Annotated in this window: 45 protein-coding genes (2 of these 45 running past the window's edge); 24 read left to right on the forward strand and 21 right to left on the reverse strand. The window is 73.7% G+C overall.

Annotation, left to right across the window (positions count from 1 at the left end; translation table 11 throughout):
• Positions 1–456: the 3' end of an aromatic prenyltransferase gene (locus H7H31_RS08605; RefSeq protein WP_187061010.1), read on the forward strand. It extends 468 nt beyond the left edge of the window; only the last 456 of its 924 coding nucleotides appear in the window; the start codon falls outside the window, past its left edge; the stop codon is at positions 454–456.
• 87 nt (positions 457–543) lie between these two features.
• On the opposite strand, the gene H7H31_RS08610 is transcribed toward H7H31_RS08605, so the two are convergent.
• On the reverse strand, positions 544–909 hold the full coding sequence (locus H7H31_RS08610) for a hypothetical protein (protein WP_187061011.1): 366 nt from the start codon (positions 907–909) through the stop codon (positions 544–546).
• A gap of 383 nt (positions 910–1292) precedes the next feature.
• Between H7H31_RS08610 and H7H31_RS08615 the strand changes: the two genes are divergently transcribed.
• The 3 genes from H7H31_RS08615 to H7H31_RS08625 all read left to right on the forward strand — a co-directional run bounded on the left by H7H31_RS08615 (position 1293) and on the right by H7H31_RS08625 (position 5117).
• On the forward strand, positions 1293–1802 hold the full coding sequence (locus tag H7H31_RS08615) for a cytidine/deoxycytidylate deaminase family protein (protein WP_187061012.1): 510 nt from the start codon (positions 1293–1295) through the stop codon (positions 1800–1802).
• A gap of 171 nt (positions 1803–1973) precedes the next feature.
• On the forward strand, positions 1974–4001 hold the full coding sequence (locus H7H31_RS08620; RefSeq protein ID WP_232109744.1) for a sugar-binding protein: 2028 nt from the start codon (positions 1974–1976) through the stop codon (positions 3999–4001).
• A gap of 126 nt (positions 4002–4127) precedes the next feature.
• Entirely contained in the window at positions 4128–5117 is a 990-nt protein-coding gene (locus tag H7H31_RS08625) for a LysR family transcriptional regulator (protein WP_187061013.1), read from the forward strand.
• On the opposite strand, the gene H7H31_RS08630 is transcribed toward H7H31_RS08625, so the two are convergent.
• The 7 genes from H7H31_RS08630 to H7H31_RS08660 all read right to left on the reverse strand — a co-directional run bounded on the left by H7H31_RS08630 (position 5039) and on the right by H7H31_RS08660 (position 12213).
• Entirely contained in the window at positions 5039–6226 is a 1188-nt protein-coding gene (locus H7H31_RS08630; protein WP_187117851.1) for a LysR family transcriptional regulator, read from the reverse strand. The two genes, H7H31_RS08625 and H7H31_RS08630, sit on opposite strands and share 79 nt — an antisense overlap.
• Before the next feature lie 328 nt (positions 6227–6554).
• A complete protein-coding gene (gene trxB / locus H7H31_RS08635; protein WP_187061313.1) occupies positions 6555–7571 on the reverse strand; it encodes a thioredoxin-disulfide reductase in 1017 nt (338 codons plus the stop codon).
• Positions 7571–8866 (reverse strand): S8 family peptidase, encoded by a 1296-nt coding sequence (locus H7H31_RS08640; protein WP_187061314.1) that lies wholly within the window; start codon positions 8864–8866, stop codon positions 7571–7573. Before H7H31_RS08640 ends, trxB begins: the two co-directional genes overlap by 1 nt.
• A 276-nt stretch (positions 8867–9142) precedes the next feature.
• Complete coding sequence (locus H7H31_RS08645) at positions 9143–9583, reverse strand: thioredoxin family protein (protein WP_187061315.1); 441 nt, start codon at positions 9581–9583, stop codon at positions 9143–9145.
• Positions 9584–9801: 218 nt separating this feature from the next.
• Positions 9802–10155: a rhodanese-like domain-containing protein gene (locus tag H7H31_RS08650; protein ID WP_187061316.1), complete on the reverse strand. Its 354-nt coding sequence runs from the start codon at positions 10153–10155 to the stop codon at positions 9802–9804.
• Between the two features lies 1 nt (position 10156).
• Positions 10157–11503 (reverse strand): purine-cytosine permease family protein, encoded by a 1347-nt coding sequence (locus H7H31_RS08655; RefSeq protein ID WP_187061317.1) that lies wholly within the window; start codon positions 11501–11503, stop codon positions 10157–10159.
• Positions 11503–12213, reverse strand: coding sequence for a tRNA-dependent cyclodipeptide synthase (locus H7H31_RS08660; protein ID WP_187061318.1), 711 nt, complete (start codon positions 12211–12213; stop codon positions 11503–11505). The genes H7H31_RS08655 and H7H31_RS08660 overlap by 1 nt, the downstream gene beginning before the upstream one ends.
• A 357-nt stretch (positions 12214–12570) precedes the next feature.
• Here H7H31_RS08660 and H7H31_RS08665 point away from each other — a divergent pair, with 357 nt between their 5' ends.
• From H7H31_RS08665 to H7H31_RS08680, 4 genes are all read left to right on the forward strand, one after another.
• Positions 12571–13599, forward strand: a complete 1029-nt coding sequence (locus H7H31_RS08665) for a LysR family transcriptional regulator (RefSeq protein ID WP_187061319.1) — start codon at positions 12571–12573, stop codon at positions 13597–13599.
• Positions 13580–14500 carry a LysR family transcriptional regulator gene (locus H7H31_RS08670; protein WP_187061320.1) on the forward strand — a complete coding sequence of 307 codons (921 nt, stop codon included), beginning with the start codon at positions 13580–13582 and terminating at the stop codon, positions 14498–14500. The genes H7H31_RS08665 and H7H31_RS08670 overlap by 20 nt, the downstream gene beginning before the upstream one ends.
• Positions 14501–14646: 146 nt before the next feature.
• A complete protein-coding gene (locus H7H31_RS08675; RefSeq protein ID WP_187064482.1) occupies positions 14647–15201 on the forward strand; it encodes a glycoside hydrolase family 25 protein in 555 nt (184 codons plus the stop codon).
• 160 nt (positions 15202–15361) lie between these two features.
• Positions 15362–15670, forward strand: coding sequence for a hypothetical protein (locus H7H31_RS08680; RefSeq protein ID WP_176164239.1), 309 nt, complete (start codon positions 15362–15364; stop codon positions 15668–15670).
• 153 nt (positions 15671–15823) lie between these two features.
• On the opposite strand, the gene H7H31_RS08685 is transcribed toward H7H31_RS08680, so the two are convergent.
• From H7H31_RS08685 to H7H31_RS08710, 6 genes are all read right to left on the reverse strand, one after another.
• A complete protein-coding gene (locus tag H7H31_RS08685; RefSeq protein ID WP_176164238.1) occupies positions 15824–16036 on the reverse strand; it encodes an EF-hand domain-containing protein in 213 nt (70 codons plus the stop codon).
• An 84-nt stretch (positions 16037–16120) separates the two neighbouring features.
• Positions 16121–16744: an N-acetylmuramoyl-L-alanine amidase gene (locus H7H31_RS08690; protein WP_187064483.1), complete on the reverse strand. Its 624-nt coding sequence runs from the start codon at positions 16742–16744 to the stop codon at positions 16121–16123.
• Between the two features lie 595 nt (positions 16745–17339).
• On the reverse strand, positions 17340–17843 hold the full coding sequence (locus H7H31_RS08695) for an ATP-binding protein (protein WP_176164236.1): 504 nt from the start codon (positions 17841–17843) through the stop codon (positions 17340–17342).
• A 280-nt stretch (positions 17844–18123) separates the two neighbouring features.
• Positions 18124–18897, reverse strand: a complete 774-nt coding sequence (locus H7H31_RS08700; RefSeq protein WP_187064484.1) for an enoyl-CoA hydratase/isomerase family protein — start codon at positions 18895–18897, stop codon at positions 18124–18126.
• Between the two features lie 105 nt (positions 18898–19002).
• Positions 19003–20208, reverse strand: a complete 1206-nt coding sequence (locus tag H7H31_RS08705) for a L,D-transpeptidase (protein ID WP_232110271.1) — start codon at positions 20206–20208, stop codon at positions 19003–19005.
• A gap of 922 nt (positions 20209–21130) precedes the next feature.
• Positions 21131–21352, reverse strand: coding sequence for a hypothetical protein (locus tag H7H31_RS08710; RefSeq protein ID WP_176164234.1), 222 nt, complete (start codon positions 21350–21352; stop codon positions 21131–21133).
• 525 nt (positions 21353–21877) lie between these two features.
• On the opposite strand from H7H31_RS08710, the gene H7H31_RS08715 reads away from it, so the two are divergent.
• The 3 genes from H7H31_RS08715 to H7H31_RS08725 all read left to right on the forward strand — a co-directional run bounded on the left by H7H31_RS08715 (position 21878) and on the right by H7H31_RS08725 (position 26721).
• Entirely contained in the window at positions 21878–23803 is a 1926-nt protein-coding gene (locus H7H31_RS08715; RefSeq protein ID WP_187064501.1) for an ABC transporter ATP-binding protein, read from the forward strand.
• The gene (locus H7H31_RS08720; RefSeq protein WP_232109745.1) at positions 23800–25806 is read left to right on the forward strand and encodes an ABC transporter ATP-binding protein; all 2007 of its coding nucleotides are present in this window, start codon (positions 23800–23802) and stop codon (positions 25804–25806) included. Before H7H31_RS08715 ends, H7H31_RS08720 begins: the two co-directional genes overlap by 4 nt.
• 297 nt (positions 25807–26103) lie before the next feature.
• Positions 26104–26721: a hypothetical protein gene (locus H7H31_RS08725; protein WP_187064485.1), complete on the forward strand. Its 618-nt coding sequence runs from the start codon at positions 26104–26106 to the stop codon at positions 26719–26721.
• A 36-nt stretch (positions 26722–26757) separates the two neighbouring features.
• Here the strand turns inward: H7H31_RS08725 and H7H31_RS08730 are convergent, their stop codons facing one another.
• On the reverse strand, positions 26758–27075 hold the full coding sequence (locus H7H31_RS08730; RefSeq protein WP_187064486.1) for a hypothetical protein: 318 nt from the start codon (positions 27073–27075) through the stop codon (positions 26758–26760).
• Between the two features lie 286 nt (positions 27076–27361).
• On the opposite strand from H7H31_RS08730, the gene H7H31_RS08735 reads away from it, so the two are divergent.
• The gene (locus H7H31_RS08735) at positions 27362–30082 is read left to right on the forward strand and encodes an AfsR/SARP family transcriptional regulator (RefSeq protein WP_187064503.1); all 2721 of its coding nucleotides are present in this window, start codon (positions 27362–27364) and stop codon (positions 30080–30082) included.
• 50 nt (positions 30083–30132) lie between these two features.
• On the opposite strand, the gene H7H31_RS08740 is transcribed toward H7H31_RS08735, so the two are convergent.
• Positions 30133–31176 (reverse strand): oxidoreductase, encoded by a 1044-nt coding sequence (locus H7H31_RS08740; protein WP_187064487.1) that lies wholly within the window; start codon positions 31174–31176, stop codon positions 30133–30135.
• Positions 31177–31363: 187 nt separating this feature from the next.
• Here H7H31_RS08740 and H7H31_RS08745 point away from each other — a divergent pair, with 187 nt between their 5' ends.
• Together H7H31_RS08745 and H7H31_RS08750 are read left to right on the forward strand one after the other, a co-directional pair.
• Positions 31364–31978 (forward strand): TetR/AcrR family transcriptional regulator, encoded by a 615-nt coding sequence (locus tag H7H31_RS08745; RefSeq protein ID WP_232109746.1) that lies wholly within the window; start codon positions 31364–31366, stop codon positions 31976–31978.
• 189 nt (positions 31979–32167) lie between these two features.
• A complete protein-coding gene (locus tag H7H31_RS08750) occupies positions 32168–32914 on the forward strand; it encodes a DUF4232 domain-containing protein (RefSeq protein ID WP_187064488.1) in 747 nt (248 codons plus the stop codon).
• A 291-nt stretch (positions 32915–33205) separates the two neighbouring features.
• Here the strand turns inward: H7H31_RS08750 and H7H31_RS08755 are convergent, their stop codons facing one another.
• Positions 33206–33736 carry a DinB family protein gene (locus H7H31_RS08755; RefSeq protein ID WP_187064489.1) on the reverse strand — a complete coding sequence of 177 codons (531 nt, stop codon included), beginning with the start codon at positions 33734–33736 and terminating at the stop codon, positions 33206–33208.
• A gap of 736 nt (positions 33737–34472) precedes the next feature.
• Here H7H31_RS08755 and H7H31_RS08760 point away from each other — a divergent pair.
• Positions 34473–36767: a M4 family metallopeptidase gene (locus H7H31_RS08760; protein WP_187064490.1), complete on the forward strand. Its 2295-nt coding sequence runs from the start codon at positions 34473–34475 to the stop codon at positions 36765–36767.
• 299 nt (positions 36768–37066) lie between these two features.
• A complete protein-coding gene (locus H7H31_RS08765; RefSeq protein WP_232109747.1) occupies positions 37067–38722 on the forward strand; it encodes a M4 family metallopeptidase in 1656 nt (551 codons plus the stop codon).
• A gap of 89 nt (positions 38723–38811) precedes the next feature.
• Here the strand turns inward: H7H31_RS08765 and glgP are convergent, their stop codons facing one another.
• Positions 38812–41583 (reverse strand): alpha-glucan family phosphorylase, encoded by a 2772-nt coding sequence (glgP, locus tag H7H31_RS08770; protein WP_187064492.1) that lies wholly within the window; start codon positions 41581–41583, stop codon positions 38812–38814.
• A gap of 237 nt (positions 41584–41820) precedes the next feature.
• On the opposite strand from glgP, the gene H7H31_RS08775 reads away from it, so the two are divergent.
• Positions 41821–42744 (forward strand): helix-turn-helix domain-containing protein, encoded by a 924-nt coding sequence (locus tag H7H31_RS08775; RefSeq protein WP_187064493.1) that lies wholly within the window; start codon positions 41821–41823, stop codon positions 42742–42744.
• Positions 42745–42806: 62 nt separating this feature from the next.
• Here the strand turns inward: H7H31_RS08775 and H7H31_RS08780 are convergent, their stop codons facing one another.
• Complete coding sequence (locus tag H7H31_RS08780; protein WP_187064494.1) at positions 42807–43943, reverse strand: serine hydrolase domain-containing protein; 1137 nt, start codon at positions 43941–43943, stop codon at positions 42807–42809.
• A gap of 200 nt (positions 43944–44143) precedes the next feature.
• Between H7H31_RS08780 and H7H31_RS08785 the strand changes: the two genes are divergently transcribed.
• Positions 44144–44866, forward strand: coding sequence for a GbsR/MarR family transcriptional regulator (locus H7H31_RS08785; RefSeq protein ID WP_187064495.1), 723 nt, complete (start codon positions 44144–44146; stop codon positions 44864–44866).
• 63 nt (positions 44867–44929) lie between these two features.
• Here the strand turns inward: H7H31_RS08785 and H7H31_RS08790 are convergent, their stop codons facing one another.
• A complete protein-coding gene (locus tag H7H31_RS08790) occupies positions 44930–45655 on the reverse strand; it encodes an alpha/beta hydrolase (protein ID WP_187064496.1) in 726 nt (241 codons plus the stop codon).
• Between the two features lie 181 nt (positions 45656–45836).
• Between H7H31_RS08790 and H7H31_RS08795 the strand changes: the two genes are divergently transcribed.
• From H7H31_RS08795 to glgB, 5 genes are all read left to right on the forward strand, one after another.
• Positions 45837–46235, forward strand: coding sequence for a winged helix-turn-helix transcriptional regulator (locus H7H31_RS08795; RefSeq protein ID WP_187064497.1), 399 nt, complete (start codon positions 45837–45839; stop codon positions 46233–46235).
• A 188-nt stretch (positions 46236–46423) separates the two neighbouring features.
• Entirely contained in the window at positions 46424–48517 is a 2094-nt protein-coding gene (locus tag H7H31_RS08800; RefSeq protein ID WP_187064498.1) for an alpha-1,4-glucan--maltose-1-phosphate maltosyltransferase, read from the forward strand.
• Positions 48514–50262: a maltose alpha-D-glucosyltransferase gene (gene treS, locus H7H31_RS08805; RefSeq protein WP_187064499.1), complete on the forward strand. Its 1749-nt coding sequence runs from the start codon at positions 48514–48516 to the stop codon at positions 50260–50262. The genes H7H31_RS08800 and treS overlap by 4 nt, the downstream gene beginning before the upstream one ends.
• 385 nt (positions 50263–50647) lie before the next feature.
• The gene (locus tag H7H31_RS08815; protein ID WP_232109748.1) at positions 50648–52543 is read left to right on the forward strand and encodes a maltokinase N-terminal cap-like domain-containing protein; all 1896 of its coding nucleotides are present in this window, start codon (positions 50648–50650) and stop codon (positions 52541–52543) included.
• Positions 52544–52583: 40 nt separating this feature from the next.
• Positions 52584–55175, forward strand: a complete 2592-nt coding sequence (gene glgB, locus H7H31_RS08820; protein WP_408647972.1) for a 1,4-alpha-glucan branching enzyme — start codon at positions 52584–52586, stop codon at positions 55173–55175.
• Between the two features lie 243 nt (positions 55176–55418).
• Here glgB and H7H31_RS08825 read toward each other — a convergent pair whose 3' ends face one another.
• Positions 55419–56783 carry a cation:dicarboxylate symporter family transporter gene (locus H7H31_RS08825; RefSeq protein WP_408647973.1) on the reverse strand — a complete coding sequence of 455 codons (1365 nt, stop codon included), beginning with the start codon at positions 56781–56783 and terminating at the stop codon, positions 55419–55421.
• Positions 56784–57184: 401 nt separating this feature from the next.
• Here H7H31_RS08825 and H7H31_RS08830 point away from each other — a divergent pair, with 401 nt between their 5' ends.
• Positions 57185–57671, forward strand: partial view of a sensor histidine kinase gene (locus H7H31_RS08830; RefSeq protein WP_187062465.1) — the beginning only. Its footprint extends 1466 nt past the window's final position; only the first 487 of its 1953 coding nucleotides appear in the window; its start codon is at positions 57185–57187; its stop codon lies beyond the right edge, outside the window.

Genomic DNA, 57671 nt, shown 5'->3' on the forward strand with positions numbered 1-57671 from the left:
CGCAGGGCGTTCTTCGTCGCCTCCGACTTCCACGGCGAGACGATGAACCTCTATCCCCTCATCGAGCCCGAGTGCAGGAACGCGGAATGGCTGCGCAAGCTCGTGGACGAGACCAGCGGATCGCTCGCCGATACGCCGGACTACGGCAAGATGATGGGCTCCCTGGCCAGGACGGGATGCCTGGGCATGACGTTCAGTTGGCGCAGCCCCGAATTGCACCGCTGGGCGCTGTACAGCCTGAACGCCCCGACCGGTGACGGGTCGAAGTTGCTGCCCGCACTGCCGGAAACGCTGGCCGAGTTCGACGACCAGGCGCCGACGCTCAACGCTGATCCGCAGCGGAACGTCGCCTGGTCGTTCGGCAAGGCGGGCTTCTACACCAAGTTGGAGAAGAGCTACGCGAAGGACGCGAACTACTTCCTGACCACCGAAATGGGCTGCGACCTCAGTCGCTGACCCGTCGAGCCACAGGGAGCGGACAGCGCCTTCGCCCCGGCCGAGCGTGTCGTGTCGTGTCGTGCCATGTGTGCGGAGCCGCCCCCGTCAGCCGGACGGGGGCGGCTCACTCGCGTTCGAGGAGCGGCAACCTGCGCTCCGGGGCGTACGGGGGGCGCGCGAAACGTCCCGGCACCGCTCCCGGGTGACGGCGCGCCAGAACGGGCGCGGGCCCGCACCGCTCATCACGCCCTCGGGCACGCCGCCGGACGAACGTTCCGCCGCACACACCACGCGGGCGTCGCTGTCGATGGCGGTGGCCTCGTAGATGCCGTAGCCGTACGCGAGGCCGGCGAGCAGCGCGCACAGCAGCGCTCCGTCGCCCCACCATCGCGCGTGGCGCGTCCACAACGACCCGACCCTCGCGCGCGTGCTGATCGACGCGCACAGGCAGGTGCTCAACGTCAGGGCCATGACAAGCGTCGTCAGCGGCACCCACCCGGCATCGCCCGCCCCTCTCCCCCGTGAAACCGCACGTCAGCGGTGTGCTGACCACCGTACTGGGCGGCACGGCCGCCGCCCGCCGCCCCGTCACGCCGCGTCGCCGGCGTCGCGGCCCACGCGCCCGCCCCGGGCGGCCGGCCGCCCCGGCCTCCCCCGCTCGACCAGATCGCGACCCGTGAACTCCCCCTATATCTCGTGCCGTTGCCGGTGAGGGAGCGGGGGGTGGCCCTTATGCTCGATCGTGGCCGCCACCCGGGCGGCCCCTCCCGTCGCATGCGGTCGCTGGAGGCACGGCGGATCGGTGCTGGCGTCCTCCCACAGGCACGCCCTGAGTGATCCCAACCGGAGGGCCCATGACGAGCAGCGGCGCGTCCTCACACGCCTTCGGCGCCCCGGGGCCCGGCGGCGCCGTCACCACCGCGGACCGGGCCTGGCTCGCGCTCGCCTGCCGACTGGCGCGGGCGAGTCCGCGCTCGGCGACGGCGTACAGCGTCGGGGCGGTCATCGTCGCCGCCAACGGCACGGAGCTGGCGCGCGGGTACGCGCGGGAGCTGGACCCGCACGACCACGCCGAGGAGGGCGCGTTGGGCAAGCTCGACGCGGACGATCCACGGGTGGCGACGGCCACGCTCTACGCCTCCCTGGAGCCCTGCTCCCACCGGAGTTCTCGGCCCTGGTCGTGCGCGCAACTCCTCACGGCGGCCGGCATCGCACGCGTGGTCACGGCCCGGCGCACGCCCGTGCCGCCCGCGCCAGACGGGGCGGACGGGGCGGAACCGCTGGCGGCGGCGGGTGTCACGGTCCTGGAGCTGTCCGAGTACGGGCCGGCCGCGATGGCGCCCAACCTGCATCTGCTCGGCTGAACGGACCGCGCGACCGGGCAGACGCGAAGCGGACGGGTAGCGGAGGGGAAGGGGACGCGAAGCGGGCGGGAAGGGGCTGGCGGCGACCGGACCCGATCAGGGGCGTTCGGGATGCCCCCGCCCCTGGGCAGAGATGGACCGTTGAGTCGAGCTGGGTGAAGGAGTCGCCTCGTGCCGTCTGACGTAGCCGCCCCCGTACCACGCCAGGAACCGCCACCCACGGCTGCCGGCGCCACCCGGCCCGCGCCACGCCGCCCCGGCCGGCCGCGCCGGCGCGGGACACGGGGCGCGCTGGCCGTCGTCGCGCTGGGCCTCGCCGCGACCTGCGTGCTGGGCTCAGCGCCCGCGACGGCCGCGGGCCCGGACGCCGCGCACTCGGACGCCGCGCACCCGGCGGCCAGCGGCACGGCGACCGGCGGCACGGCCGGCACGGAGCCCCGCACAGGGCCGGACGCGGCACCGGGCACGAGGCAGAACACGGAACAGGACACGGAGCGGGGCCGCTCCGGTCGGGCCCACCAGGACGTGCTGTTCATCGGCGCCCACCCCGACGACGAGTACGCGTCGCTGTCCACCTTCGGGCAGTGGCGGGAACGGGACGGGCTGTCCACCGGCGTCGTGACCATCACCCGTGGCGAGGGCGGCGGCAACGCCACCGGGCCCCAGGAGGGCGCCCCGCTCGGGCTGCTGCGGGAGCGCGAGGAGCGCGACGCGGTGCGCCACGCGGGCCTGCGCAACGTGTTCTATCTGGACAAGCCCGACTTCTGGTACACCCTCTCGGCGCCGCTCACCGCCCGCGTCTGGGACGGGCCGCCCCGTGCGGCGGACACGCTGGAGCGGCTCGTACGGCTGGTGCGCGCCACCACCCCGCGGACCATCGTGACGATGGACCCGCGCCCCTTCGACCAGCACGGCGCCCACCAACTCGCCGGCCGGTTGGCCGTCGAGGCGTTCCAACGCGCCGGCGACCCCACGGCCTTCCCGGACCAGATCACCCGCGAGGGGTACCGCCCCTGGCAGCCGTCGCGGCTGCTCGCGCAGAACTGGCGGCTGCGGGGGCCCGCCGGGCCCGGCTGCGCCACGGCCGAGGTGCGCGACCCGGCGACGGGGCTGCCGCAGCAGGGGGTATGGGAGGGCGCGTGGTCCTCCCGGCACCGCACCACCTGGGCGCAGCAGGAGCGCACGGCCGCGCGCGAGTACGTCTCGCAGGGCTTCGGCGCGCTGCCCGAGAAGATCACCACCCCGCGCGAGAAGCTGGGCTGCGACTGGTTCTCGGTCCTGGCCGAGGACGGCGAGCCGGTGCGTGCGCCGGTGCGCCCGCAGCGGGACCCGCGCCCGGTGTTCGCCGAGTTCCGCGCCTGGACGGAGCGGGTCGGCATGCCGTGGCTGGCCAACGGGGCGCAGCCGGCCTACCCGGTCGCCCCGAGCACCACCGTCCCGGCCGTGGCCACCCCTCCCACCGTGGACGGCGCCGTCGGACCCGGCGAGTACGGGGCCGGCGACCAGTTGCCGCTCACGCACTGGCAGGGCGAGCGGTGCTCGCCCGCGGACTGCGCGGCGATGGCCCGGTTCGTACGGCACGGGGACGACCTGTACGCCACGGTGCGGGTCGCCGACGACGTACGGGGCGCCGCGCTGGAGGCGAGCGACTGCAAGCGGCACTGGCGTACCGACGCGGTGGAGTTCGCGCTCGATCCACGGGGTGCCTCCGACGACACCTCGACCACCTTCAAGGCGGCGGTGCTGCCCTTCACCGCCGACGGCGGCGCGTGCGCGGCCCGGGACGCCGACCAGCACCAGGGCCCGGCCGCGACGACGGCCCCCGGGATGGAGTGGGCGGCCCGGGTCAGCCAGGGGCCGTACACCGGCTACACCGTCGAGGTGAAGGTCCCGCTGCGCCTGCTGCCCGCCGCCGTCGACCCCGCGGCCCTGACGGCCAACGTGCTGGTCTACGACTCCGACACGACGGACAGGACCGGCCAGAGCAGGCTGGCCTGGTCGGCGTACGGCAGCGCGCAGGCGGACCCGTACGTATGGGGCGCGGCGCGGCTGGCCGGGTACGCGCCGCCCGGTGGGCAGCCGGCGCGCGAGCCGGTCATTCCGCTGGAGGCCGCGCGCAGCCGCGACTCGCTGCCGTCCGTCCTGCAGAGCCTGCGCACCGGCGTCCCGCTCGCCGCCGGTCCGCGCGTGCCGCGCTGAACCCGGGGCGGTCGTCGCCGAGCCGGCGGGGGCCGCCCCGGGAGGCCGGACGGGGGACGGGGCGTGGCGTGACTCCGTGCGGACCGTGAACTTCCGTAACGATGCCCCGTTGCATAGAGTCCGCCCATGGAACTGGAGTTCCGGCACTTGCGGGTGGTGCGGGCCATCGCGGACCACGGGACCCTGACGGCCGCGGCGGCCGAACTGGGCATGACCCAGCCGTCGGTGACCGAGGCCCTGCGGCGCGCCGAACGGATCACGGGCGCGCCCCTGTTCCGTCGCGACGCGCACGGCGCGGTGCCGACCCCGCTCGGCGAGTTGCTCGCCGCGCACGCGGGCACGGTGCTCACCGCGATGGACCGGCTGGCCGCCGCCACCGCCCGGCACCAGGCGGGCACCCTGCCGTCGTCGGTGCGGTTCGGCTGCACCCCGGGTTTGTTGGTGGCGCACCTGACGGTGCTGGCGCCGCAGGTGCTCGGCACCGAGGTCGAGGCGCGCACGGGGCCCGACCCGGCGGTGCAGCTCGCCCTGTTGGCCGACCGGCGGGTCGAGGCGGCCCTGATCGCGGGCAACCCGGGGCCTCGGGCGCCCGCGGGGTCGGGCATCGAGTGCGCGGTGGTCTCCGTCGAGCCGTTGTTCGTCGCCGTGGCCAGTGGGCACCGGTTGGCCGGCGAGGTGGAGATCGAGTTGGCCGAACTGGCCGGGGAGACCTGGTGCGTGGCCGACGGCCCGCGCAGCGAGGGCGTGCGCCACCTGGAGCAGTGTTGCCGGGAGGCCGGGTTCACGCCGTGCGTCCGGCAGGCCGACTACACCTCGGCGTTCCAGCTCGCCGAACTCGCCCAGGCGGTGCTGCCCATGATGCCGGGCAACCGGCCGCGCACGGGGCTGACCCTGGTGCCGCTGCGCGGCTCCCCGCTGTGGCAGCGCACCAGTCTGTTCTGGCACGCCGACGGGCCGCTGCGCAGGTCCCTGGTCGAGGGGGTGTGGCGGGAGCTGGTGCGGGCGCAGCACGAGATCGTCGAGCGGACGCCGGTGTATCAGGCGTGGCTGGAGCGCCATCCGGAGTGGGGGACGACGCCCCCGCGGATGGTGGCGGAGTACGCGCCGGGGGCGTAGGGCACGGGCGGATGGCCGGCGCGGGCTGACCCGGCGGCCGGGGGCGGGGGCGGCGCGCGGTGGTCCGCCGGCGGCGGCGGGTCGGGGGCCGGGGCCGGGGCCGTGTCGGGGGCCGGGGCCGTGTCGGGGGGCGGGGCGGACTCGGGGGAGCCGAGCCAGCCCGGGTTCCGGTCCCACCAGCCGGGGACGCGGCCCATGGGGCCGACCATGGAGCGGTAGGCGGCGGCGAGGCCGTCGCGGACGCGGCCGGCCACGGCGGCGTCGATCGGGCCGTCCTTCGACCACAGCAGGACGTGGCGCACCCGCACCGGCGCCCCGCGGACCGAGAGCACCGTGCCGATCAGCGGCAGGCCGGTGTCCAGGGCCTGCGCGGGCACGGCGACGGGGTCACCACGGCGCAGCAACTGGCTGATGACCAGCGGCTCGTACGCCCGCACGGTGATGGGCCCGATGCCGGCCAGCTCGCACTGGCTGGCCAGGTGGCGGTCGAACTCGTCGTCGCCGTTGACCGCGAGCAGCCAGGTGGAGCCGGCGAGTTCGGACAGTTCCACCTCGTCCCGGCCGGCCAACGGATGATCAGTCGCGAGCATGACAAACATGGGTTCGGGGCCGACGACCGTACGCTCGATACCGGCCGGCAGGACGGGCTCCCGGCCGGGGAAGTCCACGTGCAGGGCCAGGTCGACGGTGCCGTCGGCGAGCGCGGCGAGCACCGTCGCCTGCCGGTCCACCACCGCCAGGTCCACCACGTCGTCGGGACACACCTCGCCGACGACGTCGCCGAGGCGGGCGGCCAGCGGCGTCTGGCGGACGGCGAGCCGCAGCGTGCGCGAGCCGGCGCGGTTGCGGAAGTGGCGTACGGCGCGGTCCAGTTCCTCCAGCGCGCCGAGCACGTCGCGCACGTGCGGCAGCAGTACGTCGCCGAGCGGCGTGGGCCGCGCGCCGTGCCGGCCGCGGTCGAAGAGGGTGCCGCCGACGGCGCTCTCGATCCGCCGCACCTGTGCCGTCAGCGCCGGCTGCGACACGCCCAGGTTCGCCGCCGCCTTGGTGACGCTGCCCGCCGCCTCGATCGCCGCGACGAACCGCAGGTGTCGCACCTCCAGGTCCATTCGGCAGAGTATGGCCGACCGGATTCCCGAAGCCCAGACTCTCGACGGCGACCGTCACACACCCCAGGCCACCGCCGGCCCACCGCGCGCCGCCCGAGCCCCGTTCGAGGTACGGGGCGGTGCCGGTGCACGGGGTGCGCACCGGCGTACGGGACCCCTGCCGGTGCACGGGGCCACGCCGGCATACCGGGCCCACGTCCACGTACGGCGCCCACGTCCGTCCCCCGCGCGCCCGCGCGCGGTCCGGCGCGGCCCCGTGCCGGCGCACCCGGGCCCCGGCCCCGTGTCCGAGGCCGGGGCCCGGGGCGCCCTCGTCGCGGCGCCGCCGCTAGGAGACCGCCCGCTGTGGCACGGAGGGCGCCTCCTGGTCCGCTCGGGCCGCCCGCGCCTCCTCGCCCGCGCGGCGCACGTCCGCCAGCGACGCCAGGTAGCGCTCGGCGTCCAGGGCCGCGGCGCAGCCGGTGCCGGCCGCGGTGATGGCCTGCCGGTAGGTGTGGTCGACCACGTCGCCGGCGGCGAAGACGCCGGGCACGTTGGTCTGCGTGGAGGGCGCCAGGACGCGCAGGTAGCCGGCCGCGTCGCGATCGAGTTGGCCGGCGAACAGGTCGCTGCGCGGATCGTGGCCGATCGCGATGAAGAGACCGGTCACCGCGAGCGGCCGGGTGGCGCCGGTGGGCCGGTCGCGCAGGGTCACGCCGCTCAGCCGCGCGTCGCCGTGCAGGGCGACCACCTCGCTGTCGTACGCGAAGCTGATCTTGTCGTCGGCGAACGCCCTGGCCTGCATCACCTTGGACGCGCGCAGCGTCTGCCGGCGGTGCACGACCGTGACGGAGCGGGCGTAGCGGGAGAGGAAGGTGGCCTCCTCAAGGGCGGTGTCGCCGCCGCCGACCACCGCGAGGTCCTGCCCCTTGAAGAAGAACCCGTCGCAGGTCGCGCACCAGGACACGCCCCGGCCCGCGAGCTGTTCCTCGCGCGGCAGGCCGAGCTTGCGGTAGCCGGAGCCGGTGGCGACGATCACGGTGCGGGCGCGGTGGGTGGCGCCCCGGTCGTCGGTCACCTCCTTGACGGGGCCGGTCAGGTCGACGGAGACCACCTCCCGGTCCACGAGTTCGGCCCCGAACCGCGCGGCCTGGGCGCGCATGTCGGCCATCAGGTCGGGGCCCTGCACGCCCGCCGGGAAGCCGGGGTAGTTCTCCACCTCGGTGGTGGTCATCAGGGCGCCGCCGACGTAGAGCGCGCCGCAGAAGACCAGTGGTCGCAGGCTGGCGCGCGCGGTGTAGAGGGCGGCGGTGTAGCCGGCCGGGCCCGAGCCGATGACGATCGTGTCCCGCACGGGGCCGCCCATCACCGCTGCCCCGTCCGGGCCTCGGCCGCGCCGGTGCGGTCGGCGGGCGCGGGGCCGCGGCCGGTCGCGGCGTCGGTGGGTCCGACGTAGGCCAACAGGTTCCGGGTGTCGGCGCCCGGGTCCTGGACGCGGTCCGGGGTCGCCGCGCGGGCCAGCGCGGCGTCGAGGTCGGTGGCCGAGGTGTCGGGGTGCTCGTGGAGGTAGGTGGCCGCGACGCCGGCGACCTGGGCCGCGCTGGCCGAGGTGCCGCTGAGCCGGGTGTAGTACCGGTCGCCGAGGCCGCTGGCCACGGGTATGCCGGCGCCCGGCGCGAAGAGGTGCACGCAGGAGCCGGTGTTGGCGGCGGCCATCCGGCGGTCGGCCTGGTCCGTCGCGGAGACCGTGAGCGCGGTGGTCTGGCGGCCCGGCGTCGCGTCGCAGGCGTCGATGGGCTGGCCGTCCGCGTCGCCGTTGCCGGCGGGCGCGGTGTAGGCGACGCCCTGGTCCGCCATCTCGTAGAGCTGGAGGTCGAGTACGGAGCCGGGTTCGCCGGAGAAGCCGAGGCTGGCCAGTGCGGGCTTGGGGGCGTGCGCGCTGATCCAGTCGACGGCCGAGACCAGGTGCTCCAGGCGCCCCGTGCCGTCGCAGCCCAGCGCGCGCACGGACGCGATCCGGGCCTGCTTCGCCACTCCGCTGCGCGCGCCCGCGACGAGCGACGCGGTGGCGGTGCCGTGGCCGTGGCAGTCGGTGGCCCATCCGCCGGCGCGGTCCCGGATCGCGTCGTAGGCGGCGGTGACCCGGCCGCGCAACTCCTCGTGGCTGCCGCGCACGCCGGTGTCCACGACGTACACCGGCACGTCCGGCGCGCTGTTGGGGGCGGTGTACGTGCCGTCCAGCGGCAGGTCGCGCTGGTCCATGCGGTCCAGGCCCCAGGGCGCGACCCGGCCCCGGTGCGGGCGGGTGTCGAGGGCGCCGGCGACGCGGTAGGCGCGGTCGCGGGTGACCGAACCGACGCGGGTGTCCTTGAGGTACGCGCCCACCTGGGCCTCGGTCAGGGTGACCGAGAAGCCCTGGAGCGCGGCGTGGTACGTGCGGCGCAGTTGACCGCCGGCGTCGGCGACCAGCCGCTCGGCCGCCGCGCGGACCGCCTCCGGTGTCGCGTCGGTGCGCAGGAGGTGCACTACGTACACGCCGGTGTCACCGGCGCGCGCGGGCGTGTCGGCGCCGGCGGCGGGCGCCGGCCCGATCAGCGGCAGCACCAGGGCACAGGCGGCGGCTGCCATCACCGCCGAACGCGGGAGCGTCTTCTTCGTCATGGTGAACCTCTCGTCGCGCGGGGGGCTTTGGGGGTTGGGGAACGGGGCCCGGCGCCGGTCAGGGTGGGCGCCGGGCCCCGTTCGCGGGCCCGGGCCCGCCCGCGTGGGGGCGCGGGCGGGCCCGGACCGGTCAGGGGCCGGGCCGTGGGGCACGGCGCGGGCCCGGTCGGGCCTGGAGTGGCGGTCTCAGGCCATGGGGTGGGGGAAGCGTCCGGGTTGCGCACGGGGTGCCGGGCCGCCGGCGCGCACGGCGGGGCGGCCCGGCACGTGGCGCCGTTACAGGTTGTTCAGCCAGGTGCGCAGGGCCTGCGGCCCGTCGTAGCCGACCATGCGGCTGCCGGCCTCCTGTCCGTTCTGCACGTTGATCAGCGTGGGGAGGCCCCGCACGCCGTACTTCTGCAGGATCGCGCGGTTGGCGTCCGCGTCCACCCGGGCCCATACCCAGGAACCGTTGTCCGCGGTGTTGTACTGCTGGAGGTAGGGCTTCATCTTCTGGCACCAGTGGCACCAGGACGCGGTGAAGTTGAGCACCACCGGGCGGGTGGCGGACATCCGCATGACCTGCTCGTAGTTGGCGGCCGTCACGTCGACGACGGAGGGCTCCGCCGTGACCTGCCGGGCGGCGCCGTGCGGGGCCGGGGACGCGGCGGCCGGCAGCGCGGCCCCCATCAGGAGCGCGGTCACGGCCGTCGCGATGACGGTTGACTTACGGAGCATGGGGCTCGTCCTCTCGTTGTGGTGCGGTGGGTTGCCGTGTGAGCCGGGCGGGGCCGGGCCTGGGGGTGCGCCGGCGGTGCCCGTCGTGCCGCCCCGCGGTGTCGCGATCGCGGATGGTGGTGCGGATGGCGCGGTCGCGGCGCGGCCGTGGCGAGGGCGCCGGTGCGGTGCGGCGCCCTCGCGCTGCCGCGTTGGCCGCGCTGCCGCGGGGCACGGGGTCAGGCGGCGGCCGATTCCGTCGGCAGTTCGCCGCTGACCCAGTCCTCGATTCCCTCCCGGTACTTGCGCACGTTCGCGTAGCCGAGCTCCACGAGCCGGGCCCCCACGAGTTCGCTGTTGCGGCAGGGCACGTTCGCGCAGTAGACGACCAGCGGTACGCCGGGGTCCGGGAGCAGTCGCGGCGCGAGTTCCTCGGCGAATCGGGCGGCTTCCTCGTAGGGGAATCCGGGGATGTTGACCGCGCCGGGCAGGTGTTCGCGCGCGTAGTAGTCGGCGGGCATCGTGTCGATCACAACGACCGCATTGGCCGCGATTTCCTTGCGGAGCTGTTCCCTTGTGATCAGTGGCAGCACATCAACCTCCGGATTGGGTCGTGTTGACCTCGGCCAGCGGGGGCGGGGAATGGTCAACGGGGGGCGTGCGCCGGGGCGCGGTGAGCTTTCCGACGACGGAGTACAGAAGCAGCGCGGTGACGACCGCGTTGACGGCGGGAATTCCGCTCTCCAGGTATTCGCCGACCAGGGCGCCGGCCGCCCAGCACACCAGCGAGAGCGGCATCCAGTCGGCCCCGCCGGCGGGCAGCGTTCCGCTCTCGCGGGCCCGGTCGAGTTCGGCGCGGAAGCGGCGCACGACGAAGTACTCGGCGATGATGACGCCGGCCACCGGCGGCGCCAGGACGCCGATGGTTTCCAGGAAGTCGGTGAAGTTGTCCACGATGCCGACGGCGGACAGGGCGGTGCCGGCGGCCCCGATGACGAGCGTGACCGCGCGTCTGCTGACCCGTCGGCCGCACAGCACGTCGATGGAGTTCACCAGGCCGAGCGAGGACGAGTAGAGGTTCCAGTCGTTGATCTTCAGGATCGCGGTGGCCAGCACGAGCGTGCCGAGGACACCGGAGGAGGAGGTGATGATGCCGACGATGTCCGAGGTCCTGGCGGCGTGCGCGAGGAGCACCGCGGTGAGCCCGATCAGGTACTCCCCCAGCGTCACGCTGATCAGCGTCTGCTTGACGACGTCCGAGGGGCGCCGGTTGAACCGCGTCATGTCCGGCGTCATGAGCGCGCCCAGGATGAAGGCGCCGGAGACCAGCGTGGTGCCCTCCGCGAGCGACATGGCGGGCCCGGCCGGCGCGGAGGTCATGAGGTCGCCGACGGAGTGCTCGGAGAGCGCGTCGACGATGGAGTAGCCGGCCAGGACGAGGAAGGCGGGCACGGTCAGGTAGGCCGTCCAGGCCATCACGGTGAATCCGTACACCGTGATCGCCGTGATGACCGCGCCGCCGATCAGCGCCCACACCCATTCCGGAGTTCCGCCGGCGAGATCGTGCATTCCCTGGGCGAAGACCCCGTTCTGCACGCCGAACCAACCGGCGAGGCTCAACGCGATCAGCAGGCCCACCAGTGCCGAGCCCTTGCGCCCGAATCCGGACCAGCGGGCGAGCAGCGAGACCGACAATCCCTCGCGAACGCCGGCTATGCCGAGCAGAATCGTGATGATCTCCAACAGGACCGAGCCGACGGTGATGGCGATGACGGCGTCGGTGAAGTCCATTCCGAAACCGAGGACGGCGCCCACCAGAAACTGTTGGAACGAGGAGACCTGACCGAATCGCTGGACCGCGACGGATATCCAGGAATGCCGGGCCTCGTCCGGCACGCGGGTCAGCGCGTAATCGTCGAGCCGGTCCGCTTCGGCGGCCATCAGCCGCCCACTCCGATAAGGGAGAGGTCCGGCGTGTTGTCGTCCTTTTCCCGTACGACGAGGAATCCCTGTCCCGGGGCGGGTCGCCAGGGAAGTTCTCCGGCGTAGAACTTCTCCAGGAACGCGACCCGCTGGTGGTAGACGAACAGCGAGGCCCCGGCGCCGCAGATTCCGCCGGAGTCGGCGAACAGCGGGAGTTCGGCGATGAAGTAGCGCACGGCGAGCAGCGACTGCTCGTCGGTGGGCGTGTCCCCGGGCGGCAGCTTGCGGTCGAGCACCCAGTGCGTGGCCTCCAGGCAGGCCGCCCGGAACGCGGCGTCCCGCTCGAAGAGCGTGCCCGCCTCCTCGACCAGCTCGCGGTAGCGCGGGTGTTCCGCCAGCCGCGCCATGCCCAGGATCAGCCGCTCCGGCTCCGGCACGTCGAGCGCGCGCAGCGCCGCGGCCACCTTGTTGTGCGCGTACTGGCCCTGTCGGCTGGCCTTGTGCCGCGCCCGGCCCGGGGAGTAGCCGAGGGCCTCCAGGGTGTACGCGGTGACCGTGTCCGGGATGAAGAAATGGCACTGTTCGAACCGAGTTAACGCCCATTTCGCCAGTGCCGTCAGCCGCTCCGTGTTGAAATAGCTATTGAAGGGGCTGACTCCGATACACACGTGCGAGACGGTCGGCAGCAGCGCGCCACACCGCTCGGTAAGTGGTTCAGAGTTGAACATGTCTCGACCTCGCCAACGACTCGTATGACCTGCTCCGCGCACGGCCACGGTGGGGCCGTTCCGGGATGAGACCGCCAGCAGGATCTTCACGCTTCACCGAATGCCCGGGTAGTGTCAGCGGGCTATGCCCTGCGCGCATACCTCGACGCGACGATAAAACGCTGCGCGCGTAGCGCAAAAAGGTACGGACCAAAAACCGCAATGGGGCCACAGGTCGGAGCGCGACCGGCGGGCAAACGGCACAAACACCCGCTCCACGGCGCGCCGGGGAAGGCCGCGACAGAGGAAAGTCCGGCGTTCATGAATTGCCCTTCCTGACTCTGGCGTTCAGGACTCGCGCGGCATATCTTCGTGGCCATGGAGTTGCAGCTTCGCCATTTGCGCAATCTCTGTGCCGTAGCGACCGCGGGCAGCCTCAACAAAGCGGCGGCAGAACTCGGATTGCCACAGCCCGCACTCAGCCGACAGGTCCGCCGTCTGGAGAGCCTGCTCGGCGGCGCCCTGTTCCAGCGCGACACCTACGGCGTCCGGCTCACCCCGCTCGGCGAGAGCGTGCTCGGCCACGCCGAGACCATCGTCCGGCGCTTCGACGAACTCGACGCCCAACTCCACGCCCACCGACAACACCAGCGGCGCACGCTGCGCGTCGGCTGGGACGCGGGCCCGCTGTCCGAGGCGCTGCTCAACTGCCTGTGGCAACTGCGCCCCGAGGGACAACTGCGCATCGTGACCGTCGACTCCTCGTCCGAGCTGAACGCCCTGCTGCGCGCCGGCGAGGTGGACATCGGGCTGTTCAGCATGAGCACCGAGGTCGAACAGCCCGCCACCGACGGGCTCGTGCTGGCCCCGGTGGCCGAGACCGCCGTCTTCCTCGCGCTGGCCGAGGACCACCCGCTGGCCCGCGTCCCGGCGCTGCGTATGGCCGACCTCGCCTCCGAGGAGTGGATCTCCGTACTCGGCCCGGACGGCTGCCAGGAGGCGCTGCGCAAGCTGTGCGGCCCCTTCGGCTTCGAGCCGAGGATCAGCTACGACGTGCCGGTGTCGGGCCCGCGCTGCGACGTCATCCGGCACCAGGGCTGCGTGGCCCTCACCCAGCAGATCCGCCCGGTCGCGCCGGGCACCGTCCACCGCCGGGTCATCGACCTGCCCTCACGCATGCGGCACTGGCTCGCCACGCTGCCCGGCAACCCGGCGGCCGTCCTGCTGCCGCCGCTCGCGCGGCTACTGGCCGTGGCGCACGACGAGTTGGTGCGCGAGCGCGGCGCCAGTGGCCGCGGTGCCATCGTGCCCACCGCGCCGATCGGCCACCACGCACCGATCGCCGGGCCCCGCACATCCTTAGGCCGCCCCGGCACGTCTGTTGGTCATGACGCTGGAAATCCATGACCTGCGCGTCCTGCGCGCCATCGCCACCGCGGGCAGCCTGGCCGGCGCGGCCCGCGCCCTCGGCACCCACCAGGCGAGCGTCAGCCGCAGGCTCCAGCGCATCGAACGCAGCGCCGGGGTCACGCTGTTCTGCCGCGGCCCGCGCGGGACGACGCCCACCGCGGCGGGGCGGCTCGTGCTCGGCGGCGCCGACACACTGCTCCCGCTGGTCGACTGGCTGCTGGACGCCGCGGCCGAGCGCGCCACCCCCTGGCCGGGCCCGGGCGGCCCGGTCGACACGGTGCGCGTCGGCGCCGTCGGCCACCCCGCGCTGCCCGCCCTCGTGGGCGCCCTGTACGCGCTGCTGCCCGGCGCCCCGCTCGACGTGCGCACCGAGGAGTCCAGCGCCGCTCTCCTGGACCTGCTGCGCGCCCAGAAGGTGGAACTCGCCCTCGTACGGCACTTCCCCTGCCTGGACGGGCCGCCGCCCGCCGACGTCGAGAGCGCCGTCGTCGCCCACGAGAGGCTGCTCGTCGGCCTCGACGAGGGACACCCGCTCGCCGACCGGCGCTCGGTGACCCTGCGCGACCTCGCGCCCCACACGTGCGTCCTCGTCGACTCGCACCACGGCACGCTGCGCCGCCGACTGCTGGGCGCCGTCGGGCACAGCGGCGTCGACCTGCGCCTGTCCCGCGCCACCGACGGGGCCGTGGCCGCGGCGATGGTGCGCGCCGCCAGCGCGGCGGTGCCCACCTTCCCGGTCCCCGCGCCGCTGCCCGGCGTGGTCTTCCTGCCGCTGGACGACGACGCGGCGCGCTACACGCTCCTGCTGGCCTGGGCGCGCGGGGGCAAACTGGCCGCGCACGGGCGCCAACTGGCGGAGCGGGCGCGCCGCGCGTATCCGCCGGCTCCCACTCGCTGACCGCGCCCGCCGGGCAACCGCCACCATTGGGCGTCCGTGAGCGGTTCCGTACCGTCCGTTACCGGGAACAAGAAGAACAAGCCACCCCCCACCCCCCCCCACCACGCCCCACCTCCTATCCCCCCATCACCTCGGGAGGCAGCACGATGCTGCGCGGAATCGACGTCAGCTCGCACCAGTCGAGCGATTTCAGCACCGAGGGGCTCTCGTTCGTCTTCGTCAAGGCGACCGAGGGCCGCTCGTACATCAACCCCAAGCAGTCGGCGCAGGCCAGCCGCGCCCGCAACGCCGGCTGCGTCGTCGGCTTCTACCACTTCCTGTGGCCGGGCAACCTCACCGCCCAGGCCGAGTACTTCGTCGAGAAGTGCGCGTCCAAGAAGGACGACCTGCTCGCCGTCGACTGGGAGAACACCAGCGAGGGCACGCACGCCAGCAACGCCGAGAAGGACAGGTTCATCCGCGAGGTCAAGCGGCTGCGCCCGGGCCACCGGGTGCTGCTGTACTGCAACCGCACGTTCTGGCTCAACCACGACACCACCTCGTACGCGGGCGACGGCCTGTGGATAGCCGACTACGTGACGGCCGGGAAGCCCCGCATCAAGGCCAGGTGGCGCATCCACCAGTACACCGACCGGCCGCTGGACAAGAACGTGGCCGACTTCGGGAGCGAGGCGGCCCTGCGCGACTGGGCCACCTCCTAGCCCCGACCTCGCCCACCGGCCCGGCGGCCCGGTGATCCGGCGGCCCGACAGCGCGGCGATCCGGTGATCCGGCGGCCCGCGAGCCGGCCAGCCACGGCGAAAGGCCAGGTCACGGGCGGTGTCCGCAGGCGTTGTCAGAGGGAGCGCTTAGGCTCCCCGTATGAGTTACGCAGATGTACGCGAGCTCCAGAGCGCGCTCACCACGGCTTCGGACATCGCCTTCTCGCTGGGATCGGAGCCGTCCGCCCTGGAGACCGACCAGCTCACGGACGCGCTGCGGCGCGCGCTGGCCGCGGCCGGCGCGCTCGGGGCCGGGCACGGCAGCACGGGCTGCGCGGAGCACCCGCGCGGCGCCACGGACCCGCTGTACGGGGACAAGGACGACCCCCTGCCCCCGGGTTGGGGCCGCTGCCTGCTGTGCAACGACCGACGTCGGCGCGCCAGCGCCCAACGGCGCGGCGGGCGCTGAGCCCCACCGCGCTGCGCCCCACCGCGCCGGGCCCGACCGCGCCGCGCTCCCGCGCGAGGCGGCGCGGACGCGTCGGGCCCAGGACGCCGGAAGCCCCCGGGAGCGACGCGCGGGGCGCCGGTCCACGGGGGCTCCGGGCAGTTCGACGGACCGTCAGCGGTTCTGGATCGCCCAGAACTCGTCGAAGGAAAGCTTGCCGTCCTGGTTGCCGTCGGCCGACTTGATGATGGCCTCCGCGACGGACTCCGTGACGAACGGGTCCCCCAGTTGGGCCATCACGCTCTTGTACTCGGACGCGGAGATGTATCCGTCCTTGTCCAGGTCGTACCGCTCAAACGCCGTGCGCGCCGCCTCGATGTCCGCCACCTGGGCCGCCCCTTTTCGTGTGGTTGCTTTGACCAGCACACATTAGCGACCCCTCGGCGTGGCGCCGTAGCCAACCGGCACTCCTCAGCGCAGCGACGCCTTGACCAGCCTGAGGTAGCGCGCCCAGTCCCAGTGCCGGCCCGGGTCGGTGTGCGTCGCGCCGGGCACCTCGTTGTGTCCGATGATGTGCTGACGGTCCACCGGCAGCCCGTACCGGTCGCAGAGCGAGGCGGTCAGCGCGGCCGATGACCGGTAGAGCGCGTCGGTGAAGTACTCGGGCTTGTCCACCCAGCCCTCGTGCTCGATGCCGACGCTGCGCGTGTTGTAGTTCCAGTTCCCCGCGTGCCAGCCGATGTCCCGCTCCCGCACGCACTGCCCGACGAGGCCGTCCGCCGAACGCACCACGTAGTGCGCCGAGACCTGCTTCGCGGGGTTCTGGAAGATGTCGATGGTGTCCTTGAACGTCTCCTGCGTCACGTGGATCACGACGAAGTCGATCGGGTACGCGTCGGGCCGGTTGGAGGCGGTGAAGTTCTCGCCGCTCGCGGGCGCCCAGCGGGCCCCCGGGTAGTCGACGTCACCGGCCCGCCAGTCCGGTCTGGCCGCGGCCAGCGGGGCGGCGGCGCTCACCAGCCCGAGGGCGGTGGCACCGAGCAGGGCGCCGCGCAACACGTTGCGGCGGGAGGCGTGGGGGGCGTGGTCTTCCATGGGGTCTCCCGAGTCCGTGGTTCGGTGGGGCACCGTCGGCGCGGGTTCGGCCGCCGGGCGTGCGGTGCGCGCGTCCGTGCGGGGGGGGGGGCGGACCACGCGCGCGGTGCGGGGGGAATGACGTGCAACGGAAGGCAGGAACATGACACTTCCCCACATCGTGAACGGTCGCGGGGACGCTGCCAAGACGACCAGCCGTACGGCCGACGCACGACTGGCAAAGAAAGTTCCCGACGCCTTGTCCAGACCCTTGAAAGCACCTGAGGGTCGCATGTATTCCTTACATATTTTTGACATTCACCCGCTGCTTACAAGGCACGTGGCGCAGTTCACCTTAATTTGACATCTAAAATGTCGCATTTGGGCACCTACGCCCCCCGTGCCGCTTTGAAAGCCTCGCACCCTGTCTGCGATAGTCGAAGCAGCGACCCCCATTGACCCGGGCCAGGTCGTCGAGCAACGCCACGGCCACACCCCCTCGCGCCGTGGCGACAGCGATACGAGGAGGCCCCCGCCGCGTCCGGCACGCGGCGGGGGCCTCCTCGCTGCTACCCGGGGCCGCGCCCCCCTCGCCCGATCCGCCGCCGAGGCGGGGTCATCGCTCGGGCGCGCGCATCTCGAACCACGTCGTCTTGCCGCACGGCAGCAGATCCACGCCCCAGCGGTCGGAGAGCTTGTCCACGAGGAAGAGGCCGCGCCCGCTGACGTCCAGCTCGTGCACCGGCATCAGACACGGCAGCCCGCGCGAGGGGTCGCGGACCTCGACCCTGATCCAGCCGCGCCGACGCAGCAGGCGCAGCCCGAAGGCGCGGGCGCCGGTGTGCCGCACGGCGTTGCCGACGAGTTCGGAGACGAGGAGCACCGCGTGCTCGGCCATCTGGGGGCCGAGGCCCCACTGGCGGAGCACCACGTTCTGCGTCAGCCGGCGGGCGGCGGCGGCCGACTCGGGGCGGGAGAGCAGCCGCACCTCCGCCGCGGCGGGGTTGCCATAGAGATCGAGCGCCTTCGTGGCGAGTTCATCGTCAATGGTCGTCACCCAGCGCGCGGGAGCGGATTCGGCTTCCCGGCGCGACTGGTCCATTCCCTCCAAGCCCGCCATGCCCCCATCATGGCCGCCGAGCGGGCGCCTCGGGGCGGAACCGTGGGATTCGGCACGCCCGTACGCAACGCCACACAACTCCGCCACGACATATGCCAAAGGCACGTACAACCGTTCGATTGCCTGCCTGACCTGGCGTGACGTCACGCATGCACGTGATGACGTTGTGTGCGACGGCGCGTGCGCACCAGCGCGGCCACACGCGCTCGCGCGCCCACGATTCGCCCACACGGGGCACGGGGCCCACCGTCGGCGGGCCCCGTGGACAACTCGCCCGGTATCAGCGGAACTTGGCCTTGCCCGGACCCTCCTCCACGAAGCTGCGCATGCCGATCTCCCGGTCCTCGGTCGCGAACAGCCCGGCGAACCAGCCGCGCTCGATGGTCAGGCCGGTGTCGATGTCGGTCTCCAGGCCGGCGTCCACCGACTCCTTGGCCGCGCGCAGCGCGATCGCCGGGCCCTGTGCGAGTCGCGCCGCCCAGGCGTGCGCCTGCGCGTAGACCTCGTCGGCGGGCACGACCCGGTCGACGAGGCCGAGGGACAGCGCCTCGTCGGCCTTCACCATGCGGCCGGTAAAGATCAGGTCCTTGGCCTTGGAGGGGCCGATCAGGCGCGGCAGCCGCTGGGTGCCGCCCGCGCCGGGGATCACGCCGAGCAGGATCTCGGGCTGGCCCAGCTTGGCGTTGTCGGCGGCGATCCGGTAATCGGCGCAGAGCGCCAGCTCGCAGCCGCCGCCGAGCGCGTACCCGGTCACGGCGGCCACCACTGGCTTGGGGATGCGGGCCACGGCCGTGAACGCGTCCTGCAGGCCGCGGGCCCGCGCCACCATCGCGGCGTGGTCCATGACCTGCATCTCCTTGATGTCCGCCCCTGCGGCGAACACCTTCTCGCCGCCCCACAGGACGACCGAGCGCACGTCCGCGCGGCCGGAGACCTCGGCGGCGAGCTCGCCCAGCCGGTCCTGCAGGGCGACGTCCAGCGCGTTCATCGGCGGGCGGTCCAGGCGGATGACGCCGACGCCTTCGGCGACCTCAAGGTGCACAGTCTCAGTCATGAGCGCAGGTTAGCGCCCGCTAACAGGGCGACGGGAGGCCACCCGGCGCAGATCACAGCCGGGTGGCCGGCCGGGCCCCGCGGCCGAGCGCGGGGCCACGGGCGCTCACTGCTTGGCGGTCCACTCCGACCAGGGCATGTTCCAGCCGCTGAAGCCGTTGTCGGGCTTGATGGTCTCGTCCTGCGAGTTCTTGACCACGACCACGTCGCCGACCCGCGAGTTACGGAAGAACCAGGCGCCCGGCGTGGAGCTGTCACCGCCGCCGCGCTGGTCGAAGAGGCCGATGCAGCCGTGGCTCGCGTTGACCGAACCGAAGGTCGGCCGGCCGGACCAGTAGTTGCCGTGGATGAAGGTGCCCGAGGTCGACAGGCGCATCGCGTGCGGCACGTCCTTGATGTCGTACTCGCCCCCGAAGCCGACCGTCTCGCCGTTCATCCGGGTCACGGTGTGCTTCTCGCTGACCACCATTGTGCCGTTGTACGTCTCGGTGCCCGGCGCTCCGGCGGTGATCGGGAGGGTCTTGATGACCTTGCCGTCCCGCTCGACCGTCATCTTCTTGGTCTTCGCGTCCACGGTGCTGACCTGGCTGCGCCCCACCGTGAACTTCACGGTCTTGGCCTGCGTGCCGTAGACCCCGCGGGTGCCCTCGACGCCGTCGAGCCGCAGGTTGAGCGTGACCTTGGTGCCCGCGGCCCAGTACTTCTCGGGGCGGAAGTCGAGGCGCTGGTTGCCGAACCAGTGGCCCTCGATCGGCACGGCCGGCTGCGCGGTGACGCTGATGGCGCGCTCCACGGCCGCCCGGTTGGTGATCGCGCGGCTGAAGTTGAGCGAGACCGGCATGCCGACGCCGACCGTGTCCCCGTTCTCGGGGGTGAAGTGGCCGACGAAGGTGTCCTTGGGGACCAGCGTGGTGAACGTCGCGTGCTTGGCCGACTCGCGGCCCTCGCCGTCCTTGGCGACGGCGTCCACCGTGTACTTGGTGGAGGCGCCCAGATGGCCGGTCGGCCGCCAGCTCGCCCCGTTGTCGGTGATCTTGCCCGCGACAACGTTGCCCTTGCTGTCCGCCACCTTGACCGAGCTGAGCTTGCCCTTGTCGGCGGTGACCCTCAGGACGCCGCTGGTACCGACGTCGACGGCGCCGTCGCGCGGCGCGATGGAGACCACGGCCCGCGACGCCTTGTTGTCGCCACCCTTGCCCTGACCCTTGTCACCCTCGTCACCCGAGTCGCCACCACCGCAGGCGGACACCAGCAGCACCATCGTCCCCAGCAGCACCCCGAGCAGCCCCCGGCGCCGTCGCGCCCCGGCCATGCCCCGCACGTTCACCACGGTCGTCTCCCCTCAAACGGCCGCGCCCAGCGGCTCCCCCATCGTGCGAACACCTGCACGCATGGCGATAGATAACCACAACGTATGGAAAGTGGACTGACTGCGAATGTCACCGTTCCGTTCCAAGTCAGACAGGGAACGCGGGCCCCTGGCCAGCACGGCGAGCCGCCGGTCCGCCGACGGTCACGGCGCTCGCGCGCCGCGCGGCGGGCAGGCCAACCGGCGTACGGGGGGACGGGGTTCCGGCGGCGTCAGCACAGCGCGACGGGCCGGCCGCGGGCTAGCGGGCGGCCCGTCGCGGGGGCGAGGTCACGGGCGCTCGTCCCCGCACGCGCGGGGACGACTCACTCCGGACTGACCCACTACGGAAGGGGCCGCCCCCGCCGAGCGGGGACTCGTGGGGAGGCGGCACCCGGGTGCGGCGGGGGAGCACGGCGCGCGAACGCGGGGGCCGAGCCGGTCGCCGGGGCCGGTGGTTACCGGGGCCGGGCGAGGGTGCTCGGGTGCCGCCTCGCCCGGCGGGTTCGGATGCGGCCGGGGCGTTCGCCCGGCGCGCTTTCGGCCGGCACTCGGTGAGTGCCGGCCGCGTCAGTCGAGTTCGGCGACGGGGGCGGCCAGCGCCCGGCGGGCGCCGCCGCCGTCGCACGTGCCGAGCTAGGCGGCGGTGGAACGCGCGGCGCGCGGGCCGGCGGCGGGTCGCTGCGCGTCCTCGTCCAGGGCGGTGTCGTCTTCCCCGAAGTCCGCGGCCTGGAAGGGGTTGGTCGCTGGAGACGGCGATGCTGTGGCGGAACGGCGGGGCTGCCCTTCCGGAGCGGAGAACAGCGGCGTCGGTTCGATGAGAGGTCTCCCTATGGGTTACAGGCCCCCTGCGGGGCCTGGCGTGCCGCGAGCGGGCACGGCGGTGCTACAGCTTGGTCATCTTGGCGTACGGGCTCAGGATGCGCATCTGCGCCGGACCGAAGTCCACGAGCGCGGCGATTCCCTCCTCGACACCGATGACCCGGCCGAGGCCGTACATGTCGTGGGTGACCTGGTCACCCACGGCGAAGTGCTTGGGCCCGGGGACGACCGGGGCTTTGAAGGGGCTGGTAGGCAAACGACGCTTCGGAGCAGCAGGCTTTGTCATTAGTCTCAGTATGCGCCTCCGCGCGCCCCGTTCGCAGGGGTCGGCGGCACGGAACCGGGCGGCGGCCCCCCATTTCCGCGTTCGACACCCAGATCTTGGCGGTTCGTACCACTGCCCCGGGGCCCGTGCGCTGCTGACCGTGACGGTACGCCGACGCTGGGTGCCCCCGGCGCCGGCGGTCGGCCTCGCTCGGCGCCCCGTCGGCGGCGCGCGCTCCCTTCGCCCGTCGCGCGGGCGGCTCGTCGGCGCGCGGCCCGGTCACCCACGGCTCGGGGCGGGCGCGCCGCGCGGGGGGTTGCGCGCCGGCGGCGCCGGCGGGGCGTGCCGCCGTTCGCGGTGCGCCCCGTCGCGCCTCGGGGCGGATGGGGTGCCGGCGGATGCTCCCTGACCGCGGCGTGGGGTGTCGTACGAGGTCACGGGGGTGCGCGGGGCGTGGGTCCGGCGATGTAGGCCAAAAAATCCAGTGAGCGATGTCAGTGGTGAACCGTAGTCTCGCCCCTGATGGCTGCGACAGGTGAAGCGACGATGACGGAGCGGGAGTCGCCCTCCCCGGGGGGCGCCCGCGAGGACGCGGGACCGGCGAGGGGTCGGTCGACCGTGCGCTCGTTGCTGCGGCTGTGGCCGTACGTACGGCCGATCCGTGGGCGTCTGATCAGCGCGGCGCTGGTGGCGATCGTCGCCTCCTGTATGAGCCTGGTCATCCCGATCACGCTGAAGTGGATCGTGGACGGGCCGGTGGCCGACCGGGACCCGAGCGGCGCGTGGCTCGGCGGCGCGCTGCTGCTCGCGATCGGCGTGGCCGAGGCCGCGCTGTTCGGCATCCGGCGCTGGCTGGTGGCCCGGCCGCTGGCCTCGGTGGAGGCGGCGATGCGGGCCGACCTGTACCGGCACCTGCAGCGGCTGCCGGTCTCCTTCCACGACCGCTGGGCCTCGGGTCAGCTCCTGTCGCGGGCCACCACCGACCTGCAGCTCGTGCGCCTGTTCCTGGCCTTCCCGCTCACCTTCCTGGTGGTCAACGGCGCGACGATCCTGATCGGGTTCGCCATCCTGCTGGCGCAGGACTGGCACCTCGGGCTGGTCCTGATGGTGCCCGCGGTGCCGATGATGATCCTGTGCTCGTACTTCGAGAAGCGGTACTCGCTGGCGGCGCGCAAGGCCCAGGACCAGATCGGCGACCTCACCACCCTCGTGGAGGAGAGCGTCCTCGGCATCCGCATCGTCAAGGGCTTCGGGCAACACCGGGGCCAGGCGCGGGCGTTCCGTGCGCTGGGGATGCGGCTGCGGGAGACGGAGCTGCGCAAGGGCAGCCTGCTGGCCAGCCTGTGGGCGCTGATCATGACGCTGCCCGAGCTGGCGCTCGGCGCGGCCCTGGTGCTCGGCACGGTGCAGGTCGCCGACGGTGACCTCTCGGCGGGCACGCTGGTGGCGTTCCTGTCCATCGCCCTCGCGCTGCGCTGGCCGGTGGAGTCGATCGGCTTCCTGATCGCGGTGAGCAACGACACGGCGACGGCGACGGACCGCTACTTCGAGGTGATGGACGCGCCGGAGGCCGACGCCTCCCTCGCGCACGCCCCGGCGGAGGCCGCCGGGACGGCGCCGCACGATCCGGTGGCCTCGGGCCCGCCCGCGGCGCCCGCCGCCGCGCCGGGCGCGAAACCCGCGTCGGCGTCGACATCGGCTGACCCCTCCGGGCGGGTGGACCCCGCCCATGACGGGCTGCGGTTCGTGGACGTCTCCTTCCGGTATCCCGACGCGCCCCCTGACTCCCCGCCGCTGCTGCGCGGCGTCAACCTGCACATCCGGTCCGGCGAGACGATGGCCCTGGTCGGGACGACCGGCAGCGGCAAGACGACGCTGACCGCGCTGGTGCCCCGGCTCCTGGAGCACACCGAGGGCCGCATCACCGTGGACGGCGTGGACATCACCACCCTGTCCCGGGGCGAGTTGCGCGCCCTGGTCGCCGTGGCGTTCGAGGAGCCGACGCTGTTCTCGGCGACGGTCGGCGAGAACGTGCTGATGGGGGCGGCCGACGCTGGGCCGCGCGAGTTGGAGCGGGCCCTGGAGGTGGCGCAGGCGGGGTTCGTCCACGCGCTGCCCCGGGGCGTCGACACGCAGGTCGGCGAGCAGGGGCTCAGCCTGTCGGGCGGCCAGCGGCAGCGGCTCGCGCTGGCCCGCGCCGTCGTCGGCAACCCGCGTTTCCTGATCCTGGACGACCCGCTCTCCGCACTGGATGTGCACACCGAGGCGCTGGTGGAGGCGGCGCTGCGACAGGTTCTCGCCAAGACCACCGCCCTGGTCGTCGCGCACCGCCCCTCCACGGTGCTGCTCGCCGACCGGGTCGCCCTGCTGTCCCACGGCCGCGTCAGCGCCGTGGGCACCCACCACGAACTGCTGCGTACCAACGCCGAGTACGCGGCACTGATGTCCGGCGAGGGGAGCGACCAGTCATGACCACGAGCGTCTCCAGCGAGCCCGTCGCCAGCGGTCACACCGACGGCAGCGGCCCCGGCGAAGGACCCGGGCAGGGCGACGGGCCGTCCGGGCACGGCGGACCGGGCGGCGGGGGCACCGGCGGCGACGGCGGTACGGGAGGTGACGGCGGCAGCGGCGACGGTGCGGGCCCGAGCACATCCGGCGCCGGCGACCCGTTCGACCGGGACGACCTGCCCACCCCCAAGGGCGCCTCGCGCACGCTGCTGCGCACCCTGCTCGCGCCGCTGCGTCGCCATGTGTGGCTGGCGGCCGTGCTGATCCTGCTCCAGCAGGCCACCGTGCAGGCCGGCCCGCTGCTGGTCGCGTACGCGATCGACACCGCCGTGCCCGCCTTCCGCTCCGACGACAACGGGCCGCTGATCGCCGTGGCCGTGGCGTACCTGGGCAGCGCGCTGCTGGCCGGCCTGTTGCAGTACGCGTTCGTGCGCGTGTCGGCCTATGTGAGCCAGGGGGTGCTGCTCGACCTGCGGGGCCGGATCTTCCGGCACGGACAGGCGCTGAGCGTGGACTTCCACGAGCGCTACACCTCGGGCCGGCTGATCGCCCGCTCCACCTCCGACGTCGAGTCGCTGCGCGAGCTGCTCACCGAGGGCCTGGAGGAGCTGCTCGGCGTCATCCTCTCCGTCATCTACATCTCCTTCCTCCTGCTCTACCTGGACTGGGGCCTGGGCGCCGCGGCCATCGCCTCGTTCGCCCCGCTGATCCTGCTCGTGCGGCTGTTCCAGCGGCGCTCCCGGCGCGTGTACGCCGAGCGCTCGACGGCGACGGCGGCGTTCATCGTCAAGTTCACCGAGACGATGAACGGCATCCGCCCGGTGCAGGCGTTCCGCCGCGAGCGGGCGAACGAGCGGGACTTCGGCAAGCTCAACGCGAGCCACGAGCGGGTCAACGGCACGGCCATGCTGGAGATGGCCCGGTACGTGGTCGGCTCGCGCCTGGTGGCGAACTTCGCGGTGGCCGCGATCGTGACGTGGGGCGCCTACCGGGTGGCCTCGGGCGGCCTGGAGCTGGGCGTGTTGGCGGCGGCGGCGCTCTACCTGCGCCGGCTCTACGACCCGATCGACCGGCTCGGGATGTTCCTCAACGCCTACCAGTCCGCCGCCGCCTCGCTGGACAAGATCGCCGGGCTGCTGGCCCAGCGCCCGTCGGTGCCCGAGGCGGCGGACCCCAAGCCGCTGCCGGAGCGGCCGGCCGGGCGGCCCGGCCGGGAGGTCGTCTTCGACGGGGTGCGGTTCGCGTACCGCACGGGCGGCGAGGTGCTGCCGCGTTTCGACCTGACGCTGCCCGCCGGGCAGACGGTCGCGGTGGTCGGGGCGACCGGTGCCGGCAAGTCCACGCTGGCCAAGCTGCTGGCCCGGTTCTACGACCCGCCGCCGGTGCCGGCCGGCGAGCGCGACAACGGGCGCGTCCTGCTCGACGGCGTGGACCTGCGCGAGCTGGCCACGCCCGACCTGCGCCGGGGGGTGGTGATGGTCACTCAGGAGGCGTTCCTGTTCTCCGGCACCGTGGCCGACAACATCGCCATCGGCCGGCCGGACGCCACCCGGGAGGACATCGAGCGGGCCGCCAAGGCCATCGGCGCGCACGACTTCATCGCCGCGCTGCCGGACGGGTACGACACGGACGTCCGCAAGCGGGGCGGGCGAATATCGGCCGGTCAGCGGCAACTCGTGGCCTTCGCCCGGGCGCTGCTCGCCGACCCCGGCGTGCTCATCCTGGACGAGGCGACCTCCTCGCTCGACATCCCGGGCGAGCGGGCCGTGCAGCGGGCGATGGACACGGTGCTGCGGGGTCGTACGGCCGTCGTCATCGCGCACCGGCTGTCCACGGTGGAGATCGCCGACCGAGTGTTGGTGATGGCCGGGGGCCGCATCGTCGAGGACGGCCCGCCGTCGGAGCTGATCGCCGGCCGGGGCCGCTTCGCCGACCTGCACCAGGCGTGGCGGGACAGCCTGGTGTAGTTCCGGCGGTTCGGCGGGCCCACGAGCGTCGGTACGTGCGGGTGCGCGGCCGGCCGCGCTCCGGAATGCCCCCGGATGGAACGCTCCGCGACGAGGTCACCTCGCGCCCCCGTTCACGAGTCCCGGGCGGGTGTGTCCGGCGCACACCCGCCCCCACTAACAAGGTGTCATTTTTTGCTCATCTGTATATCTTTAAGATATTTGGCTCCACTTGGAGCAAATTCGGCTAATCGGGCATAGGGTGAGGCTTGTAAGTCAGAGAGCTTCTCTGACTACACAAACTGAAAGGCGTACCTGATGCGCTCTCTACGCGCCATCTCCGGTACTCGACCCCTACTGATCGCCGCGATCGCCGTGACCGGCCTCGCCTTCACCCCCACGCTCGCCTCCGCGACGCCCCAGGCCGGTGCGAACAGTACCCAGATCCACAGCATCCTCGGCGTCCCGGGCGCCAACGGAGTCAGCGGCACGGGAACCAACGGCGGAGTCGGGGGACTCGGCGGCACGGGTGGCGCCGCCGGTGCCAACGGCAACGGTGGCAACGGAGGTTGGGGCGGTAACGCCAACGGCGTCGGGAGCACGGGTGGCGTCGGCGGTACGGGCGGCGCTGGCGGAGCCAACGGCAACGGTGGCAGCGGCGGCACCGGCGGAGCCGCCGCTCTCGGTGGCACCGGTGGTAAGGGAGGCGTAGGCGGCGTCGGTGACGCCGGCGTCGGGATCAACGGCGGCAAGGGCGGCAACGGCGGCGCCTCCACCGTCGGCGGCGGCTACAAGGGCGGCATCGGCGGAGCCGGTGGCGCGGCCAGCCCGGTGTGCCCGGGCAAGCCCGGCGGTAACGGCACCAATGCCACGACCACCGCGAACGGCGTGGCTGGCGCCACCGGCGCCGCGGGTCGTACCACCCTCCCCTGCTGAGCAGGGCGCCTGGTGGGACCCCGCGAGCGCGGTCCGTCAGCCGACGCAGCTAGGTACGGCGGGGGAACTGCCGACGCAGTTGTTGGGGGCGTTGCCGCCGACGGGTGACGTGGTGAGCGTCATGGTGCCGTTTCGACGGTAGATGCCACCAGCCGTGAGCAACGCCTTGTTGGCGCTGACGGGGGTGCTGGTCAGGGTGGTCGCGGTGGCGTCGACGGCGGCGATGCCACCGCCCCTGGCGGCGGTGTTGCCGCCGTTGACGAAGCTGCTGGTCGTGGTCAGCGTGCCACGCGAACCGTTGTGGATACCACCACCGCGACCAGCGGCGGTGTTGCCGGAGACGGTGCTGTCCACCTCGCCGGCGCTCCTCGCTCCACCGCGCGACGGGCCCGCTCCCCCACGAGCGAGACGCCGCCCCGCCGCGCGCCGGGCGGCAACCCTCCGCCGCACGGCTCGCGGCGGCGTACGTCGCCCCCTGACGGCGCCGTACGGCTCACCCCGCCCGAGGGCGCCGCGTCGCCGGCGCGACGCCCATGTGCCCCCGGCCGGCTCCGTCGTGTCGACCGCCGTACCCGCGCTGGCCGAACGCCCGTACCGGTTCCTCCGGTAATCTGACATGTCCCATCAGGAGGGTGCGTCAGTGGAGTTCCGGCTGCTCGGAGCGGTTTCCGTGGCTACCGAGGCCGGCGAGTTGTCGGTCGGCCCGGCGAAGCGGCGCAGCCTGCTCACCGCCCTGCTGCTGCGGCCGAACCGGCCGGTGCCGGTGGAGCACCTGTTGGTCACCCTGTGGGACGACGAGCCGCCGCTGCGCGCCCGTACCGTCATCCAGGGCCACGTGTCGCGGTTGCGGGCGCTGCTCGCCGAGGCGGACGCCAAGGCGTTCGGGGTCGAGCTGGCCACCCAGGGCGCGGCGTACGTGCTGCGGATGCCGGAGAGCCTCCTGGACGCGCACCGCTTCGAGGAGCTGGTGACGCTCGCCGGCAGCCAGCGGGCCGGCGCCGACGCGGTGGCGCTGTACGAGGAGGCGCTGTCGCTGTGGCAGGGGCCGGCGCTGACCGGCGCGTACCCGAGTCCCACGGTGGTGGCCGCGGCCGAGGCGTTGGAGGAGCGGCGGCTGACCTCCGTCGAGCTGCTGGCCGCGGCGTACGCGCGGCTCGGCGAGCACGCCCGGGCCGCCGCCGTGCTGCGCGCGGAGGCCGCGGCCCATCCGCTGCGCGAGTCGCTGTCGGCCGCGCTGATGACGGCGCTCCAGCGGGCGGGGCGGCGCTCGGAGGCGCTCGACTGGTACCACCGCACCCGGCGGCTGCTCGCCGACGAGTTGGGCGTGGACCCGGGGCCGGAGCTGGCGGACGCGTACGCGATGGCGTTGCGCGGCGAGGGCGACGAGGCGCAGCCGGCCCCCGGCGCGGGTGCGCCACGGTTGCCCAGTGCGCCGCCGGGGGCGCCGCTGCCCGGCACGGTGGACCTGTTGCCGCGTATGCCGCGCGGGTTCCACGGGCGCGCGGCCGAGTTGGCCGCGCTGTCCCGGGCCACCGTCGGCACGGCCCCGCTGTGCCTGGTCACCGGGCCGGCCGGGGTGGGCAAGACGGCGCTGGTGGTGCGGTGGGCGCACCGCAACCGCGCCGGGTTCCCGGACGGGCTGCTCTACGCCGACCTGCGCGGCTTCAGCGACACCCGCGAGCCGGCGCACCTGGAGGTGTTGCGCGAGTTCCTGTTGGCGTTGCAGGTCGCGCCGCGGCAGGTGCCCGAGTCGGCGCAGGCCGCGTCGGCGCTGTTCCGCTGCCTGACCGCCGACCGCCAGCTCCTGGTGGTGCTGGACAACGCGCGTGACTCGGCGCAGGCCAGGGAGTTGCTGCCGGGCGGCACGCGCTGCGTGACGGTGGTCACCAGCCGGAACCGGTTGCACGGCCTGATCGCCTCCGACGCGGCCCGCCCCGTCCCGGTGGACGTGCTGGAGCCGGCGGACAGTACGGCGCTGCTGGCCGCGGTGCTCGGGCCCGAGCGGGTGGCGGCGGAGGAGGCGGCGGCCCGGCGGCTGGCCGAGCTGTGTGGGGGGCTGCCGCTGGCGCTGCGGGTGGCGGCGGCGCGCCTGGCGGACCAGCCGGGGTGGTCGCTGGAGGCGATGACCGCCGAACTGTCGGACGAGTCGCGCCGGTTGCACCTGTTGGACGTGGAGGACACGGGGGTGCGGGCGGCGCTGCGGCTCACCGTGCGCGGGCTGCCCGACGGCGTGGCGCACCACTTCGCGCACCTCGGCCGCTACCCCGGCACCCATGTGGACCGGTACGCGGTGGCGGCGCTGGCCGGCACGGACCCGGAGACGGCCGAGGCCGCCATGGACCAGCTCGCCGCGGCTCACCTCGTCATCCGGACGGCGCCGAACCGTTGGACGCTGCACGACCTGGTGCGGCTGTACGCGCGCGGGCTCGACGCGGACTCCGAGGCCCTGGTGCGGGTGCTCGACCAGTGCGTGGCCACCGCCCTGGCCGCGGCCGGGGCGGCCGAGCCGGGCGAGGAGGAGTGCTTCGCGCTGCCGGCGGACTTCCGCCAGCCGCCGGCGATCCGGGCGTTCGCCGGCCGCGATCAGGCCATGGCCTGGTACGCGGCCGAGCGCGAGGACCTGGCGCTGCTCGCCGGCGCGGCGCACGCGGCCGGCTGGCACGGGCGGGCCTGGCGGATCGTGCTCGGCCTGTGGCCGCTGATGGTGTGGCGGGTGCGGGACAGTTGGGCCCCGTTGCTCGGCCTGGCCCTGGCGGCGGCGCGGGCCGACGCCGACCCGCGCGGCGAGTCCCGGGTGTTGGCGCTCCTTGGGTGGGTGCTGATCGAGGAGGGCCGGCCACGGGAGGCGGTGGCGCACCTGGAGGCCGCGCCCGACCTGGCCCGCCGGGTCGGCGACCGACGCGCGGAGGCGACCGCGCTGGTCAACCTGTCGCTGACGCAGGCGGCGCTGGGCAGCCTCGACGAGGCGGAACAGGGGTGCGTACGGGCCGCGGAGTTGGCCCGCGCCGTCGACGACCGGCACACCGAGCGGTTGGCCATGTACCACCTGGCCCGGCACCAACTGGACGCCCAGCGCCCACGGGAGGCCCTGGAGACGGCGCTGGCGGCGCTGGACCTGGCGGGGCAGCCGGACATCTCGGTGGCCTCCCGGGTGCTGCTGCTCTCGGCCGCCGGCGAGGCGCTGCTCGACCTGGGCGAGCGTGACCAGGGCGTACGGCGCCTGGAGGACGCGGCGCGCGAGGCGGAGGAGTGCGGTTACGACGACGGCGCGGTGCGGGCGCTCGGCGTGCTGCTGCGGGTGTCGGCGGACGCGGGGCTGCGGGCGCGGTACGAGGCGGCCCGGCGGCGCTGCCGGTCGTGAGACGGGGCCGGCCATGAGGCGGGGCCGGCCGTGAGACGGGCCCGGCGCGGTCAGCCCGCGCGCGGCGGCTCGGTGGGCCAGGGGTACCGCACGCCGGTGAGCCGTTCCGAGCGGGCCCACAGCCGGTGGGCCGTGGCGGTGTCCTGGAGGGCGCGTTCCCGGGTGCGCAGGACGGGCTGGCCACGGAGTTGGAGGACGCCGTCGGGCACCACGTAGCTGCCGCCGGGCACGTGGTGGGCGGTGGCGGCGTGGAGGGAGGTCATGGCGCCGGCTGGTGTGGGGCGGAAGGCGGCGCGCACGAGCAGCCGGACCAGGAGCCGGTAGGCCCGTCCCCGGGTGTGGTGGGCGCCGCCGGTGAGGACGTTGGAGCGGGTGAGTCCGGGGGCGACCGCGACGCTGCGCAGCCGCAGGCCGCGGGCGTCGGCCCTGCGTTGGAGTTCCTTGGCGAAGTAGAGGTTGGCCCGCTTGGACTGCACGTAGGCGAAGGCCGCTCGGTAGTGGCGCTCGGCGTTGAGGTTGGTCATGTCGAAGCGGGCGAAGCGCTGGCCCTCGCTGCTGACCGTGACCACGCGCGGGTCTGCGGCCGCGAGCAGGTACGACAGGAGGAGGCCGGTGAGCGCGAACGTGCCGAGGTGGTTGATGCCGAACTGGGACTCGAAGCCGTCGGCGGTCCGGGAGAACGGCACCATGGCCACGCCGGCGTTGTTGACCAGCAGGTCGAGCCGGTCGTGCGGCCAGGCCGTGGCGAAGTCGCGTACGGACGCCAGGTCGGCGAGGTCGAGTAAGCGAAGTTCGGCGCGGGCGCCGGGGACCTCGGCGCGCAGTCGTTCCACCGCGGCGCGCCCCCGCTCGGGGTCGCGGCAGGCCAGCACGGTGTGGGCCCCGCTCCGGGCGAGTTCGCGGGCGGTGACGTATCCGATGCCGCTGTTGGCGCCGGTGACCACGGCCAGCCGGCCGGTCTGGTCGGGGAGCGGGCTCGGCGCCCGGGTCGGGCGCGCGTTCGGGCGGCGGCGGGTTCGTGGGGCGGCGGTCGGCGGGTGGGTCGGGTGGTCGCGCGGCGCGGTGCGGGCTCTTGACGGGAAATGGCGGGACATGGGACCTCGGTACGCGAAGTAGGGAGGGCGGTCGCGCGACGACGGCGCGGCAGGGCAGTGCACGACGTGACGCGGCAGCGCACGGCACAGCACGGCACGACCGACACGACACGACCGCATTGCAACTTGGAGTTGCGATAACCTGATCCTGCCGTACCGCCCGCCATCAACGCAACAGGGAGTTGCAATGGAGTCTGCCGCCACGTCCACCGGGCGCGCCCCCACCGTCGGACGCGGCAGCAGGATGCGCGCCGCCGTGCTGCCGGCGACGCTCACCGAACTCGCGACGACCGGGTACGCGGGGCTGACCGTCGAGGGCGTGGCCCAGCGGGCCGGCGTGCACAAGACGACGATCTACCGGAACTGGAAGGACGCTCCCACCCTGGTCGCCGACGCGCTGACCAGCCACTTCGCCACCGATATCCCGATTCCCGACACTGGGACGGTGGCCGGCGACCTGCGCGCGCTGGCCCGGGCGCTCGTCGCCAGCGTGAGCACGCCGGTGGGGCGGGCCCTGATCATCACCGTGCTCGCGGAGGCCGCCCGCCTCCCGCAGCTCGCCGACGTCAAGCGCGCGCTCTTCGACGACCGGTTCCGACGGGCGGAGCCCGTGGTCACCCGCGCCGTCGAGCGCGGCGAACTCCCCGCGGAGACGGACCCCGCCGAACTCCTCAAGACCCTCGCCGCGCCGATCTACTTCCGGCTGGTGTGCACGGGCGAGCCGGTCGACGAGGGCACGGCGGACCGGGCCGCCCAGGTCGCGTTGGCCGCCGCGCGCGCCCGCGTGCTGCCGGCGGCGTGAGCGCCGGGCGCGCGCGAGCCGAAGACCGCCGCCCGGGCGCGTTAGCCGACCCGTTTCCCGCCTGAAGCCGCACGTCAGCGAGACGACAGCCGTGCGTAAGCGAAGCGGCAGCGGCCCCCGACACAGTGGTGTCAACAGCGGAGATGACCACCGCTGAATCCGAACCAGCACAACAGGGGGACCCCCGTCATGCGCACCTCTCGCATCCGCATCGCCGCCGTCGCCGGAGCCACCACCGCCCTCGCCCTCGGCTTCACCGCCTACGCCAACTCGGCCACCGACAGCGGCGCCCAGACCCACCAGAGCACCGGCACCGTGGCCCACGCCGCGCCGTACACCAGCGCCGGAAGCGTGCAGCAGGCGGCCGGCCAGGTCGTCGCGAGCGAGGGCCACGCGCCGTCGGCCACCGGCCAGCAGGTCGCCGTGGCGAGCGCCAAGAAGACCGTCACGGTCGCCAAGAAGACCGTCACGGTCGCCAAGAAGAAGCCCGCGACGCGGGCCACCAGCGTCCGGCAGTGCTCGGGCGACGAGATCTCGTACGACGTGCTGCACCGGTTCCCCAAGCAGCTCGGTGAGCACCTGCTGGTGACGGCGATGAACGCCGACTCCAAGCCCTGCTGGGTCACCGCGTCCCCCTCCGTCATGCTCGGCGACACGGTGAACGTGCTGCCGCACTCGAAGAAGGACGCCCCCGGCGGCACCGCCCGCATCACCCTGAAGCCCGGTGCCAAGGTCTACTCGGCCGTCAACCTCTTCGCCGACGGCAAGAAGAAGCGCACCTCCACGGAGCTGTCCCTCGCGCTGCGCGACCAGGGCGGCGACACCGGCCCGGCCGTCGAGCTGAACGCCTTCACCAGCAAGGGCGCGGTCTCGAAGTTCACCTGGTCCAGCGCGGACGTGACGAACTGGAACACCGCCAAGCCGTACGACTTCTAAGCGCGCCCCGCGCGGGCGCCGGTGGTGAGCGGGGGTGACCCCGCCCACCACGGCGCCGGCCGCCGCGCGCCGCGCGTTCCGCGTCGAACCGGTACCCCCGAAACCGGCGGCGCGGCCAGCGCGCGGAAGCGGCGGTGCGCGGGGTAGGCGGCGGACCGGGACCGGCCACCAGTGGGCTGGGGACCACCGGGAACGGGCCGCCGTGAACGGCGGGGTGTGAGTCGGATGCGGCCGGCTCGCACCCCGCCGCTGTGTCGTTTCAGCCTCCGCCGCCGGTGTGCCCCGGCGCGCTCACTCGCCCGTGCGGCCGTCCGCCAACTCGCGGGCCACGTCGAGGTGGCCGAGGTGGCGGGCGTACTCCTGGAGGAGGTGGAAGAGGATCCAACCGAGCGTCGGCGCCTCCTCCTCCGTCGAGAACCGGCCACCGAGGCTCGCGCGGCGCTCGGCCGGCACGCCGGCGGCGATCTCGCGCGAGCGCGCCCACTGGCGGCGGTGCTCGGCCAGCACGTCGGCCGGGCTCTCGTCGTCGGCGACGTGCCAGCGGTCGTCTGGCCCCTGGTCCCCCCAGGCGCGCCCCTCGGTCATCGTCGTGCCGCAGAAGCCCCAGACCAGCCAGCGCAGTTCGACGTGGGTCAGGTGCTTGACCAGTTGCAGCGGCGTCCAGCCGGAGGGCAGCCGGCTGGTGCGCAGTTCCCGCTCGCTGAGGCCGTCCAGCTTGCGGTGCAGCGCGTCGCGGTAGGCGTCGAGGTAACCGTCGAGGAGCGCGCGCTGATCGGTGAGGGACTTGGGCGGTTCGTCGAGTGCGTCAGCGGGGTTCGTCATCTCATGATCGTACGGAAACCGTGCCGGCCGCGGCGGGTCGCTTCGCCCGGTTCGCGGTGGGCGGCGTGGGCCGGGTGGCGCGGGTGGCGCGGGCAGTCGGGCGTGGCCTGGGGTGCGCGCCCGGCTTGCCCGTGGCGGGCGTCGGTGCAACGGCCGTGGGCCCGCCGGCGCCCGCGCCGGCGCTGCCGCCGCCACCGCGCCGCGCGGGCCCGGCGCCGGCCCGGCGGCCCCAAGTGACGACGTGCCCGGCGCGGTGCGCGGCGGACGGGCGCCGCCCCGTCGCGCCGGGGCGCGGGGCACGCCGGGACGCGGCGGCGGGTCGCCGGGCGGGGGCCCGGGCGGCTACGGCATCCGCTATACGGACGTCACCGTTTCGTCAACGGACGGTTTTTGGACAACTTTTCGACGGCCTCCTGACATGTACATCATTACGGTGGCACTCTTCCCCTCGTCCGCCACGCGGCTCCCCCACGGCACCTCGCCGCGCGTCGGTCGCTCCTCACGTGTCCGGCACATCGGGCCACGCGCTGTCCCCGCAGTCGTACGTCGCCACCGCGCCCCGCCCACGTCACCGCTCCCCGGGCGGCGCCAGGAGCGCCGTGCCAGCGCGCCCGGCCCCCGTGTCGCACCGTCCCCCCACGCGCTGTTCAGCTCGCTTCGCTCTGCCCGGGCGACCACCCAGCCGCCCGGTCACCCTGGGCCGCCGCCACCGCGGCGGCAGTAGAAGGAGTTCCGCGTGAGACGCACCCCCCATCGACGAACGGCCGCCACCGGCGCGTTCGTCGCGGTAGCCGCCATGCTCGCCGTCGGCGTGCAGGCCGTCAGCGCCACCGCCGACACCGACGGCGCCACCGCCCCCGACGCCTCGGCCCCCATGTCCAGCGTGGCCAACCGCGGCGCGATGCCCGTCAAGCTCTCCCCCGCCGAGCGGGCCGAGCTGCTGCGCGACGCCGACGCCACCAAGGCCGAGACCGCCAGGACACTGCGGCTCGGCGCGCAGGAGAAGCTGGTCGTCAAGGACGTGTCCAAGGACGCGGACGGCACCACGCACACCCGCTACGAGCGCACCTTCGCCGGCCTGCCGGTGCTCGGCGGCGACCTCGTGGTGCAGGAGACGCGGGCCGGCGCCCTTGAGTCGGTCGCCAAGGCCACCAAGTCATCGGTGCGCGTGGCCTCGACCACCGCCAAGGTGCGGCCGGCCGTGGCCGAGGAGTCCGCCGAGCGGCTGGCGCGGGCCGACGACACCCGGAAGGCGGAGGCCGACAAGGCCCCGCGGAAGGTGGTCTGGGCCGCGACGGGCAAGCCGGTGCTGGCGTACGAGACGGTCGTCGGCGGCGTACAGGCGGACGGCACGCCCAACGAGCTGCACGTCATCACCGACGCCAACACGGGCAAGAAGCTCTACGAGTATCAGGGCGTGCACAACGGCACGGGCAAGAGCCAGTACAGCGGCGAGGTGCCGCTGGGCACCGCGGGCGGCTCGGGCTCGTACAACCTGACCGACACCCAGCGCGGCAACCACAAGACGTACAACCTCAACCGGGGCACCTCGGGGCAGGGCACGCTGTTCACCGACGCCGACGACGTGTGGGGCGACGGGACCGGCAGCCACACCCAGACCGCGGCCGTCGACGCGCACTACGGCGCGGCCCTGACCTGGGACTACTACAAGTCCGTGCACGGCAGGTCGGGCATCAAGGGCGACGGCGTCGGGGCGTACTCGCGCGTCCACTACGGCAACAACTACGTCAACGCCTTCTGGCAGGACTCCTGCTTCTGCATGACCTACGGCGACGGCTCGGGCAACACCCACCCGCTGACCTCGATCGACGTGGCCGCGCACGAGATGACGCACGGCGTCACCGCCAACACCGCCCGGCTGGTCTACAGCGGTGAGTCCGGCGGCCTGAACGAGGCCACCTCCGACATCTTCGCCGCGGCCGTGGAGTTCCACGCCGACAACCCCAACGACAAGGGCGACTACTGGGTCGGCGAAGAGATCGACATCAACGGCAACGGCACGCCGCTGCGGTACATGGACAAGCCGTCCAAGGACAGCCGGTCCAAGGACAACTGGTACTCGGGCATCGGCAGCATCGACGTCCACTACTCGTCCGGCGTGGCCAACCACTGGTTCTACCTGGCCTCCGAGGGCAGCGGCGCCAAGGTCATCAACGGCATCCCGCACGACAGCCCGACCTACGACAACCAGCCGGTGACGCCCATCGGCCGGGTCAACGCCGAGAAGGTGTGGTTCAAGGCGCTGTCGCAGCGGATGCAGTCCAACACCGACTACAAGGGCGCCCGGGACGCGACGCTGTGGGCGGCCGGCGAGCTGTTCGGCACGAACAGCGCCGAGTACGCGGGTGTCGCCAACGCCTGGGCCGCGGTCAACGTCGGGCAGCGGGTGCCGACGCCGGGCGGCGTGAGCGTCACCGCCCCCGGTGACCAGACCAGCGTCGTCAACCAGGCCGCGAGCCTGCAGATCAAGGCGACCAGCAGCAACACCGGGGCGCTGCGCTACGCCGCCACCGGGCTGCCCGCCGGCCTCGGCATCGACGCGGCCAGCGGCCTGATCTCCGGCACGCCGACCACCGTGGGCACCAGCCAGGTGACCGTCACGGTCACGGACGCGGCCGGCAAGACCGGGACCGCGGCGTTCAAGTGGACCGTGAACGACGCGGACGGCGGCGTCTACGAGAACACCAACGACGTGCAGATCCCGGACGGCCTCGACGCGGTCAACTCGCCGATCACCGTCAACCGGAGCGGCAACGGCAGCGCGGCCCTCAAGGTCAGCGTGGACATCGTGCACCCCTACCGCGGTGACCTGGTGGTCGACCTGGTGGCGCCGGGCGGCAAGACCTACCGGCTGAAGAACTCCAGCGCGTACGACTCGGCGGACAACGTGAACGAGACGTACACCGTGGACACCAGCGGCGTGGCGGCCAGCGGCACCTGGAACCTCAAGGTGCAGGACATCTACTCCACCGACCGCGGCTACATCAACAGTTGGAAGCTGACCTTCTGACGGACCGCGGCACGCCAGCCCCCGTCCCGTGACCGGCGGTGACGCGGGCCCCTCGACAGGCGCCGCCTGGGGAGAGCACGTTCCCCCAGGCGGCGCCTCTCACTTCTCCCGCTTCGTCCGTTATCCGGAGTTCATCGCACCAACAACGAACAAAATATCGACGCCACAGCGATGACCCGATGACATGTTCGCGTCTCGTGTGGCAGTCTGCCCACGCGCTTCACACCCGCACCTCTTGTGAGACCGGACGGCTTCATCGCGTCGCCCGGTCCGACCCCCCACGGCAAGAAGGAGTTCGCGTGAGCACGTCTTCCGGCATACCCCGATCCACCCGCACCCGCCGTACGGCCGCCGCCACCGGCGCGGTCGCCGCGGCCGCCGCGCTGCTGGCCACGGGCCTGACCACCGGCACGGCCGGCGCCGCCGACACCGCTGACACGGCGGCCTCGGCCACCCCCGCCAAGCTGAGCCCCTCGCACCGCGCCGAACTGCTGCGCGAGGCGAACGACACCACCGCCAGGACCGCCAGCACGCTGGGCCTGGGCGCCCAGGAGAAGCTGGTCGTCAAGGACGTCGTCAAGGACGGCGACGGCACCACGCACACCCGCTACGAGCGCACCTTCGCCGGCCTGCCGGTGCTCGGCGGCGACCTCATCACGCACGAGACCAAGGGCGGCGAGCTCAAGGGCGTCACCAAGGCGACGAAGGCCACCATCAAGGTCGCCTCCACGCGGGCCAAGCTGGCCCCGTCCACCGCCGAGCGGGCCGCGATCAAGGCCGCGCGGGCCGACGACGCCAAGCTGGCCAAGGCCGACAAGGCGCCCCGCAAGGTGATCTGGGCCGCCGACGGCAAGCCGACCCTGGCCTACGAGGCGGTCATCGGCGGCCTGCAGGCCGACGGCACGCCCAACGAACTGCACGTCATCACCGACGCCAACACCGGCAAGGAACTCTTCACCTTCCAGGGCGTCAAGAACGGCACCGGCTCCAGCCAGTACAGCGGCGAGGTCGAGCTGGGCACCGCGAAGGAGGGCGGCGGCTACACGCTGACCGACAGCGAGCGCGGCGGCCACAAGACGCTGGACCTGAAGAACGGGCAGGGCAGCCAGGGCGAGGCGTTCACCGACGACGACGACAAGTGGGGCACCGGCAAGCCGGATGACGCCCAGACCGCGGCCGTCGACGCGCACTACGGCGCGGCCCTGACCTGGGACTACTACAAGTCCGTGCACGGCCGCGACGGCATCAAGGGCGACGGCCAGGGCGCCACGTCCAACGTGCACTACGGCCAGAACTACTCCAACGCGTTCTGGCAGGACTCCTGCTTCTGCATGACCTACGGCGACGGCGAGGGCAACACCCACCCGCTGACCTCGATCGACGTCGCGGCCCACGAGATGACCCACGGCGTCACCTCGGCCACCGCCAACCTCACCTACAGCGGCGAGTCCGGCGGCCTGAACGAGGCCACCTCCGACATCTTCGCCACGGCCGTCGAGTTCAACGCCGACAACGGCGAGGACGTCGGCGACTACCTCATCGGCGAGGAGATCGACATCCGCGGCGACGGCAGCCCGCTGCGGTACATGGACAAGCCCTCCAAGGACGGCAGCTCGCTCGACAACTGGGACGAGAACGCCGGCGACGTGGACGTCCACTACTCGTCCGGCATCGCCAACCACTGGTTCTACCTGGCCTCCGAGGGCAGCGGCGCCAAGGAGATCAACGGCGTCTCGTACGACAGCCCGACCGTCGACGGCTCAAAGGTCGAGGGCATCGGCCGGGGCAAGGCCGAGAAGGTCTGGTTCAAGGCCCTGACCACCTACATGACCTCCAACACCGACTACGCCGCCGCGCGTGAGGCCACCCTCAAGGCGGCGACCGACCTGTACGGCGCGGACAGCGCCGAGGTCAAGGGCGTGGACGCGGCCTGGGCCGGCGTCGGCGTCAAGTAACGCACCCGACACGTGAGGCGGCGGGCCCGGGGATCACCTCCCCGGGCCCGCCGCACGTCGCCTCCGTTCGACCGCGTGCCGGACGCGGCTCAGCGCATCAGCAGCCCGGCCTCCTCGCCGGTGCGCTCCGTCGGCGCCGCCACCAGGCCCAACTCGGCGCCGCTGGCCAGGAGTTCGTGGCAGGGCAGGATGCGGACGGTGTAGCCGTAGGGCCCCGAGCGGTCGAGGGCGAGCGGGCCCGCGTACGACCAGTGCCCCTCCAGGCTCGGCCCGCCGACCGGCTTGAGCGGGACGGCGCGGGCGGCGCCGATCCGGTCGGCCTCGTCCACCGGGCCGGCCAGGGCCTGCACCTCGACGTCGTCCGGCGTCAGATCGCCGAGCGAGACCCTGACCCGCAGCGTCAGCGTGGTGCCCAGCTCGACGGTGGCGCACTCCCCCTCGCCCGGCGTCCCGGCGCCGACCTCCTCCGGGGCGGGTCCGGGCGGCGCGCCGGGAGCCGGGGCCTCGGGTGGCTCGCTCTCGGCCTTGACGTGGTCCACCGCGACGCCCGGCCAGGCCGCCCGCACCCGGGCCTTCCACTGGGCGAGTTCCCGGGCGGCGGGCCCGCTGGTCGCGCGGTGGGCCCGGGCGGCCGGCACGTACAGCTTCTCGACGTACTCGCGCACCATCCGCCCCGCAAGGACCTTGGGGCCCAGCGTCGTGAGGGTGCGGCGCACCATGGCGAGCCAGTGGTCGGGCAGGCCGCTGGCGCCGCGCTCGTAGAAGCGGGGGGTGATCTGGTGGGCCAGCAGGTCGTAGAGGGCCGCGGCCTCCAGCGCGTCGCGGCGGTCCTGGTCGGCCTCGGCGGACTCGCCGACGGCGGCCGATGCGTCGGCGGTGGGGATGGCCCAGCCGAAGTCCGGGTCGTACCACTCGTCCCACCAGCCGTCCCGTACCGACAGGTTGAGGCAGCCGTTGAGGGCGGCCTTCATGCCGGAGGTGCCGCACGCCTCCAACGGGCGCAGCGGGTTGTTGAGCCAGACGTCGCAGCCGGGGTACAGGCGCTGGGCCATGGCCATGCCGTAGTCGGGCAGGAAGACGAGACGGTGCCGCACCCGCGGGTCGTCGGCGAACCGGACCAGCTCCTGGATCAGGCGCTTGCCGCCGTCGTCGGCCGGGTGCGCCTTGCCCGCGACGACGATCTGCACCGGCCGCTCGGGGTGCAGCAGCAGTTCCGTGAGCCGGTCCCGGTCGTGCAGCATCAGGGTGAGCCGCTTGTACGCCGGGACACGGCGGGCGAAGCCGATGGTGAGCACGTCCGGGTCGAGGACGCCGTCGATCCAGCCGAGTTCGGCGCGGTCGGCGCCGCGCTGCCGCCAGGAGGCGGCGAGGCGTTCGCGCACCTCGACCACGAGGCGCTCGCGCAGCGTGCGGCGCAGCGCCCACAGGTCCGCGTCGGAGGTGTGCGCCGTCGCGTCCGCCGGTCGTGCGCCGGGGTCGGTCGCGGTGCGTTCGGCCACCCGCGCGCCGAGCCCGGCCACCTCGGGGGCCACCCAGGTCGGGGCGTGCACGCCGTTGGTGATGGCGGTGATGGGCACCTCGGCGGCGTCGAACCCGGGCCACAGGCCGGCGAACATCTCGCGGCTGACCTGGCCGTGCAGCGTGGAGACGCCGTTGGCGCGCTGGGCCAGCCGCAGCCCCATCACGGCCATGTTGAAGAGGCCGTCCTCGCCGCCGGGGTAGGTCTCCTGGCCGAGCGCCAGGACGCGCTCGACGGGCAGCTCGGTCAGTTCGCCGCCGTCGCCGAGGTGGCGGGCGATCAGCTCGCGGTCGAAGCGGTCGATGCCGGCGGGCACGGGGGTGTGGGTGGTGAAGACGGTGCCGGCGCGCACGGACTCCAGGGCGGTGTCGAAGTCGGCGCCGCCGGCGATGAGTTCGCGGATGCGCTCCAGGCCGAGGAAGCCGGCGTGCCCCTCGTTGGTGTGGAAGACCTCGGGCGCGGCGTGTCCGGTGCGCGCGCAGTACGCGCGCACGGCGCGCACCCCGCCGATGCCGAGCAGCATCTCCTGGAGCAGCCGGTGTTCGCTGCCGCCGCCGTAGAGCCGGTCGGTGACGTCCCGCTCGCGCTGCGCGTTCTCCTCCACGTCGGAGTCGAGCAGCAGCAGCGGCACCCGGCCCACGCTGGCCTGCCAGACGTGCGCGCGCAGCGAGCGCCCGCCCGGCAGCGCGAGGGTGACGCACGTGGGGCGGCCGTCCACCTCGCGCAGCAGCGTGAGCGGCAGCTCGTTCGGGTCGAGCACGGGGTAGTGCTCCTGCTGCCAGCCGTCGCGGGAGAGGGTCTGCCGGAAGTAGCCGTGCCGGTAGAGCAGCCCGACGCCGATCAGCGGTACGCCGAGGTCGCTGGCGGACTTGAGGTGGTCGCCGGCGAGGATGCCGAGGCCGCCCGAGTACTGGGGCAGGGCGGCGGTGATGCCGAACTCGGGCGAGAAGTACGCGATGGCCCGCGGCAGCGCGCCCGGCCCGGGGTCGCCGCCGCCGGCGGTCTCGCCGTGGTCGGTCCCGCCGTCGGCCGACCGCCGCTCGACCTGCTGTTGGTACCAGCGGGGTCCGGTCAGGTAGGCGCGCAGCTCGTCGGCGGCGGCGGCGAGGCGGCGTACGAACTCGGGGTCGGCGGCGAGGCGGGTCAGCCGGTCGGCTGGGACCGAGCCGAGGAGCCGCACCGGGTCGCCGCCCGCGGCCCGCCAGCCGTCCGGGTCCAGTGCCTGGAACAGCTCGCGGGTCTCGGGGTGCCAGGACCAGCGCACGTTGCGCGCGAGGTCGCTGAGCGGTCTGAGGGAGTCCGGGAGGACGGGGCGCACGCTGAAACGACGAATGGCCTTCACGCTCCGACGGTAGCGGCGGCCACCCGGCCGATTCGCCCATATCCGCCAAATTTCTGCGTGTCTGTAGCCAGCCACGCTATTTATCCGTTCTGCGACTGCCTGAACGGGTGACCCCACCCCGGGCGGGGGCGCCCACGGGGGCGTGCGCCCGTTCCGCGCGTGCGGCAGCCCGGTCCGCCGCTGCCTGCCACTGGCAGGGGCAGGCAGCGGGGGCGGCGCTGACGGAGACTGGGGCCCATGGACACACCAGCCGAGTTGGGAAACTTCCTGCGCAGCCGCCGCGCCCGGCTCCAGCCCGCCGACGTCGGGCTGGTCTCCTACGGGGGCCAGCGCCGGGTGCCGGGGTTGCGCCGCGAGGAGCTGGCGCAGCTCGCGGGCGTGAGCGTGGCGTACTACACGCGGCTGGAGCAGGGCCAGAGCGGCAACGCGTCGGACGGCGTCCTGGACGCGCTCGCCCGCGCGCTGCGCCTGACCCCGGACGAGCACGCGCACCTGCGCAACCTGGCCCGCCCCGGGCGCGCCGCGCGCCGCCCCGCCGCGCGCCCCGCGACGGCCCGCCCCGCCACCCGTCAGCTCATCGCGGCGATGGGCGCGGTGCCGGCGCTCGTGCTGGACGCGCGGTACGACGTGCTGGCCTGGAACCCGCTGGGGCACGCGCTGCTCGCCGGGCACCTGGACGCGGGGGCGCCGGAGCGGCCCGCTGAGCGCCCGAACACGCAGCGGCTGCTCTTCCTCGACCCCCACGTGCGCGAGCTGTACCCGGACTGGGAGTTCGAGGCGCGGCGCGCGGTCTCCTCGCTGCGCCTGGCCGCGGGCGAACATCCCGACGACCGCCAACTGGCCGAGCTGATCGGTGAGTTGACCATGAAGAGCCCCGAGTTCGCCGCGCTGTGGTCGCGGCACCCGGTGCGGGGCTGCACCAGCGGCGTGAAGGTGTTCCACCATCCACTGGTGGGGCCGCTGGAGCTGGCGTTCCAGATGTTGCGGCTGCCCGACTCCGGCGGGCAGGGCGTGCTGGCCTTCAGCGCGGAGCCGGACTCGGCCTCGGACGCGGGCCTGCGGCTGCTGGCCGGGTCCGTGGCGACCGCGCCGAGCGCGTCGCCGGTGGACCGGGTGCCGGGCCCGGCTGGGGCCCGAGGAGCCGGACACCCCGCGCGCTGATCACGCCGCGCCGCGCCCGCCCGCCGCGGCGCGGGTGGGGGCACCGTTCGCGGGCGGCCCGCTCACCCGCCGAGGCGGACGCCGAACTCCGCGTCGATGACCCGGAAGAGGACGTCCCAGCTCTTCCACTCGGTGTTGGTCTGGAGGGAGAGGGTGTGTTCGCCGTCGGCGGTGCCCACCGTGTAGAAGAGGCATCCCCAGAAGCTGCCGCCCACGCCGCGCAGCGTCAGGCCGCCCGTCGCCGCCCGGTCGAACTCGAACACGCCGAGGCCGTACCGGGTGTGCGGCGTCCAGTTGCCCCCCTCGGTGGAGACCGTGGTCCACATCGCACGGTGCTGCTCCGGCGGCAGCAGGGTGCCGCCGGCCAGCGCGCCGACGAACCTGATCATGTCGCCGGTGGTGGAGACGACGTTGGCGGGCGCCCACGAGGTGTTGTACTCGGTCACGTCGAGGGGGTCGAGCCCGGGTTCCTCCATCACCGACTCCCAGTTCTCCGGGGTGACCTCGGCCGGGTCGGTGCCGTCCTTGTAGAACAGCGTGGAGTAGGCCCGCGGATGCGGATCGGGGTACCGCGCGTCCTGGGCGGAGCGTACGGAGGTGTCGGTCAGGCCGAGCGGTTGGACGACGCGGCGTTCGATCTCCTCGGCCAGGCTGTTGCCGGTGGCCTTCTCGATGAGGGCCTCGGCGACGTAGAAACCCCCGTTGGAGTACTCGAAGCGCTCACCGGGGGCGCCGACCGGCGGCTGTGACACCGTCATGGCGAGCAGTTGCTCGGTGGTGAACGCGTCGAAGCGGTGCTCCGCGAACGCGGCCCGGGTGGCGTACCTGCTGGTCAGCTCCGGTGCCATGCCGGTGGAGAACAGGCCGCTGGTGTTGCTGAGCAGGTGCCTGATGGTGATCTTGTCGCCGTCGTAGCCGTTGTGGTCGAGCACGCCGGGCAGCCAGGTGTTGACCGGGTCGTCGATGCTCAGCCTGGACTCGGCCGCCAGCGCCAGCAGCACGGTGGCGATGAACGCCTTGCCGCCGCTGCCGGTGTGCGCGTACTCGCCCGGTCGGCGCGGGGCGCCCGTCCGCAGGTCGGCCACGCCGGCGGCGCCGAACCACCGCCGGTCGCCGTCCCTGATGTCGGCGACGATGCCGGGTACGCCCGCCTCGGCCACCGCCCAGTCCAACGCCCGCTGCACGTCCATGTCGTTCATGTTCGCTGCTCCCGCCCCATTGAGGATCTTCACGACGCGGTGAAAATTACGTTGCATACACGAACCCGTCAATCAAAGGCGAGCACTCTGAAAAGCGAAACACCAGCTCAGAGCCGTTAAATCGTTGCACACACCCTGTCTCTTAATGCAACGACGACGTTGCATTACGCTCGTGTCACCGCCGACCGACGAGGACACCGATGCCCGGAGAGAGACTCACCCGCCAGGACCGGCGGGAGATCGCCGCAGGACTGCGTGACGGGCTCACGTACGCCGCCGTCGCCCGTCGGCTCGGGCGGTCGACCTCGACCGTCACGCGTGAGGTGATGCGCAACGGCGGGCCCACCGGCTACCTCGCCGACCAGGCGCACCAGGCCAGCCAGCGCCGGAAGCGCCGGGCCCCGGCCACCGTGGCGAGCCCGGCGGCGGGCGGCGTCGATCTCGGTGGCCGCGACCCCCGGATCGTGGCGGAGGTGACCGCGCGCACCACGGAACTGTTCGTACGGACCGGGATGCGGCCGATGGCGGCCAGGGTCCTGGCCGCGCTCCTGACCACCGACAGCGGCAGCCTCTCCTCGGCCGAACTCGTGCGACGCCTGCGGGTCAGCCCCGCCGCCGTCTCCAAGGCCGTCGGCGTCCTGGAGACGATGGGGGTCATCCAGCGCCAACGCGATCCCCACCGCCGCGCCGAGCGCTACGCCATCGGTGACGACGTGTGGTTCCGGGCCGTGATGGCCAGCACGCGCATCGACGCCGAGATCGCCGCCGCGTCCGCGCGCCACGCCCAGGCGCTCGACCCCGCCACCCCGGCCGGTGCCCGCCTCGACAACCTGAGCCAGTTCCTCCACCACGTCAGCGAGGATCTGGTGCGCTCGGCCGAGCACTGGCGCCAGGTCTTCCTCGTCCGCCGGGCCGAGGAGTAGCCACCGCCCGCGCCGGGACGGGCTTCGCGGTCGGGCGGGGGCGAGGCCGGTCGGCGGCGCGGGTCAGGCGAGCTTGAGGAGCAGGGCGCTGAGTTCGTCCGGCATGGTGATCATGCAGTCGTGGCCGGTGGGCAGCGTCCAGACCTGGGCCGGGGTGCCGTTGGGTTGGACCGACGGGACGGGGCGGCGGGTGATGCCCTCCGGCGTGGCGCCGACGTTGTGGATGTGCGTGCGCGGCACCGCGCGGGCGGCCGGGTTGTCCAGGCGCACCGGCTGTCGCAGGCAGCGCACCGGCTGGTCGGAGAGCATGGCGCGCAGCCAGGCCACGTCCGCCGGGTCCGTGACACCGAACAGGCCGAGGGGGGCGGGCGCTTCGGGCGGCGGCGGCACCCGCCAGCCGCTCTCGGACCGCTCGGCGGCCTCGATCAGGTGCCGGGTCACGGGCAGGACGTCGACCGCGGACTCGCCGTCCTCGGGGACCATCGCGTCGAGATAGACCAGGTGCGCGACGCGCTCGGGTATCCGGTTGACGACGGCGGAGACCACCAGCCCCGCGTAGCTGTGGCCGACGAGTACGACGTCGGCCAGGTCCCGCTCGTCGATCAGCCCGACCACGTCGTCGACGTGCGTGTCGAGCCCCACCTCGGGGCCGGCCAGGTGCACCCTGTCGCCGTAGCCGGTCAGGGACGGCGCGAGCACCCGGTGCCCGGCGGCCTCCAGCAGCGGCACCACCCGCTCCCAGCACCGTCCGCTGTGCCAGGCACCGTGCACCAACAGGTATGTGGACATGGCAGGTCAACCCTTCGTCGTACGGGGAGCGGGGCACGGCCACATCCAGGCCGCCGGCTCGCGGTCCTGGTGGTTACCTTTCGTGCCTCGGTACTGTTCGAGTACCGGGAAACATGCTGGTGCACGCGTGCGCCGCGGGCAATAAGGCACATTGAGGTGCCTCGGTTCTCTGGAGGTAACCGTGGACACGACGTCAGAGGGCCAACCGCCGGCGACCGGGCCCGACGACGCGTGCCGGACCCGGGTGGTGCTCCACATCGTCGGGGACAAGTGGTCACTGCTGGTCGTACGCCAGCTCAAGGACGGGCCGCGCCGCTTCACCGAGCTCAAGCGGGCCATCGACGGGATCAGCCAGCGGATGCTCACCGTGAAGCTGCGCAGCCTGGAGCGCGACGGAATCCTGACCCGCACCGTCCACAACGTGATGCCGCCGCACGTCAGTTACGAGCTCACCGAGATGGGCGGCACCCTGCGCGAGGCCACGGCGCCGCTGCTGGAATGGAGCGTCGCGCACCTGTCCCGGATCGACGAGGCCCGCGCCGCGTACGACGCCCGCGCGGACACCCCGCAGGCGCCGTAGCCACCGCGAACACCGCGACGGACAGTCACCACCACGGCGCCGGCGGCGGCCTGGCGGCGGGGCCCGTCGCGTCCGGCCAGCCGAGTGAACGCGGCGCACGGCGGCCCCGCGCGTGCCCCGGGAACGGCGTGCCCACCCGGTAGAAAGAACCAATGCCCCGCACGCCAGCGACGCCGTTAGGTGATCCCATGATCGGCCGTATCCCCGTGTTGGACATCCGCCCGCTCGTTGACTGCGGCAGGCGCCCGGCGAAGGCGGTGGTGGGCGAGACGTTCCAGGTCAGCGCCACGGTCTTCCGCGAGGGGCACGACGCGGTCGGGGCCAACGTGGTGCTGCGCGACCCGGCCGGGCGCTGCGGTCCGTGGACGCCGATGCGCGAGCTGGAGCCCGGCACGGACCGCTGGGGCGCGGACGTCACGCCCGACCGCGAGGGCCGCTGGACCTTCACCATCGAGGCGTGGAGCGACCCGATCGGCACCTGGCGCTCGCACGCCAGGGTCAAGGTGCCGGCCGGCATCGACGCCGAGTTGGTGCTCACCGAGGGTGCGCACCTGCACGAGCGCGCCGCCGCCGACGTACCCAAGAACGCCGGCCGGGAGGCCGTGCTCAGCGCGGTCGACGCGCTGCTCGACGAGGGCCGCCCGGTGGCGGACCGGCTGGCCGCCGCGCTCGCGCCCGAGGTGGTCGCCGCGCTGGACGGGCACCCGCTGCGCGAGCTGGTGACCACCTCGCGCGCGGCGCCGCTCCAGGTGGAGCGGGAGCGCGCGCTGTTCGGCTCCTGGTACGAGATGTTCCCGCGCTCCGAGGGCGCGGTGCTCGCGGACGGGGCGCCACCCGTCAGCGGCACCCTGCGCACCGCCGCCGAGCGGCTGCCGGCCATCGCCGCGATGGGCTTCGACGTGGTGTACCTGCCGCCGATCCACCCCATCGGCACCTCGTTCCGCAAGGGCCCCGACAACGCGCTGACCGCCGGCCCGCACGACGTGGGCTCGCCGTGGGCGATCGGCTCCGCGGACGGCGGGCACGACGCGATCCACCCGGACCTGGGCACCCTGGAGGACTTCGACCACTTCGTCGCCAAGGCGCGCGAGCTGCGCCTTGAGGTGGCCCTCGACTTCGCGCTCCAGTGCTCGCCCGACCACCCGTGGGTGACCAGCCACCCGCAGTGGTTCCACCACCGCGCGGACGGGTCGATCGCGTACGCGGAGAACCCGCCGAAGAAGTACCAGGACATCTACCCCATCGCCTTCGACGCGGACTTCTCCGGCATCGTCCGCGAGACGCTGCGGGTGCTGCGCTGCTGGATGGCGCGCGGGGTGCGGATCTTCCGGGTGGACAACCCGCACACCAAGCCGGTGGTCTTCTGGGAGAAGGTGATCTCCGACATCAACCGCACCGACCCCGGGGTCGTCTTCCTGGCCGAGGCGTTCACCCGGCCGGCGATGATGCGCACCCTGGCGGCGGTCGGCTTCCAGCAGTCGTACACGTACTTCACCTGGCGCACCACCAAGCGGGAGCTGACCGACTACCTCACCGAGCTGACCGGGGACGCCGCCGCCTGCATGCGGCCCAACTTCTTCGTCAACACCCCCGACATCCTGCACGCCTACCTCCAGGAGGGCGGCCGGTCCGCGTTCGAGATCCGCGCCGTCCTCGCGGCGACGCTGTCGCCGTCCTGGGGCATGTACGCCGGGTACGAGCTGTGCGAGGGCACGGCGCTGCGCCCGGGCAGCGAGGAGTACCTGCACTCGGAGAAGTACGAACTGCGTCCGCGCGACTGGGCCGGCGCCGAGCGGGCCGGGGCCACCATCACCCCGCTGATCACCACGCTCAACCGGCTGCGCCGGCACCATCCGGCCCTGCGACAGCTCCGTAACCTGCGCTTCCACCGCACCGACAACGACGCCGTGATCGCCTACTCCAAGCGGGTGCCCGAACGCAGGTCCGAGCCGCCGGCACCGCGGCGACCCGGGGTGCGGCCGGGCGACGAGGCACGACGGCGGGCGGACGCGGCGGGCGGACGCGGCGCGGGCGGGGACTGCGTGCTGACGGTGGTCAACCTCGACCCCCACCACACCCACGAGGCCACGGTGTCGTTGGACATGCCAGAACTCGGCCTCGACTGGCATGAGTCCCTGTCGGTGCGCGACGAGCTCACCGGCACCACCTACCACTGGGGCAGCGACAACTACGTGCGCCTAGAGCCGGGCAGCGGCATCGCGCCCGCGCACGTGTTCTCGCTGCGACCGTCCTCACCGATCGGAGGGTCACCCACACCATGATCGTCAACGAGCCCGTCCAGGACACCTTCGAGGACACGCCCGCCGGGGACCGCCACCCGGACTGGTTCAAACGGGCCGTGTTCTACGAGGTACTGGTCCGCTCCTTCCAGGACAGCAACGGGGACGGCATCGGCGACCTCAGGGGCCTCACCGCCAAGCTCGACTACCTGCAGTGGCTGGGCGTCGACTGCCTGTGGCTGCCGCCGTTCTTCGCCTCGCCGCTGCGCGACGGCGGCTACGACGTGTCCGACTACACCGCCGTGCTCCCCGACTTCGGGGACCTGGCCGACTTCGTCGAGTTCGTGGACGCCGCCCACCAGCGCGGCATGCGCGTGATCATCGACTTCGTGATGAACCACACCAGCGACCAGCACGAGTGGTTCCAACAGTCCCGCAAGGACCCGAACGGGCCCTACGGCGACTTCTACGTCTGGGCCGACGACGACAAGCGGTACCCGGACGCGCGCATCATCTTCGTGGACACCGAGGCGTCCAACTGGACCTTCGACCCGGTGCGCAAGCAGTACTACTGGCACCGCTTCTTCTCGCACCAGCCCGACCTCAACTTCGAGAACCCCGCCGTGCAGGAGGAGGTGATCGCGGCCCTGCGGTTCTGGCTCGACCTGGGCATCGACGGCTTCCGCCTGGACGCGGTGCCGTACCTGTACGCCGAGGAGGGCACCAACTGCGAGAACCTGCCGCGCACGCACGAGCTGCTCAAGCGGGTGCGGGCGGAGATCGACGCGCACTACCCGGACACGGTGCTGCTGGCCGAGGCCAACCAGTGGCCGGAGGACGTCGTGGACTACTTCGGCGACTTCCAGCGCGGCGGCGACGAGTGCCACATGGCCTTCCACTTCCCGGTGATGCCGCGCATCTTCATGGCGGTGCGCCGCGAGTCCCGCTACCCGGTCTCGGAGATCCTCGCCAAAACGCCGGCCATCCCCTCCGGCTGTCAGTGGGGCATCTTCCTGCGCAACCACGACGAACTGACGCTGGAGATGGTCACGGACGAGGAACGTGACTACATGTACGCGGAGTACGCCAAGGACCCGCGGATGCGGGCCAACATCGGCATCCGACGCCGACTCGCCCCGCTGCTCGACAACGATCGCAACCAGATCGAGCTGTTCACCGCCCTGCTGCTGGCCCTGCCGGGGTCGCCGATCCTCTACTACGGCGACGAGATCGGCATGGGCGACAACATCTGGCTGGGCGACCGGGACGCCGTGCGCACGCCGATGCAGTGGACCCCGGACCGCAACGCGGGCTTCTCCTCCTGCGACCCGGGGCGGCTGTTCCTGCCCACGATCATGGACCCGGTCTACGGCTACCAGGTGACCAACGTCGAGGCGGCCATGAGCAGCCCGTCCTCACTGCTGCACTGGACCCGGCGGATGATCGAGATCCGCAAGCAGAACCCGGCCTTCGGGCTCGGGTCCTTCACCGAACTCCCGTCGAGCAACCCGGCCGTCCTGGCGTTCCTGCGCGAGTACGGCGACGACCTGGTGCTGTGCGTGAACAACTTCTCGCGGTTCCCGCAGCCGACGGAGCTGGACCTCCAGGCGTTCAACGGCCGCCACCCGGTCGAGCTGATCGGCGGCGTGCGCTTCCCCGCCATCGGTGAGCTGCCCTACCTGCTCACGCTGGCCGGTCACGGCTTCTACTGGTTCCGGCTGCGGCCCGCCGACGGCGCCGACCGCGCGGACGCCCGCGGCTCCCTCGACCAGGTAGCGGTGGGCTGAGCGACACCGTCGGTCCGGCGCCCCGCCCGTGACGCCGGACCGACATCGCGCGTACTCCCCCCACGCACGGCCCCCTCTCCCCTATACACGCGGGCCCCTCATCGCCGCGCCCGGCGGGCTCGCTCCCCCGGCCCCGCGCCCGGCGCCCACCCCCCTTCGGCGTCCGGCCCCCGCGCCCCCACGCGCGGGCTCTCCCCCGCGTACGACATCACGCGCGCCCGCGACCCGGCGCCGGTGACCCGCGCGTTCCCGCACCGCCATCCCGCACCGGCGCGCCCGGGCGGCTCCCCGAGGTACGTCCACAGCGCGTCGCCGCCCAGAAATTGGAGCAATCCGGGACACTTCGTCCTATCTGTCGTGTGCCCCGGGGAAAGGACGCGACGTCATGTCGGACTCCTCCATGTCCCGGGGGTCACCCCCCACCCCCTCGCCGGCGACGGCGAGCGCCGCGCCGCCTCGCCCCACGGGGCGGGCCGCCGGCCCGCGCGGGGACGGCCCGCGTACCGGCGGCGCGGGCCAGGTCGCGGCGGCGCCGGCCGCCGGCAGCGGCGCCGATGACGGGCTGCTGGCCTCGCTGGCGCCGCTGCTGACCGAGTGGCTGCCACGGCAGCGCTGGTTCGCCGGCAAGGGCCGCCCGATCAGCGGTTTCACCCTGGTCTCTGCGACGGAACTGCTCCCGTGCACGGCGCGCGACGGCGCGGCGGGCCTGCTGCACCTGCTGGTACGGGCCCACCAGGACCCGGACGAGAGCGCCGAGGGCGGAGCCGGCGACGAGGCGGACGGTGACCCGGGCGGCGGCGCGGGCGCCGGCGCGAACGCGGACTCGGGCGCAGGCGCGGGCGACGGGTCGGTGGGGCGCGCCGGCCGGGCCACGGCCGGGGCGGAACGCGCGGAACGCGCGGCGTTGGCGAAACCATCCTCCGCGTCCCGGGCGCGCCGGCGAGGGGCCCCCGAGCCCGCCGACTGCTACCAACTGCTGCTCGGCGTCCTGCCGCCGAACCCGCACGGCGCCGGGCCGCCGCCGGCGAACCGGGCCGCGCGGGCCGAGCCCGGGCCCACCGCCGCGAACGCCGACGCGAACGGGGCGGGCGAGCCGCTCGTGGCGCGGGAGGCGGCGGCGCCGCCACGGCTGGCGCACGCCCTCATCGGCCGGCCCGCCACCGGGCCGCTGGCCGGGGCCCTGCTCTACGAGGCGCTCGCCGACCCGCGCCAGGCAGCCCTGCTCCTCGAACGCCTGCGGCTGCCCGGCACGCTCGGGCCGCTGCGCTTCCGCCGCGCCCCGGGCGCCACCATCGAGGCCGGCCTGACGCCCCGCCCGCTGGCCGCCGAGCAGTCCAACTCCTCGGTTGTGTACGGCGACGCGTACATCCTCAAGGTCTTCCGCAGGATCGCGCCGGGCATCAACCCCGACCTTGAGGTGGCGCTCGCCCTCACCCGGACCGGCTGCCGCCGGGTGCCGCCGCCCACCGCGTGGTTCGAGGCGGCCGGGCCGGGCGCCCCGGCGACGCTCGGGCTGCTCCAGCCCTACCTCGCGGACTGCGCGGACGGCTGGCAGTACGCCCTGGACCAGTTGGCGCGCGGCGCCGACTTCACCGCCGCCGCGCACGCGCTGGGGCAGGCCACCGCCGAGGTGCACCTCGCGCTGGCGCGCTCGCTGCCGACCGCCGAGATCGGCCCCCCGCAGATCGAGCACCTCACGGCCGCCATGTCGCGCCGGCTGGACGCGGCGGCGGGCGCGGTCCCCGCGCTCCGGCCCTTCCGCCGGGCGCTGCGCGGCGCCTACGCCGACCTGGCCGCGCTCGGCGACAGCGGGCGCGCGTGGCCGGCCCAGCGCATCCACGGCGACCTGCACCTCGGGCAGGCGCTGCGCAGCACGCGGGACGGCCGGTGGAGCCTGATCGACTTCGAGGGCGAGCCCGCGAGCCCGCTGGCCGAGCGGCGTCGCCCGCAACCCGTGGTCCGCGACATCGCCGGCATGCTCAGGTCGTTCGACTACGCGGCGGCGGTGGGCGCCGGCGGCGCGCACGGCGGCCCGGAGAGCGCCGCCGGGCCGCGCGAGCCCCGGGAGTGGGCGCGCCGGTCCCGGGCCGCGTACTGCGCCGGGTACGCCGCCGCCTGCGGCCACGACCCGCGCGCGGAGCCGGAGTTGCTGCGCGCGTACGAGACCGACAAGGCCGTCTACGAAGTGCTCTACGAGGCCAGGCACCGGCCGGACTGGCTTCCCGTCCCCCTGTCCGCGATCCGGCGCCTCGCCGGGCCAGCCGCGCGGGACACGGCATGAGCCGGGTCCCGGACGTCCCCTCAGTTCTGGAGGCCCCCACGTGACCGCACGCCCGTCCCCCGAGCCCCCGCCCGCGCGCCCCGCCGGCCCCCGCGACCGGCCCCCGGCCCGGGCGCTGGGGCAGCCGCTCACCCACACGCGGCCGCTGCCCCACCCGACGACGCCGCCCGCCGCCGCGAACGGGCGACCGGGGCCGGGCCAGGCGGCGGCCGACGGCACGGCGCGGGACGCACCGGAGCGGGCACCCGGAGCACCGGATGGCGCCGGGCGGGAGGCCGCGCCACCGCACGAGGCGGCTCCGGAGGGCCAGCGGGACGCGGCCCGGCGGGACAGCGCGCCGGGACAGCGGGCGACGCCCCGGGGCGCGGCGCGGGATGAGACGGCGCGCGGCGTGGTGCTGGCCGCCGCGCCGCTCGCGGGGGACGAGCGGCGGCGGCTGTTGGACGGCACGCACCACGACCCGCACGCGCTGCTCGGGGCGCACCCGGAGCCGGGCGGGGTGCGGTTCCGGGTGCTGCGGCCCTTCGCCCGCTCGGTCGCGGTGGTGGCCCCCGGGCTGCGCGCGCCGCTGCGCTCCGAGGGGGACGGCCTGTTCTCGGGCGTGCTGCCGCTGCGCGAGGTCCCGGAGTACCGGCTGCTCGTCTCGTACGACACGGACGGCGACGCGGGGACTGGCGAGGACGGCGGGGGTGGCGGGGGTGGCGAGCGTGAGACGCACGATCCGTACCGCTTCCTGCCCGCGCTCGGCGAGTTGGACCTGCACCTGATCGGCGAGGGGCGGCACGAGGAGCTGTGGCACGCGCTGGGCGCGTGGCCGATGGTCCACCAGGGGGTGACCGGGACCCGGTTCACGGTGTGGGCGCCGAACGCGCTCGGCGTGCGGGTGGTCGGGGACTTCTGCTGCTGGGACGGGACCGCGTATCCGATGCGGTCGCTGGGGGCCAGCGGGGTGTGGGAGCTGTTCCTGCCGGGCGTCGGCGAGGGGGCGCTGTACAAGTTCGACATCGCCCGGCCCGACGGCTCGCACACGGTGCGCGCCGATCCGATGGCGCGCCGCACCGAGTGCCCGCCCGCCACGGCGTCGATCGTGCACGCCTCGCACCACCGCTGGCACGACCAGGCGTGGCTGGCGGGCCGGGCCGGGCGGGAGGTGACCGAGTCGCCGTTCTCGGTCTACGAGGTGCACCTCCCCTCGTGGCGCCCCGGGCTCGGCTACCGGGAGCTGGCCGACCAGCTCCCCGCGTACGTCAAGGACCTCGGGTTCACGCACGTGGAGTTCATGCCGGTCGCCGAGCACCCGTTCGGCGGCTCGTGGGGCTACCAGGTGACCGGCTTCTACGCGCCCACGGCCAGGCTCGGCACCCCGGACGACTTCAAGCACCTGGTGGACGCGCTGCACCGGGCCGGCATCGGGGTGCTCGTGGACTGGGTGCCGGCGCACTTCCCGCGCGACGACTGGGCGCTCGCGGAGTTCGACGGCCGGCCGCTGTACGAGCACGGCGACCCGGCGCGGGCGGCGCACCCGGACTGGGGCACGCTGGTCTTCGACTACGGGCGGCGCGAGGTGCGCAACTTCCTGGTGGCCAACGCGGTGTACTGGTGCGAGGAGTTCCACGTCGACGGGTTGCGGGTGGACGCCGTGGCCTCGATGCTCTACCTCGACTACTCGCGGGACTCGGGCGCCTGGTCGCCGAACGCGTACGGCGGTCGGGAGGACCTGGACGCGGTGGCGTTCCTCCAGGAGATGAACGCCACGGTCTACCGCCGCTGCCCGGGCGTGGTGACCATCGCCGAGGAGTCCACCGCCTGGGACGGCGTGACGCGGGCGACCCACCACGTGGGCCCCGGCGGCTTCGGCGGGCTCGGGTTCGGGCTGAAGTGGAACATGGGCTGGATGCACGACTCGCTGGGGTACGTGGCGCACGACCCGGTGCACCGCAGGTACCACCACCACGAGATGACGTTCTCGATGGTGTACGCGTACTCGGAGAACTACGTGCTGCCCATCTCGCACGACGAGGTGGTGCACGGCAAGCGCGCGCTGGTCTCCAAGATGCCGGGCGACTGGTGGCAGCAGCGCGCCAACCACCGCGCCTACCTGGGCTTCATGTGGGCCCACCCGGGCAAGCAACTCCTGTTCATGGGCCAGGAGTTCGCGCAGGGAGCGGAGTGGTCGCAGGAGCACGGGCCCGACTGGTGGCTGCTCGACCCCTCGTACGAGGCCGAGCCCGACCACCGCGGCGTGCGGGACCTGGTGCGCGACCTCAACACGGTCTACGCGGCCACGCCCGCGCTGTGGCAGCGGGACAGCGCGCCGGAGGGGTTCGCCTGGATCGACGGGGACGCGGCGCAGGACAACGTGTTCGCCTTCTCCCGGCACGCGGCGGACGGCACGCCGCTGGTGTGCGTGAGCAACATGTCGCCGGTGGTGCGGCACGAGTACCGGATCGGCGTGTCGGACGAGGTGCCGGCCTGGGTGGAGGTGCTGAACACGGACGCGGAGCGGTACGGCGGCAGCGGCGTCGGCAACCCGGACCCGCTCAAGGCCGAGCCGTACGGCTGGCACGGCCGGCCGGCGTCCGTCGTGCCGGTGCTGCCCCCGCTGTCGACGATCTGGCTGCGGCCGGCGTAGCGCCACCGGGCCCGCCGGTACGGGGCGCGCCGCCGGCGGCGCGCCCCGTGCCCCGGCAGAGCGCCGCCCCGTCCCGGAGGAGCGGGACGGGGCGGCGGATGGGGCGAGATGGGGTGAGGTCTCGCCCCGCGACATGGCCTCCTGGTGTACGCCTGCCCCGCCAGCGGGCGTCCCAGTCCAACCCGGTGACCGTGGGGATCTCCGGTCGGGCGGCCAGGCTTCTGGCGACCGGCCCGGCGGGCCTCAGACCTTGGCCGCCTCCTTGCCGTCCGCGTCGGCGGCGGTCGAGCCGGCGGCGTCCTGCTTGGCCAGGGCGACCCGCTCGGCGGGCCCGTCCGCGATCTCGTCGTCCTCGGGCCCGTGGCCGTGGCCGTCGTTGAGCAGCGTGCGCTCGTCGAACGGGAGCCGCCCGTGCAGCACCTCGCGCATCCGGTCCCGGTCGATCTCCTTGGTCCAGGTGCCGACGAGGACGGTGGCCACCGCGTTCCCGGCGAAGTTCGTCAGCGCCCGCGCCTCGCTCATGAAGCGGTCGATGCCGACGATCAGCCCGACGCCGTCCACCAGCTCCGGCCGGTGCGACTGGAGGCCACCGGCGAGCGTCGCGAGGCCGGCCCCGGTGACGCCCGCGGCCCCCTTGGACGCCACGATCATGAACAGCAGCAGCGAGATCTGCTGTCCGACGGAGAGCGGGTCACCCATCGCCTCGGCGATGAACAGCGAGGCCATCGTCAGGTAGATGGCGGTGCCGTCGAGGTTGAAGGAGTAGCCGGTGGGGACGGTGATGCCGACCACCGGCTTGCTGACCCCGGCGTGCTCCATCTTCGCGATCAGCCGCGGCAGCGCCGACTCGGACGAGGAGGTGGACAGGATCAGCAGGAACTCCCGCGCCAGGTACTTCAGCAGCAGGAACAAGTTCACGCCCGCCACCAGGCGCAGGATCGTGCCGAGCACGACGACCACGAAGATCAGACAGGTGACGTAGAAGCCGACCATGATGACCGCCAGCGAGCGCAGCGCGTCGGTGCCGGTCTCGCCGACCACCGCCGCGATGGCGCCGAAGGCGCCCACCGGGGCCGCCCACATGATCATCGCGAGCACCCGGAAGACGAGCCGCTGCACGTGCCCGATGCCGCGCAGGACGGGCTCGCCCGCCTTGCCCATGGCCTGTAGGGCGAAGCCGACCAGCAGGGCGATCAGCAGGGTCTGGAGCACCTCGCCCTCGGTGAAGGCGGAGAGCATGCTCGTCGGGATGATGCCGAGCAGGAACTCCTCGGTCGACTCGCTGGCGCCCTCGGCCTGGCCCTGGCCGACCTTGGCCGCCTCGGTGGTCAGGTGCAGCCCGCTGCCCGGCTCCAGGATGTTGCCGACCAGCAGGCCGATGGCGAGCGCCACGGTGGACATCAGCAGGAAGTAGCCGAGCGCGAGCCCGCCGACCGCGCCCACCTTGGCGGCCTTGCGGACCGACCCCACGCCGAGCACGATCGTGCAGAAGATGATCGGCGAGATCATCATCTTGATCAGGTTCACGAAGCCGGTGCCGACCGGCTTCAGCTCCACGGCGAAGTCGGGCGCCGCGAAGCCCAGCGTGATGCCGAGGAGCACGGCCACGATCACGAAAATGTAGAGATAGTGAGTCTTGTCCCGCTTCGCCGGCCCCGGCGTCCCCGGTCCCGACGCCTTCGTTCCCGGTGTCGTCCCGGGGCCTTCCCCGGTCACCTGTCCCGCCCGTCGCGATGTCGAGCCGGAGTCGGGGGGCGTGTCTCCCGGCTCCGACGGCGAGGTCTGCGCAGCCACGGCTGCCTCCTTCGGTCGTGCATTGCTGCTCGGCAGGGCTGAGAGCTGCGTGGGTACGGCCCAGCCACCGCTGCTGAGGGCATCCGGCCCGGCCGCGCCATGGGGGTACGCGCGGCTCACGTGCGGGATGTCCCGGCGACTATGCACCAGGCTGTGACGGCGGTCACCCTTCCGTACATTACGTTCACGCCAGGGGCAGCGTGCACACTGAGCCGATGCGCATCCCCCGTCCTCGCAGCCTCGCTGGCCAGCTCTTCGCCATGCAGGTCGTGCTGGTCGCCGCCGTGGTCGCCGGGTGCGCCGTCTTCACCTACGTCACGGCCAAGGGCGAGGCACAGGAGGCCGCGCGGCGCCAGGCGTTGACCGCGGCCACCACCATCGCCAACTCCCCCGCCGTCGTCGAGGCCGCCCGATCGCCCGATCCGACGGCGGTGCTCCAGCCGTACGCGGAGCGGGTGCGGCTGGACTCCGGCGTCGCGTTCGTCACGATCATGAACCCGCGCGGCGTCCGCTGGACGCACCCCGAACCCGGCCGGATCGGCGAGAAGTTCCTCGGCCACACCGGGCCCGCGCTGCGCGGCGAGGTGTTCTCCGAGACGTACACCGGCACCCTGGGCCCCTCCGTGCGCGTCGTCGCCCCGGTGCGCGAGGGCGGCGGAACGGACGGTCCTGGACCGGTGGTCGCGCTGGTCAGCGCCGGGA

It is taken from the genome of Streptomyces buecherae (assembly GCF_014295035.1).
GTDB lineage: Bacteria > Actinomycetota > Actinomycetes > Streptomycetales > Streptomycetaceae > Streptomyces > Streptomyces youssoufiensis.

What these genes read in the sequence shown, in the direction of transcription:
- H7H31_RS08610 (WP_187061011.1), bottom strand. Translation starts at nt 909, where the DNA reads ATGGCCCTGACGTTGAGCACCTGCCTGTGCGCGTCGATCAGCACGCGC.
- H7H31_RS08615 (WP_187061012.1), top strand. Translation starts at nt 1,293, where the DNA reads ATGACGAGCAGCGGCGCGTCCTCACACGCCTTCGGCGCCCCGGGGCCC.
- H7H31_RS08625 (WP_187061013.1), top strand. Translation starts at nt 4,128, where the DNA reads ATGGAACTGGAGTTCCGGCACTTGCGGGTGGTGCGGGCCATCGCGGAC.
- H7H31_RS08630 (WP_187117851.1), bottom strand. Translation starts at nt 6,226, where the DNA reads ATGGACCTGGAGGTGCGACACCTGCGGTTCGTCGCGGCGATCGAGGCG.
- trxB (WP_187061313.1), bottom strand. Translation starts at nt 7,571, where the DNA reads ATGGGCGGCCCCGTGCGGGACACGATCGTCATCGGCTCGGGCCCGGCC.
- H7H31_RS08640 (WP_187061314.1), bottom strand. Translation starts at nt 8,866, where the DNA reads ATGACGAAGAAGACGCTCCCGCGTTCGGCGGTGATGGCAGCCGCCGCC.
- H7H31_RS08645 (WP_187061315.1), bottom strand. Translation starts at nt 9,583, where the DNA reads ATGCTCCGTAAGTCAACCGTCATCGCGACGGCCGTGACCGCGCTCCTG.
- H7H31_RS08655 (WP_187061317.1), bottom strand. Translation starts at nt 11,503, where the DNA reads ATGGCCGCCGAAGCGGACCGGCTCGACGATTACGCGCTGACCCGCGTG.
- H7H31_RS08660 (WP_187061318.1), bottom strand. Translation starts at nt 12,213, where the DNA reads ATGTTCAACTCTGAACCACTTACCGAGCGGTGTGGCGCGCTGCTGCCG.
- H7H31_RS08665 (WP_187061319.1), top strand. Translation starts at nt 12,571, where the DNA reads ATGGAGTTGCAGCTTCGCCATTTGCGCAATCTCTGTGCCGTAGCGACC.
- H7H31_RS08670 (WP_187061320.1), top strand. Translation starts at nt 13,580, where the DNA reads ATGACGCTGGAAATCCATGACCTGCGCGTCCTGCGCGCCATCGCCACC.
- H7H31_RS08675 (WP_187064482.1), top strand. Translation starts at nt 14,647, where the DNA reads ATGCTGCGCGGAATCGACGTCAGCTCGCACCAGTCGAGCGATTTCAGC.
- H7H31_RS08680 (WP_176164239.1), top strand. Translation starts at nt 15,362, where the DNA reads ATGAGTTACGCAGATGTACGCGAGCTCCAGAGCGCGCTCACCACGGCT.
- H7H31_RS08690 (WP_187064483.1), bottom strand. Translation starts at nt 16,744, where the DNA reads ATGGAAGACCACGCCCCCCACGCCTCCCGCCGCAACGTGTTGCGCGGC.
- H7H31_RS08695 (WP_176164236.1), bottom strand. Translation starts at nt 17,843, where the DNA reads ATGGCGGGCTTGGAGGGAATGGACCAGTCGCGCCGGGAAGCCGAATCC.
- H7H31_RS08700 (WP_187064484.1), bottom strand. Translation starts at nt 18,897, where the DNA reads ATGACTGAGACTGTGCACCTTGAGGTCGCCGAAGGCGTCGGCGTCATC.
- H7H31_RS08705 (WP_232110271.1), bottom strand. Translation starts at nt 20,208, where the DNA reads ATGGCCGGGGCGCGACGGCGCCGGGGGCTGCTCGGGGTGCTGCTGGGG.
- H7H31_RS08710 (WP_176164234.1), bottom strand. Translation starts at nt 21,352, where the DNA reads ATGACAAAGCCTGCTGCTCCGAAGCGTCGTTTGCCTACCAGCCCCTTC.
- H7H31_RS08715 (WP_187064501.1), top strand. Translation starts at nt 21,878, where the DNA reads ATGACGGAGCGGGAGTCGCCCTCCCCGGGGGGCGCCCGCGAGGACGCG.
- H7H31_RS08720 (WP_232109745.1), top strand. Translation starts at nt 23,800, where the DNA reads ATGACCACGAGCGTCTCCAGCGAGCCCGTCGCCAGCGGTCACACCGAC.
- H7H31_RS08725 (WP_187064485.1), top strand. Translation starts at nt 26,104, where the DNA reads ATGCGCTCTCTACGCGCCATCTCCGGTACTCGACCCCTACTGATCGCC.
- H7H31_RS08740 (WP_187064487.1), bottom strand. Translation starts at nt 31,176, where the DNA reads ATGTCCCGCCATTTCCCGTCAAGAGCCCGCACCGCGCCGCGCGACCAC.
- H7H31_RS08745 (WP_232109746.1), top strand. Translation starts at nt 31,364, where the DNA reads ATGGAGTCTGCCGCCACGTCCACCGGGCGCGCCCCCACCGTCGGACGC.
- H7H31_RS08750 (WP_187064488.1), top strand. Translation starts at nt 32,168, where the DNA reads ATGCGCACCTCTCGCATCCGCATCGCCGCCGTCGCCGGAGCCACCACC.
- H7H31_RS08755 (WP_187064489.1), bottom strand. Translation starts at nt 33,736, where the DNA reads ATGACGAACCCCGCTGACGCACTCGACGAACCGCCCAAGTCCCTCACC.
- H7H31_RS08775 (WP_187064493.1), top strand. Translation starts at nt 41,821, where the DNA reads ATGGACACACCAGCCGAGTTGGGAAACTTCCTGCGCAGCCGCCGCGCC.
- H7H31_RS08780 (WP_187064494.1), bottom strand. Translation starts at nt 43,943, where the DNA reads ATGAACGACATGGACGTGCAGCGGGCGTTGGACTGGGCGGTGGCCGAG.
- H7H31_RS08785 (WP_187064495.1), top strand. Translation starts at nt 44,144, where the DNA reads ATGCCCGGAGAGAGACTCACCCGCCAGGACCGGCGGGAGATCGCCGCA.
- H7H31_RS08790 (WP_187064496.1), bottom strand. Translation starts at nt 45,655, where the DNA reads ATGTCCACATACCTGTTGGTGCACGGTGCCTGGCACAGCGGACGGTGC.
- H7H31_RS08800 (WP_187064498.1), top strand. Translation starts at nt 46,424, where the DNA reads ATGATCGGCCGTATCCCCGTGTTGGACATCCGCCCGCTCGTTGACTGC.
- treS (WP_187064499.1), top strand. Translation starts at nt 48,514, where the DNA reads ATGATCGTCAACGAGCCCGTCCAGGACACCTTCGAGGACACGCCCGCC.
- H7H31_RS08815 (WP_232109748.1), top strand. Translation starts at nt 50,648, where the DNA reads ATGTCGGACTCCTCCATGTCCCGGGGGTCACCCCCCACCCCCTCGCCG.